This window comes from Kriegella aquimaris (assembly GCF_900103215.1).
Classification (GTDB): Bacteria; Bacteroidota; Bacteroidia; order Flavobacteriales; family Flavobacteriaceae; genus Kriegella; species Kriegella aquimaris.
The window spans coordinates 1-57,671 of record NZ_FNGV01000016.1; the positions used below are offsets into that span (position 1 = coordinate 1).

Below are 57,671 nucleotides of genomic sequence, written 5' to 3' on the forward strand. Positions count from 1 at the left end.
TCCATTATCGTTTCCCTGTCCAGGATAAGCTTTCTTAGGAAAGGGCCGACCGTTCCCCTTTTCTTGAAATCAAGGTTATAGGATTGCAGGATGGTCTTCACCTTTTCCAGTTCCGTACCATTGAACCGGAGCGTTATGGCATGCATCCTTTTCTTGTCCCCCAATCGTTTTCTGCCGCCTTTGTTCATTGCCTATTTTTACTCGATTTTAATCGGTTTCACTTCGTCAGAAGTAGGCGGTTTTGCGATGCGCGAAACATCACTTGCTATCCACCTTCGTGGATAAATATATACAATCAAATTGAATTATAATAATCTCATAATCAATATTTTATGTCGTAATATCATATCGGACCATATCGAATTATATGGGTACAGATACGAAATTTATCCGGCCTGATATGGTGTTGAAAAATTAGGGAAATATGGAAATTTCCCAGTTTTTTTGTGGTCAGGGAGAGAAAAGTGCAAGCGGTCTTTTCGCCGCTTGTTCTTTTGCGCGGCACCTAGGGGGTCGTGCAGAACCGGAACGGAAAGACGCGCCCTTAGGACCGGCGAAGCGTGTCCGTATGGGGAGGATCGCAGTGGAAGGATTGCATGACTTCCGCAGGGGCTTGGGGCATATATTTAAATAAACTCGGCCAAAAATATATTTGCATATATGAATATGTATATATGCGCATATGTATCAAGTCAATACAACAACGCAACGACATGCTACGTCAAGGGCTATAATGCCCAGAAAATTTTTACACAATATCAGATAAAATCCATATTTGTTTGGACAAGGAAGGGGCAAACGATTTTATGCCGCTTGGGCTTTTGAGCGGATGTTGGTACGAGTGAAGGGCTCAAAGGGCAACAAGGACAGGTTTACCCTTTTATCGCGTACGGCAATGAAAGACCTGCGTACCTATTATCGGGAAGGGAGACCACGGGAATATCCGTTCGAGGGACGCGGGGGCCGAAAGTACAGCCCGCAAAGTGTCCTTAAGAACGTGAAGGCACGGCGGCAGAAAAGGCAAGGGTCGCGCAGACCTTTACCCCGCACGTACTGCACCATAGCTTTGCCACGCACCTGTTGGTAAGCGGGGTCGAGCTAAGAAGGTTTCAGGGTCTTTTGGGCAATGGCTCTAGCAAACAACAGAAATATACACCCATGTGGCAATAAATACTTTTGAGAACATCAAAAATCCCTTAGATTAGTGGTCTGGACAAAATAGAAATATAGTCACTAGTGACTATTTACAATTTAGCATACATTATAGAACCACCAACCAAGAATGAAACTTTCAACCAAACTTCTTCCTATTGCCTTTTTTGCAACACTTGGTTGTTCGGACGGACAACTGAAAACAGACTTAGAGAAAACCAAAGCCGAACTAGAAAAAACAAAACAGGAATTGACAAACTGCTCAACAGAATTAGCAGATGTTCTAAACACACCTGACCAAAGAATTCTAACTGCCAAAAAACTATTTGCGGACGGAAATTTTTCAGGAGCAAGAAATGAGTACGAAGAAATCCAATCAAAGTACCCTGACACAGATTATTTCAAGACTGCATCTAAAGAACTTGCAGGATTGGACAAAGCAACTGAAAATAGAAAAATAGAGGCCGAAAAACAAAGAGCTGAAGTGGAGAGAAAAAAAGCACTTGGATTTAAAATATTAAAACCATCAACTACTGTAAAGTTTGGAGATCTTTCTTTAAGGTTTGAGAAAGTCTGGACAGGTAAGCGATGGTCATTTGACGACCACGGACGGGAGTATTCATTACGTGATGCAACGAGAGGAAATAAGCACGTTTTAGTAAGACTTTCGATTTCTTCCGAATCTAAAAATCCAGAATTACCACCAATTTTGGCTTATCAATATTTCGATGGCAAATTATTATTGCTGGGAACTCTTCGCTACGAATTTAGACGCTGGAAAGATTATGGTTCATATTTAGGGAACTATGCAGATTACGGTAACGATTTTGCACATTCTAAAACAATTCCTTTTAATTTAGGCTTCGAGACTAGCGAAGACAACTTGAAAAGTGGGAGAGTGTATGTTGTTATAAAAAAAACTAATTGTTTCAAGCGAGAAAACAAGGACTTTGGACGACCGGAAGTTCAATACAAATTGGGGAACTGTAGAGCCAAAAGTTCATTAGAAGTTGTGGATTTTGAAAAAGATTATGTGCTTGTCAAAACCCTATAAATAACATATGTTCACGAGGGCTATAGCAAAAAGGGCATCAAGGCCTTAATTTAATGGATTAGGGATACTCGCGACTTACGCAAAATCTTCTGGCTTTGCTTTGGCAAGGAAAAGAAAAAACAAAACCAAAAGATTTCGCTATTTGCGTGGCGGAATGCAAACGCCAATTTGCTCCCGTACTGTTCATAGGTAAAACGTTGCCATTAATTTTACTCAAAGTTGCGAATGCAAGAAGTCAGCAGAATCTTTTAATCCTCTATTTCTAAGTATATCTAAAACTTCATACTCATCTAAATCAGGATTCCGGCGATACAACACCATTTCTTTAAACGCTTTTACAGCTTCTTCAGGATTTAAGTCAATAATGTCAGTTAAGAAATCATCTGCAGTCTTAGCTGAAAGGCCAAAAGATGATAAATACTCTTTCGGAAAATCTTTAATATTGTTTGTGACAATTACGTTAGCATTGGTCTTAATTGCTGCGGCCAGCACATGACAATCATTTGGGTCAGGCAATTTCAATCCAGAAATCAACCCTGAATAGTTAGGTACAAAAGCATCTGGAAATGCCAAATTTGCTCTTGTCATACGTTTTGAAATTTCTTCTTCTGAAACTCCTTTTCTTTTCATAACATCCGCCCATTCAGCAAAAATATGTTCACTCCATTTAGGAGTATATAAATCATAATGAGCAAACCAAAAAAGTAAATCTCTTATCTCAATCGGATAAATAACATTTGTATCTAAGACACAAATAAAGCGAACACTATGTATCATACAGTCCGATTTCTTCGTCAGACTGCATAATTTCAATAATATGCTTTTTCTGAGCTTCTTTCATTTTCCTCTTATGTTTCATTACATCTTCAAACTTAACTCTACGATGTTTTCCAACTTTAGTAAAATCGATTTTTCCTTCTTCTAAAAGTTTAACAAAATGAGGTCTAGAACAACCTAAAATTTCAGCTGCCTTTTGCGTCGTAACTTCTGTTGCAATTGGCACCAAAGAAAATGGTTTACCTTTACCCATTGCTTCTAAAATCTCTCCTAAAAGTTTCAATGCGCTTAATGGAATTTTAATTCTTTCCTGGGTCTCATCTATCTCAATTTCAGGATTATTAGACTTTAATTCCTTAATCACAGACGAAAGAGCATCATAAGATTGAATCGCAACCTTTTGCTCCTCTTTTGAGGCTTTATTAACGTTATTGTAAGTTTCCATTTGGTTTATGAGTTTTCTTCTTTACAATATTAAACGAAATAAACGAAACAAGCTTACATTTGAAATGTTAAAATTAAAAACTAATGAAAACAATGCTTATAATAAATGTGAGGTTTGGCCTAATACGCCGAGGTCCTGTATATTTATGAGGTCGCAAAATCTTTAGGATTTTGCTTAAGACAAAAAAAGCAAATCAGAATCAAAAGCTTTTGCTAAGGGCTTGGCGGAAAGTAAACGCTGGGTTGCTCGCGAACTGTTCATGGCTAAACCATTAGTTGCAAATTGAATAAATAAAATGACATGTAAGCTTACCCTAGTTAGAACTCCTTAGTTTTCTAAAACTTCATTAAAGTTATTGTTTTTAATTCTTTTGAGGCTAGCCCCAAAAGAATTAAGTTCCGCGTATATTACTGGCGGTATCTTTCACAAACTCTTGCCTCTATAAATGATTTTTCTATAAGATTATTCCCAGAAAAAAACCCCACTTTGATTATGACCCTAAAATGAAGGCTTTAAAAGTAACTAAGAATGGATTTGTAAGATGGTGGGCCTATAATGGGGTATACTTGTCGGCATCTTTAGAGGGAAAATATATCGATGCTATGGAAATGGGAAACGGTATTTGGAGAGTCTATAATAGAAATGTATTTTTAGGATACTTTAATGAAAATGAATCAAGAACTAAAGAACAATCAGTAAGGTTAGAAACTAAATTAGTGTAAATTCTAATCTATAACTTGTGTAAACTATCTGTTTTAAGGAACAATACAATTAATCACAAGTTAAAACTTATAGTTAGTATTTACTCCAATATAGAGTTTCACTAATATCTAAGAATGGAATCAAATACCTTAAAAATATTTATTTCATACTCGCGAGAAGATTCTCTTTTCATAAATGAGTTAACTGCTGGACTCGAGGCATGTGGGTTCAGTATTTTAATAGATAAGGAAGACATTGTTTTTGGTGAGGAGTGGCAAAAAAGACTAAAAAATATAATTCATTCCGTAGATATAGTCATACTTATAATTTCATCTGAAAGTGTAAAATCTAGCCATGTTATTTGGGAACTTCAGGAGGCATTGAAATTAAATAAGAGAATTATCCCAATAGTATTTACCGAAATTAAAAATATTAAGATACCAACTTTTATTTCCAAATTGAACTATTGCTTTTTTACAAACAAAAGTTTTGGAGAAGCACTTAAAAATCTTTCTATAACCATTAAAATTGACATAGAATGGGTTCGCGAACATACTCGATTAAATATATTAGCTAAGAATTGGCTTCAAAAAAATAAACCTGATGAATTGTTACTTCGTGGCCAAGAGCTAGAAAATGCCAGAATTTGGAGAACGAGTGGATCTTATTCTGCACCAGATCTAACGGATACTCAGGCTGATTTTATTACCAAAAGTACATCCGCTTATGAAAATGCCAAACTAATTGAAAAATACAAACAACGAAAATCATTAATTACTATCTCTATAGTTGCAGTTACAATGACCGCATTGGCCCTGTTTGGCTTTTGGCAATGGCAGCAATCTTTACTAGCAAATGAAAAACTGAATAGGAACATTGAAAATCTTACGCAAAAGAGACAATTACGAATTGGCGTAACATATAAAGATCGGAGTTCGGTTGAATTAGATTCTTTATGGTTTTCAATAGCCTATAAAAATCAAAACTCGGTAGTTCTTGTTACGAGTGAAGATAACAGTATGGGAACAGGTTTCATTATTAATGGTAACGCATTACACCCTAATTGGTCAGAGGAGCCTGTTCTCGTAACAGTAAATTATGTATTAGGCTATCTATACTCTAAACCTGATGAAGCGAATGTAGATGATAATTTAAAAAAGTATTCAATTTCCTTTCCGAGTGTTAGAAGTATTTCAAAACAAAATTTTAAACTTAACAAACTTCTTTATTTAAGCCGTCAAAAAACTGGTGGAATTGCTGTTGTGGAATTATCACAAGAATTGATTGAACTAATTAACGATCAAAATCATGGATCAGAAATTAACCCTATAAAAAATGTTGTCCAAGAGAATTTCATAGATGATTTACCAAAAATTCCTACTGATTACGATAAATCGAATAAATTGCCTGATTGGGATCTTTCTAATAAATATGCACTTTCATATGCTTCTCTTTATGGCAGGCAGCCTTCTTTATTAATTATGCGAATTGCAGGGATTGACTCGAAAGTTCCAAATTTTGAAGAAGCTACAATTACGAGACAAGTATATATGCCACATACCACAGCTGGAGGTTCATCTGGAGCTCCTATTATTGATGCCAATTCTGGTAATTTAATAGGGATACATAATTAAAGCTATCCTTTGGGCATTGGATCAGGCAGTTTATGGATTCATGACTTGTTAGTTCAAATAAAAAAAGATAAAGTCAAAAATTGAAAAATAACGATGTCTAAGAATACATGCTATAATCCATTGTGGCAAATTTCCTAAACGGAAAAACCACACATATTTAGTATGTATAGTTTGCGACGAAAGGGAAAAGAAATAAAGTATAATGAATATGAAAAAGTGGATTAAACATGAGTATCACATAAATGATTTAATTATGGATACCTTATTGCGCAATCTTGAGTATAAAAAAAGTAATCAAATACAAGTTCATAGGGTTTATACGGAACTTGGTTTAGAGGCTAGAAAAAAATGTGATGAATTAGTAGAAGTGTAGCCTTCCCTAAAAATGAAGCCTTCCCTAAAAATAGGACAACTTAAAATTCAAGGCTTTTAAGATTAGCCAAATACGATACGTTGTTTAATCCTCATTTGTTGCACCTATGTTGTACCCAATAATTTAAAAAGCCCCTGACTTCAATGAAATCAAGGGCTTTCCGAGTTGGCCTACTAGGACTCGAACCTAGAACGACTGGACCAAAACCAGCTGTGTTGCCAATTACACCATAGGCCATTACCACATCTCATACTGAAACGAGTTCAGCATTTTGAGCGTGCAAATTTAAAACAAAGTTTGGTTTGCACAAACATTTTTAAGCACAATAACTGATTTATCTTTTTATGAAATCAACTTTAGCGCTCACATTTCCTAATCTAGACACCTACTTCGGGTGAATCTCACACCCATGATTACCACCTTATGGGTTGAGAAAACCTGTTAAAGGTTTATCAAAAATGCTGTCCCATATGTATTTAAATTACTAAATTCGCCGCATCGGTAAAATTTCGATCGCATGTTTTCAAAAAACTTCGAGAAATGGGATACCATCTTGGGATGGTCTGTTTTTTTTATAGCCCTTATTACGTACACCATTACCGTTGAGCCCACAAGTAGTTTCTGGGATGCGGGAGAATATATCGCAACTTCTGCGAAATTGCAGGTAGGTCATCCACCGGGAGCCCCTCTATTACAGATGATCGGTGCTTTTTTTGCCATGTTCGCGTTAGAACCTGATCAGATTGCGCGAATGGTAAACTATGTCTCGGGTGTTTCAAGCGCCTTTACCATACTTTGTATGTTTTGGACCATCACCAACCTTGTGCGGAAACTTATTGCCGCCGAAGGGGCTTTGACCAATAGCAAAGCAATTGCCGTTTTGGGTAGTGGCCTTGTCGGCGCTTTAGCCTTTACCTATTCCGATAGTTTCTGGTTCAACGCAGTAGAGACCGAAGTGTATGCTACAGCCAGTTTTATTATGGCATTACTGCTATGGCTTGGGCTTAAATGGACAGATGACTTAGATGACCCCAGAGGAAATCGCTGGCTCGTTCTTATTTCTTTTGTCGTAGGCCTGACCTTTGGTATCCAGTTTATGGGTTTCTTGGCCATTCCTTCAATAGGGCTGTTATATTTTTTCAAAAAATACAAGACCACCACCGTCAAAAACTTTCTTTTGGCCAATATTGCCGTTATCGCGGTACTTATGTTGGTCTATAAATTTTCGCTGACCTATGTCTTGGAACTCTTCGGTTGGGCCGAAGTCTTCTTTATCAACAATATTGGGCTGCCTTTCAATTCAGGCAGCATTATTATGGGGCTCATTTTTATTGGTGCATTTTATTTTGGTCTGTCCTATACCCGTAAGAACAATTATAAAACGGCAAATACTATTGTGCTTTGTTTAATGTTCTTGTTCCTTGGTTTTTCTTCATGGATATTGCTACCAATACGCGCCAATGCCCAAGTAGTAATCAACGAGAACAATCCTGCTGATGCTCGGGCCCTTTTAGCGTATTACAATCGGGAACAATATCCTGGTGTCGATAGCCCCATTTATGGCACCTACTATTCAGATATGTTCGCGCCCGCAGGGGAAGACAAAGATGAGAAGCCCAAGTACGAGAAAGACGAAGAATTGGGAAAATACGTCATCGTAAATTATTATAAAAATGCCCTTCAAGGTCCGAACCCCAAGCATGTAGGCATACTACCACGTATGTGGAGCAGTCAAAATGCAGAAAACTACATGCGCTATTTTGGTCCGCTCGAATTTAAGATGAAACAATCGAACGAAGAGCTCCGCAAAGCGGTCAATCAAGTAAAAACCGGCTATGCCAACGGAGAAATAGATGCCGAGCAGTATATCAGCTTTTTGAGACGATTCAATGAGTATTTAGAAGTTCAGCCACCATCGGTTTGGCAGAATATTCAGTATATGGTCGAATTTCAATTCGGATATATGTATTGGCGCTATTTCATGTGGAATTTTACAGGAAAAACAAATGATGTTCAAGGAAGATATGATGAAAACGGAAACTGGCTCAGCGGCATCGGTTTTATAGACAGTTGGCGCTTGGGCAGCCAAGATAATTTACCCAGTGATATAGCCGACAACAAGGCGCGGAACACCTATTTCTTTCTTCCGCTTATACTCGGTATCATCGGCCTTATCTTTCAAATTTCAAAAAACCCCAAGCAGTTTTGGGTGCTTTTGATTTTCTTTTTATTTACTGGCCTTGCCATACAATTTTATACCAATCCATCCATTTTTCAGCCTAGGGAACGAGATTATTCACTAGTGGGTTCATTTTATATATTTGCGCTATGGATAGGAATCGGGGTTTATGGCCTTTTTGACGAATTCAAAAAATGGCTTACCCCTAAAATACTGGCGCCTTTGGTAACCATTATATGCCTTTTGGCGGTTCCTACGGTAATGGCTTTTCAGAATTGGGACGATCATGATCGCTCAGGTCGCTATACAGCGCGGGCTTCGGCGAAATCGTATTTAGATTCTTGCCAAGAAGATGTGGGTGCCATATTGTTCACCATTGGTGATAATGACACTTTCCCGTTATGGTATGCCCAAGAAATAGAAGGCCATCGTACCGATGTGCGCGTCGTTTGTACTAGTCTTTTTGAAACGGACTGGTATATCGATCAGATGAAACGAAAAGCCTACGAGAGTGAAGCAATACCCTCACAGATAAGCCATGACAAATATCGATGGGGATCTCGAGACGTGCTTTATTTTCAAGGAATTACAGAAAATAGATGGTTATTACAAGATTTTATCGATTGGATAGATAGCGATAAACCACAGACCAAATTGAAGCATATACTGCAGCAACAAGGCGCCGATTTATCAGAATATTCTGAAAATAGCCAGAACATAGTATTTTACCCCACAAATAAAATCAGGGTTCCCGTCAACAAGAAAAACGTTCTTGAAAGTGGTTTGGTCAAAGAAAAAGATTCAGCCCTAATCGTAGATTATATCGATATCGACCTACCACAAAGTGCGATTACAAAAAAGAGCATGATGATGTTGGATATTTTGGCCAACAATGATTGGAAAAGACCTTTGTATTTCTCGGGTGGAAGTTTTGACGACGCTGAGTACATTTGGATGAAAGACTATCTGCAACTAGACGGACTGGCCTATAAGCTGGTCCCTATAAAGACCGAGCGGAGAAGTTCGTTTGAAATGGGCCGTATCGATACCGAACTCATGTACGGCATCGTAAAGAAATGGGATTGGGGCAATTCGGGAAGTCCGGATATTTACCACGATCCACAGACTAGAATTCAAGGACTTTCATTACGTAGCAATCTTGCACGATTGATGGAGAAATTGATTGAAGAGAACAAAATCGACAAAGCCAAAGACGTTATCGAAATTGCGATGACTAATATGCCAGTCGATTATTACGGCTACTATACTTTCGTAGAACCTTTTGTTGATGGTTATTACAAGGTAGGTGAGTCAACCAAAGGCCGCGAGCTTTTTGAAAAATTAAAAAACAAGTACCAAGAGCGGCTCGAGTATTATGCCAGCGTGACGTTAGACCAACAATACGACCGTATTGATGATATTATAGCCGACATGCAGGGGTATCGCAGAAACATCGACATTCTTATCACCAATAATGACCGCGAGATTGCCGAAAAGGAAACTTTGATTTTCAATGAGTATATCGACAAGTTCAGTCATTTTTACAAAGATGAGTTGATGGACGATATACCTCCGCCACAGGCACCGGTAAGCAATCCGGATATGGTCGACACCTTACCTATTTCTGATACTTCGGCCATCGATGCTACATCGACTGAAGGAGAGTTATTGGAGAGTGGTTCAGTACCGGAAGGGAATTAAAAGAATTGTCTTCAAGAGCGAAGTGAAAAAATCTGGTGCAGTGCTCTGAAACGTAAAATAGAAAGTATACTTCGTTCTGCTTGCAATAACTTCAGACCTAAAGCCTTGGTTGCAGATGCTACAAGCAAAGCGATTTAGAATATTTTTAAACGTATTCGTTTAGTATTCCAATAAGGGTATTGGCATCTTGTTCGCCACTTTGGCGCCAGACCATTTCTCCTTTTTTGTAGATCATGAGCGTAGGCAACCCTTTGACCCGTAACGCTTGGGAAAGTTCTTGGTTCTTATCTACGTCTATTTTGATAACCTTGCCCTTATCACCAAGAGCCGCTGCTACATCGCGTAAAACGGCGTGCATTGAGGTCGATTGTTCGTTCCATTCAGCATAAAAGTCCAACAGCACCGGAATGCTTCCTTCTATAAGTTCACCAAATTTAGACATATGTATAGCTTTGGGTTATGCGCCAAATGTAGTAAAAATTGTCAAAAAACAAGTAAGCCACCCACAATTGTAAAAAATTATAAAATGTGACGGCTTACGTTAAGGCCTTTTTTCTTAGGGTTATTACGGTGATTTCAGGCCAAATACCAACCCTTCCTGGGTAGCCCAAAAAGCCGAATCCTCGATTGACATTAATATATTGTCCCATTTCCTCATAAATACCTGCCCAATATTTATAGCGCCATTTAACAGGGCTCCATTTTACCCATCCAGGAATTTCGATACCGAATTGCATGCCATGGGTATGGCCACTGAGCGTTAAGTGATAGTGATAATCGTCATGAATCACTATGTCTTCCCAATGTGATGGGTCGTGACTCAATAGTATTTTAAAATCGTTTTCAGCAATTGTGGCACTGGCCTTTTTCAAATCGCCGGCTTTTTTAAATCCGCCCCTCCCCCAATTTTCAACACCGACAAGTGCAATTTTATCTTTCCCTTTCTCAAGGTAACGGCTTTCGTTCAACAACAAATCAAATCCCATATTCTTTTGAAGTAATTTTAAATCTTCAAGGTTTTGGAATTTTATTTCTTCGGATTCCCAATCTACATAATCTCCGTAATCATGATTTCCTAAAATAGAAAACACACCATCTTTAGCCTCCAACGTAGAAAAAAGGGAGGCCCAAGGCTGCATCTCCTCTGTCTTATTATTGACCAAGTCACCAGTAAAAAATATGACATCGCTATTTTGTTGGTTGACCAGGTCCACGGCATATTCTATTTCCTTTCTATTGTCGAAACTACCGCTATGAACATCGGATATTTGTGTAATCTGATACCCATCGAAGGCATCGGGTAAATCATCGAATTCTAAACTGTATTTCAAAACCTTGTAGTTGTATTTACCTTTATACATTCCATAAAGCAACGCACCAAAGGGAATGGTCGCAAGACCAAGACCGATAAGGCTGAGAAACCTTCTTCTTGCCGGGAGGGTAAAAGCATCCGATGAACCAGAAATTTTATAATAGGCTCCACTAACCACGCGAAAAAGGTCTTCAGAAAAAAGGAAGACAATCGCAATAAGCTCGAAAGCCAAAAAGGCGAGTAAAAAGCCAAAAGCATAACTTTTCGGCCGACTCAATACCCGACCTGGTGTATCGCCAAAGGCAAATTGATAGATAAAATTACAAAGCACCAATAACGAAACCGCTGCTGCCAAATAATAGACCCATTGGTATCTCGTGACAGTTCTTAAGGCTTGAAGCACATAAAAACTTAGTATACCATAAACAAGAACAAAAACAAACCAACGTAACATATTACTTTTTACAAATATATTTCATTAGTCGGCCATTTCACGATCTAATTACTATTAGTTATAACGGAATCGACTACACGACCAATAATTGAACCATCTGTAATCGCAATGGCATCGTCTTTTAAGAACGATGGTGAATTCATTGATACCTTTGGAGTAGTGTCGATTCGCTTTTCAAATTTGCTGCCTGAAAGATGTACGGCCCTAAAGCCCCCTGAAATAAAATGATGCACGTTGTCCGGGTTGATACCCGAACCTGGCATGATGGTAGTTTTTGAAGTTCTTTGATGTAGTTCCGACAATAAATCAAGTCCTTCAAATGCCGATTTTTGTTGTCCTGATGTTAAAATAGTGTCTACTCCAATTCCTTCCAATTGTCTTAAAGTCTCTAAAGGGTTTTTCACCCAATCGAAAGCACGATGAAAGGTGAATTTTAAAGGGGCAGATATGCGCAACAATTCTTTTGTTCGTTCTACATCGAGTGTGCCATCCGCAAATAGGACTCCAGAAACAATACCATCAAAACCCAGTTCAACACATAGTTCGATATTTCTTTTCATGACTTCAAATTCTATGTCAGAATAGGTGAAATCACCACTTCTCGGACGTATCAGAACATGAACGGGAATAGCGATATGCTGTCTTGCCATTTTGAGTAGGCCATACGAGGGTGTGATTCCGCCCACACCTAACTCAGAGCATAGCTCAATTCTATCGGCCCCCGATTTTTGTGCATTCAAGGCAGATTCAAGCGAATTGGCACATACTTCTACAATCATATTGAGTATATTTAAACCCTAAAATTAAGCATCCCTTTTTCATGAAACGAAGAAAGTTTTTAAAAAATTCCACAACAGGCGCAGCTGGCCTGATTTCCGCTCCCCTACTCGCTTCCTGTAACGAAAGCAATACGAAATTAGCAACTGATACAATTGAAGAAAAAATAATAAGACCTGTTGCTGTATGTACGTGGAATTTCCACAATGCTACGGCAAAGGCCTGGGAAGTTCTTAAGGATGGCGGCAATTCGCTCGATGCCGTAGAACAAGGTGTCATGGTCGAGGAAGCCAATGTAGACAACCAAACCGTCGGAAAGGGCGGCCGCCCTGACAGAGACGGTAACGTCACTTTAGATGCATGCATTATGGATAAGGACAGCAATTGCGGCGCCGTACTTTGCATGCAAAATATTGCTCATCCCGTTTCGGTGGCCCGCAAGGTCATGGAAGAAACCCCACATGTGATGCTAGCGGGCAAAGGAGCCGAAAAATTTGCATATGAGCAAGGTTTTAAAAAAGAGGACCTACTTACAGAAAAATCAAAACAGCAATGGCTCGAATGGAAAAAGACGTCGAAATACGAAACGATTATTAATATCGAAAACCATGACACCATAGGAATGTTAGCGATCGACAAGAACGGTGATATTGCCGGAGCTTGCACAACAAGTGGAATGGCCTACAAATTTGCAGGGCGTGTAGGTGATTCCCCGATTATCGGCGCCGGTCTCTTTATTGATAACGAAATTGGTGGCGCCACGGCAACCGGTGTCGGGGAAGAAGTCGTTCGCACTGTGGGCAGTTTTCTAATCGTTGAGCTTATGCGACAGGGTAAGTCACCCGAAGAAGCTTGTAAAGAAGGCGTAAGACGCATCATGGAAAAAAACAAAGACCGCGATGATTTTCAGATAGGTTTCCTAGCCATCAACAAAAAAGGGGAAACAGGAGGTTACTGCGTTCATCCGGGATTTACCTATAGTCAATATACCGAAGAAGGACAGATCAACCACCCGGCGGGATCCTTCATGAAAGGATAATACCATAATCAAAATTGCATTTTAACTCAGGAAAAAACATACGATGCCAGAACAAAAGAGACTCTTTTTACTTGACGCCTACGCCCTAATTTTTAGAGGATACTACGCTTTTATCAAAAATCCGCGTATCAATTCAAAAGGCATGGACACCTCGGCTATTTTAGGCTTTACGAACTCTTTACTGGACGTCATAAAACGTGAACGCCCTGACCACTTAGCGGTATGTTTTGATCGTGGCGGCAGTGTCTCACGGGTCGAAATGTTCGAAGATTACAAAGCCAATCGTGATGAAACCCCCGAAGGCATTCGATTAGCCATACCTTATATCGAGAAAATCTTGAATGCCATGTGCATTCCGGTAATCGTGAAAGAAGGGTATGAAGCCGATGATATCATCGGAACCTTATCCAAAAAAGCCGAAAAACAAGGCTATCGAACATTTATGGTTACCCCTGACAAAGATTTCGCACAATTGGTTAGCGAGAATATTTTCATGTATCGCCCAATGTTCGGTGGCGGTTATGAAACTTGGGGCATTCCTGAAGTCCAGAAAAAATTCGAGGTGGAGCGACCTGAACAGGTCATCGATTTTCTAGGAATGATGGGTGACTCCGTTGACAATATCCCGGGACTTCCCGGAGTGGGAGAAAAAACCGCCAAGAAATTCCTTGCCGCGTACGGAAGCATGGAAGGTTTGCTCGCGAACACCCATGAACTAAAGGGAAAAATGAAAGAAAAGATAGAGGCCAATGCAGAGCTTGGCATCCTGTCCAAAGAACTAGCCAAAATAATGCTCGATGTACCCGTTGAATTTGACGAAGCCGACTTTGAAATGTGTGCTCCCGATGTCGAAAAAGTAACGGAAATCTTCCAAGAGCTTGAATTCAGAAGGTTGTTGGATAATTTTCTTAAAACCTTCGCTTCAGAAGAAACCACTGCCAATGACACATCCTCAGAAACAAAACCTACAGCCAAACCAAGCAATAAAAGTACTGCAGGTGCCGGACAGTTTTCCTTATTTGGAGGAGATGGCGCAAGTGCATCAAAAACCATAACATCCGATACGGGAAGAAAAACAATCAAAACCACACCCCACGTGTATCAAAGCGTTGCCGCGGGTATGGCCCTAAAACTATTTATTCAGCAACTGATGAAACAAACTTCAGTATGCTTTGATACCGAGACCACGGGTCTTGATCCGATTACGGCACAATTGGTTGGGATTGCTTTTTCTTGGGAAGCAGGAAAGGGCTTTTATGTGGCTTTTCCAGAAAACATTCAGGAAGCACAGCAACTAATCGAAGAATTACGACCCTTTTTTGAGTCTGAACAAATAGAAAAAATAGGGCAAAACTTAAAATATGACATTAAGGTTCTGAAAAAATATGATATCGAAGTCAAAGGCACCTTATTCGATACTATGTTGGCCCACTATTTGATCAATCCCGATATGCGGCATAATATGGATGTATTGGCGGAAACTTACTTGAATTACACACCTGTTTCCATTACTGAACTTATCGGAAAAAAAGGAAAAAACCAGTTATCGATGCGACAGGTTCCGTTGGAGCAACAGACCGAATATGCGGTTGAAGACGCCGATATCACCTATCAATTGGCACAAAAATTCAGACCCGAACTCACTGAAGCCAATACCGAAACCCTTTTTAAAGACATCGAAGTACCATTGCTACGGGTACTTGCCGATATGGAATTGGAGGGTATCAATCTCGATAAGGATTTTCTGCAATCCCTTGCCAAAGATTTGGACAATGACATTAAAAATTTGGAAATCCAAATCTACGAAACGGCTGGAGAACAGTTCAATATCGCCTCCCCAAAACAACTCGGTGAAATTTTATTTGACAAAATGAAGCTTGTCGATAAACCAAAAAAAACCAAAACAGGGCAATATTCCACAGCCGAAGATGTACTCTCGTACTTGGCTAAAGACCATCAAATTATTCGCGATGTACTTGAGTTTCGCGGTTTATCAAAATTAAAAAGCACTTATGTAGATGCTTTACCCGAACAAGTAGAACCAACTACAGGCCGGGTACATACCGATTATATGCAAACGGTAGCTGCCACCGGCAGACTGTCAAGCAACAATCCGAATTTACAAAATATCCCGATTCGTACCGAACGTGGCCGTCAAGTACGAAAGGCTTTTATACCAAGAAATGAGAATTACACCCTTTTAGCTGCCGATTATTCACAGATAGAATTACGCATCATTGCCGCCCTCAGCCAAGAAACTACAATGATCGACGCATTTAAAAACGGAGAAGATATTCACGCCTCTACAGCAGCAAAGGTTTTTAATGTGCCTATTTCAGAAGTAACCCGTGAACAACGAAGCAATGCCAAAACAGTGAACTTCGGAATAATTTACGGCGTTTCCGCTTTCGGATTGAGCAACCAGACCGATCTTTCACGCTCAGAAGCCAAAGAATTGATCGATACCTATTACCAGACGTATCCGAAACTACGTAATTACATGAGCGAATTGGTTGATTTTGCACGTGATAATGGCTATGTACAGACTGTTTTAGGGCGCCGCCGGTATTTAAAAGACATCAACTCCCGAAATGCCGTAGTACGAGGGGCCGCCGAACGAAACGCAGTAAATGCACCGATTCAAGGTAGTGCCGCCGATATCATTAAGATAGCCATGATCAATATTCACAAAAAACTGACCCAAGGCGGATATAAGACCAAAATGCTTTTACAAGTGCATGATGAATTGGTATTCGATGTGCCGAAAACGGAACTCGATGAAATGAAAACGCTTATTAAATCAGAAATGGAAAATGCCTACCAGCTTTCCGTACCTCTAGATGTCGAGGTCGGTTTGGGTGACAACTGGCTTATGGCCCACTGACCCACTCAAAAGCTCGTTTCACAACATTTAATTGCAATTAACCCACTAACTGACTTAATTTTGGCCTATAGCAGCGTATTGCGCCCTATCAACCCATTGTCTTATGAAAAATATACTTTTTCTACTTGTTCTTTTTGCGGGCAGTTTTTACTGCCATGCACAAAGTGATACAAGACAGACGACATCTTCAGAAAAGGTTGGCACAACCCAGACCAAAGTCAAAGTTTTCCCCAATCCAGCGACCAATGTGGTAAATATTCTTGGACTCAAAAACAGTGCAAAAGCAGAAATTCTGATTTCAGATATGTATGGAAATCTTTTGCTTTCCTATCATTGGGAAATTAGAAACAATGCAGTGAACATTCCTATTTCCACGCTCGAAGCAGGCATTTATATGGTTGCCATTCATTCGCAGGAGCAAAATGTAAAAACAAAATTTTACAAACGCTAAACCTAGGATAATTACCAAAGTCATTACTTCAGAACAGGAACGAAAGTACTACCTAATGTAGATGTAAAGCGTTAAAACAACTTAACGACCTTATATTCTTTCAAAGACAAGTTCTCCATCTGAATTGAAGTTCGGAACATCTAAATCCCCTGCATCTAAAGTCATTATATCCCCATCGACCACGACAGTTACCTCTATTTTCTCACCCTCACTATCGACAATCGTTAGTAGACTATTCTCAAATGTGTACGTACCGGTATCGGCATCTTTTTCAGTAGGACACGGAACCAATTGCCCTGTGGAAGAGGCATTGAATTCAAGGTAGTTTACTGAATTCTCCGCTACCACACTTTTATCCTCTTTAAATGCAAATGTTATGATATAACAATCATTACTTGTCAGTATATCAAGAATTTGTTTTCCGAATTTCGCATCATCGCCTGCTGTTCCATCATCGATTTTCAATTCCGTCGCCTGCCATGTACCGACTATGTTATTTTCCTCTTCCATAGTTTCATCTTCCTTATCCGATGAACAGGAAAATAAAAAAATACTAAAGACCATAAGAAGCAATGCACTGTATTTCATAACACCTAAATTTCGAATTAAATATAAAACGCAATATGCGGTGATTTTTTCAGATGACCAAAACATTCTAACTTTTTCACTACAATGTGAGGGCGTAGCCCACAAAACCGCGTTTCTTTTTCGTACCATCATTACGAAACATAAAAACCAGAGCAGCGTATTCTTCGACCAGCCTTATATAATTAAAAGTGTAACGATTCAGAAAATGGATTAACCAAATACTTCTTAAAAAACTAAAAATAATCAAAAACAACCATTTGTATTTCAACTTAATAGTTGTACATTTGCAGCCCATTTATGGGGATTGGAGTATTAAACATTTAAAATAGCAGTAGTGGACACATTGAGTTATAAAACTGTTTCGGCCAATAAGGCTACCGTTGACAAACAATGGTTGTTGGTTAATGCAGAAGGAGAAACTTTAGGCCGTATGGCCTCTAAAGTAGCAAAATTGCTTAGAGGAAAGCATAAGCCAAATTTTACACCGCACGTTGATTGTGGCGATAATGTAGTTGTTATCAATGCCGAAAAAATCGTTTTGTCCGGCAATAAGTGGGATGACAAAACCTACTTAAGGTATACTGGCTATCCAGGTGGACAACGTTCAACCACAGTTAAAGAATTGTTGGAGAAGAATCCGGGACGCATAGTTGAAAAAGCTATCAAAGGAATGTTGCCAAAGAATAAATTGGGAGCAGATCTTTTTAGAAACCTGAAAGTATATGCAGGTACAGAGCACAACCAAGAAGCCCAGAAGCCAACGGAAATCAATTTAAAAGAATTTAAGTAATGGAAACCATTCATAAAATCGGCAGAAGAAAAACTGCTGTGGCCCGTGTTTATGTTTCTCAAGGAAACGGAAGCATTACGATAAACCAAAGAGACATCAATGATTACTTCCCAACTGCAACTTTGCAGTATAAAGTAAAACAACCTTTTGCCTTGACCAGCAACGAGGAAACTTATGATGTGAATGTCAATGTTTATGGCGGTGGAATTACTGGTCAAGCAGAGGCTATTCGTCTTGCTTTATCAAGGGCGATGTGTGAAGTTGATGCTGAAAACAGATTGGTACTTAAGCCAGAAGGTCTTTTGACACGTGATCCAAGAATGGTGGAACGTAAGAAATTCGGACAGAAAAAAGCCCGTAAAAAATTCCAGTTCTCAAAACGATAGTATTTTATTTGTCGAATCATTTCGGCATATTACCTATATATTGCTCAAATACTGAAACGAGTTCAGTATAAAACAAGTTCATTGAAAGTCCTTTTTTAAATAGGGACAATTAAAAAAGCAATCTCGATGCAAATCGAGCAAGCTTCGGGAGACCACAAACATAACTCTTGTTATCTTTAGGCCCCGTTAGTTTAGCATCTAAATGCCGAAGGCTTTCGCGTAAGCGGATACCACTTCGGCATTGCTAATTCATAAGAACGTAAACTAAAATTAAATATGGCTACAAAAGTCGAAGTAAAACAATTATTGGAAGCAGGTGTGCATTTCGGCCACCTAACCAGAAAGTGGAATCCCAACATGGCGCCCTACATCTACATGGAGCGTAACGGAATCCACGTTATCAACCTTTACAAAACTGTTGCTAAATTAGATGAGGCCAACGAGGCCCTCAAAAGCATATCCGCATCTGGACGAAAAATACTTTTCGTTGCTACTAAGAAACAAGCAAAAGACATTGTTGCCGAAAAAGTGGCCAATGTAAACATGCCCTACATCACAGAAAGATGGCCTGGCGGAATGTTGACCAACTTTGTAACGATTCGAAAAGCGGTAAAGAAAATGGCTTCTATCGATCGTATGAAAAAAGATGGAACCTTCAATACACTTTCTAAAAAAGAACGTTTACAGGTCGATCGTCTTCGTGCCAAATTAGAAAAGAACCTTGGTTCTATTTCTGAGATGACCCGTTTGCCGGGTGCCTTGTTCATTGTTGATACAATGCGCGAGCACATTGCGGTCAAGGAGGCCCAAAAATTGAATATTCCAATTTTTGCAATGGTCGATACAAATTCAGATCCAAGAGATGTGGATTATGTCATTCCTTCAAATGACGATGCATCAAAATCAATTGACATTATTATGACTGATGTGACCAATGCAATTGCAGAAGGTCTAGCTGAAAGAAAGTCTGAAAAGCAATCTGATAATGAAGGGAAAGAATCAGCTGAACCAAAAGCCAAGAAAAAGGCCGCTGCTCCAGCCGAGGAACCAAAAGCAAAAGTAGAAGAGGCCCCAAAAGAAGAAGTTAAGGCCGCTGCCCCAGCTGAAAAACCAAAAGCTAAAGTAGAAGAAGCTGCCAAAGAGGAGGCTCCAAAAGAGGAAGCTAAGACCGAAGCGAAAGAACAAGCAGATGATCTTACAAAAATTGAAGGTATTGGCCCGAAAGCAGCAGAAGCATTGACAAAAAACGGTGTTGACTCTTATGCTTCATTGGCAAAAGCAGAACCTGAAAATATCAAAGAAATTTTGACCGAAGCAAGTTCAAGAATGGCTCACCTAGACCCCACTTCTTGGCCAAAACAAGCAGAAATGGCCGCTAATGGAAAATGGGATGAGCTTAAAGAATGGCAAGATAGCGTCAAAGGAGGCGTAGAATAAGCTACCGATAATTATTTTTGAATTATAAATTAATTGATTGCCCTATATTAAAAATAGGACATAAAAAAGAGAAATAAAATGGCTAAAATTACCGCCGCAGAAGTAAATAAACTAAGGAAGACCACTGGTGCCGGAATGATGGATTGTAAAAATGCATTGGTCGAGGCAGATGGAGATTTCGAAAAAGCAATTGAAATTCTTCGTAAGAAAGGACAAAAAGTTGCTGCAAAGAGAGCCGACCGAGAATCTTCGGAAGGTGCAGCTATTGCCAAAGTAAATTCTTCAAATACCGAAGGTGTTGCTATCTCCTTGAATTGTGAGACCGACTTCGTAGCTAAAAATGACAGTTTTGTAACATTGGCAAACGAATTGGCCGAATTGGCCTTGGGCTTTGATAGTAAGGAAGCATTTTTGGCCGCTGATTTTAAAGGATTGAGCGTACAGGAAAAATTAACCGAACAAACGGGTGTAATCGGTGAGAAAATAGAAATCGGTAGCTTTAGTAAATTGAGCGCTCCATTTGTTGGATCATACATTCACGCAGGCAACAAAATCGCTACTTTGGTTGGACTTTCTGCTGTTGTTGATGGTGCTGATGTGGTCGCTAAGGATGTAGCCATGCAGGCTGCCGCTATGAACCCCGTGGCATTGAACGAAGATGGTGTCGATCAATCCGTGATTGATAAAGAAATCGAAATTGCTAAAGATCAATTGCGTCAAGAAGGAAAACCGGAAGCTATGTTGGATAATATTGCCAAGGGAAAATTAAAACGTTTCTTCAAGGACAATACTTTGGTAAACCAAGATTTTATCAAAGACAGCAAGCAAAGTGTTGCTCAATATGTAAAATCGGTAGACTCCGATTTAAAAGTAACCGGATTTAAAAGAGTTGCTTTAGGGTAACGATTTGTAATACCAAATTTAAAGGACCGCTCAACAACTGTTTGAGCGGTCCTTTTTTTTCTGATCCATTTTACTTATTGAAGGAATTCTAATAGTTGGTTCAACTTTCCTTCCTAGTGCAACGCTTCATCAAAATCACTTTTTTAATCTTTGTTCGTAAAGGGCGTGAAAACAACGACAAATTAAAAAAGCACCGCTCAAATTCATGAACAGTGCTTTGTTTCATAAGTGAATTTCACCTCTCTATCCTTTTAACCAAGCTTCCCTTAATTGTGATTGTCGTTCACTAATGTTTTCTTCCGGAATAATTGCCTCGACATTTAAAGTAGGTGCACCTACCGCTTTCGATACCGCTATCTCTTCTTCACCTCGCTGTAAGATTACATTTATTTCTGTTTCTGGAGTCCACCCAAAGCTTTGACCTATGATTGGTCGAATAGTCTCTAAATTTATTGCAGTGCCATTAATACTCTTAATAACATCTCCACCTTGGGCTCCCAAGTCAGTAAGAAAACTGTTCAATTCAATTCCTTTTCTAACAAAAACAGCATTATCATTGGCCTGGTCTACATCTATAAAAGGTACCTCGCCATTTAAGAAATAACCAGATTGCTCCTTTTCTTTGGCAGTGGTCAATCCTACTTTATTGAAATATAGGTTATAATCAATAGGCGTATTTCCGATTACATGAGCATCAAAGAATGCCTGCACCTCCGGATAAGTCATTTTAACAATTTCATTAATTAACTTGTCATCATCAAAAGGTGTGTTATTCCCATACTTTTTAGAGAGCTCTTTCATCAACCACAACACCCCTCTTTCACCATTACTTAACTCTCTGAGGGTAATATCGAGGGCCATATTAATCAAGGCTCCTTTCTCATACACATTAGCGTAATTCTCTTCATACGGCTCACTCAAGATATTCTTGCTCATTTCAGTGAATGACATGGTATCGTCATACGATTTAGCGTTGCTGATCTTGTCCATGATACGCTGATAAAACTCATCCTCATCGATTAAGCCCTGTTGTATCTGAAATAAATTGGCAAAGTATTCGGTCGTTCCCTCGTACATCCATAAATGTTGCGACATTTTAGGGTCATTAAAATCAAAGTACTGAACCTCTTCTGAATGCACATTCAAAGGGGTAACTATATGAAAAAATTCATGAGAAACTACATCGACCATAGCTTGTTCCAATCGCTCCTTGGTCATAGCTTCAGGGAGTACTACCACCGTTGACGTATGGTGTTCCAGAGCACCAAAACCCGTAGCATCGTTAGGCTCCATGGTACTTAGATACAACATAATATTATATTTTTGAGTACCATCAATATCGCCCAAGAAAGCTTTTTGTGCCGCCATCATTTTCTCCATTGGGTCTCTCAGACTTGAAGCTGTATAGGTTCCATTTGGCGAATACACACTCAAGGTTACGGTAATATCATTGATTTTGAAAGATTCGATATTAGGCTCGGCGTACAAAATCGGATTATCAATAACCTCAAAATAGCGCTCGGCAACAAAAGTATCAGATGTCGTATCTGTTTGACCATCTGGTTTTTTTGTCATTGACGTCGTTGCCACCAGTTTGGCCGGTTTGCTGATTTTCAATTCATAAGGCACTTCTTTTAAATCTCCAAAGTACCCTACAAATCCATGTAAATTCAGCATGAAATTCTCTCCTGCCAAAATATTTGTACCCGATGGGGAAAATACGGGATCATTCGTTTCTTCCTCGGTATCATAGGTGTCGTTCACGTAATAAACAACTTTATCAAGTGCCTTTCCATTAGATATGCCCCAAGTATTATCATCAATTTTGGAAACTGGCAACTCCTTTCCGTTATAGTCCAAAGCCCTAAACCCCTCAACGTATTTCCCATAATTATCCGCACTATAGGTGCCGGGAACCGTTTTAGGAATATAAAATGAAACACGTTCTGCAGTAAATGCCCCAGGATTTACTTCTACCATCACCTTGTCATCTTTAACGTTGATTAAATCGATAGCGACCGCGACGGGTGCTTTATCCGCGGAAACCAACCCTTTTGAGGATCCACAGCCATAAACCAACATTCCCACAAGGGATAGAACCAATAATCTCATCATATTTATACCTTTAAATTCAAAATGTAGGAAACATCGTCCTTTTTTAGTTTTGCAAGAATATAAAATAAAATAAAACCAGCACTTAACATTAGCAAATAATTAAGGTTCACATAAGGATTAAACACAAGGTGCATCCTAATTTTTTTTGATTATTTTTGCCACAAACAAATACACGGCATGCAATACAAAAGAATACTTTTGAAACTTAGCGGAGAAGCCCTAATGGGAGAAAAACAGTATGGTATTGACTCCAAAAGGTTGTCCGAATATGCCGAAGAAATTAAAGAAGTAGTTGCAAGGGGCATTGAAGTTGCTATCGTCATCGGCGGAGGCAATATTTTTAGGGGTCTTGCCGGAGCTGCCACAGGAATGGACAGAGTACAGGGCGATCATATGGGAATGCTCGCGACTGTTATCAATGGCCTAGCGCTACAAAGCGCATTGGAAATCAAAGGCGTACAGACCCGATTACAATCAGCCATAAAAATTAATGAAGTGGCCGAACCCTTTATTCGACGTCGGGCCATGAGACATCTTGAAAAAGGTCGGGTAGTTATTTTCGGTGGTGGAACGGGAAACCCTTATTTCACAACCGACTCCGCTGCGGTACTTCGCGCAATTGAAATAGAGGCAGATGTTATTCTTAAAGGAACCCGGGTAGATGGAATTTACACCTCTGATCCCGAAAAAGATAAAACTGCCACCAAGTTCGATTCTATTTCCTTTAACGAGGTATTAAAAAAAGGTTTAAAGGTTATGGATACGACCGCCTTCACCTTAAGCCAAGAAAACAATCTACCTATTGTTGTTTTCGATATGAACAAAAAAGGAAATTTACTTAAACTTGTAGATGGTGAAAACATCGGCACAGTAGTAAATCTTTAAATTGGTTCAATTTTTGTTAGTTTGGTTTTAAAATTGAGATTATGAACGAAGAAATAACCTTCATATTAGACACAACCAAAGAAGCTATGGATGCTGCCATAACCCATTTGGAAAAAGAATTTATAAAAATACGCGCCGGAAAGGCTAGCCCAGCTATGCTGTCTTCTGTATTCGTCGACTATTACGGCTCGCAAACGCCTTTGTCACAGGTTTCCAATATAAACACTCCCGATGGGCGTACTATTTCAGTACAACCATGGGAAAAGAACTTGTTACAAGAAATCGAAAAGGCAATCATGAATGCCAATCTCGGTTTCAATCCCATGAACAACGGTGACCTTATCATTATCAATGTGCCACCACTGACCGAAGAGCGTAGAATTCAATTGACAAAGCAGGCAAAAGCAGAGGCCGAACATGCAAAGGTTGGTATTAGAAGTGCGCGACAAGATGCGAATAAAGAAATTCGGGAACTTGATGCCTCTGAAGACCTTCAAAAAAATGCCGAAGTCGATGTACAAGGACTTACTGACAAATACATCAAAAAAATCGATAATTTCTTAGTTGCGAAAGAAGCGGAGATTATGAAGATTTAATTTCGATTCTAAGTAAATCATCCACTTACAACTCGGCGACACCAAAGCCGACTTTTTTAAGAAACCACCGTATGGAGTACCTTGAATAATTCACAAATTATTCAAGGTACTTTTTTCTTTTTCGAGCCCGTTTTAATTCCATTCCGCTTATTTAGGAACACATCCAATCATTTTCTACCTTTGCGCACTGAAAAACGACCAGGGTGGCAAAATTAACAAAAGGTTTTTGGGAAGCAACAGCACGGATAATTCTAAGAAATAGGATTTTAATATTAGTTCTGATTGCGGGCTTTACTGTCTTTTTGGGCTTACAATGGGAAAACATGCGATTCAGCAACTCCCAAGCCAACTTACTTCCTGATGACCATCCGGTCAACCTTGAATATCAATCTTTTTTAAAACAGTTCGGGGAAGAAGGCAACGCTATTGTTTTCGCCGTTAAGGATAGCGCCTTGTTTACCCCGGAAAACTTCAAAAGATGGAACAAATTTAGCAAGCAGGTCGACGCTTTCCCCGAAGTTGATTTTGTACTTTCCACAGATAACCTACAGGAGTTGGTACGGGACAAGGATAAAAATCAATTTGTTCTTGAGCCTTTGATAAAATCAGAATTGGATACCGAGGAAGAAGTTGACAGCCTAAGGAGCCACTTATTCAATGATCTGCCTTTTTACGATCGCCTGCTATACAACAAAGAAAGCGGCACCATACGTACAATAGCGAATCTCGATAAGGATATCGTGAATACTTCGGTACGAAAAGACTTTATACTGCGGGATCTGACAAATTTAATCACAGATTTTGAAGAAGACACCGGTTTAGACATGCACGTTTCGGGTATGCCCTATATACGTACCATGAACTCACAGAACATTATCGATGAGATAGGGAAATTTATTCTTGCCGCTCTTGGTGTTACTTCTTTGATCTTCTTCTTTTTCTTTAGAAGTTTTAGGGCCACATTTATATCGATGGGCGTAGTCATCATAGGGGTCATGTGGGCTTTTGGTTTTTTAGGGCTTTTACAATATGAGATAACCGTTCTTACGGCTTTGATTCCTCCATTAATCATTGTTATTGGAATTCCAAACTGCATCTTCTTAATAAACAAATACCAACAAGAAGTAAAGAAACATGGCAATCAGGCGCTATCGCTTCAACGTGTAATCTCGAAAATCGGGAATGCCACTTTAATGACTAATATGACCACCGCTTCCGGTTTCGCCACTTTTATCATTACGGATAGTAAGTTGTTAAAGGAATTCGGTATCGTTGCCTCTATCAATATAATTGGCATTTTCATATTGTCACTATTGATTATCCCCATCGTCTATAGCTTTATGTCGCTGCCTAAAACGAAGCATCTTAAACATTTGAACAAAAGATGGATAGACACTTTTGTAAATTGGATGGAGCGCATTGTTCGAGAAAGACGCATTTCGGTTTATATTGTCTCCATTATTCTCTTAGTGGTCAGCATTATAGGTATTTATCAAATTAACATTTCCGGAAGTCCTATCGAAGACATGCCCAAAAATGCCGGTTTTTTTAAAGACATTCGATTCTTCGAAAAGGAATTTGATGGTATTATGCCCGTCGAGATCATAATTGACACCAAACGGCCCAAAGGTGTATTAAAATCTACCACCTTAAAAAGCATGGACCAATTGGGGGAAGTAATCGAAGAAATTCCGGAATTATCAAAGCCCGTTTCTGTCGTTAATTTGGTCAAATATTCTAAACAGGCATTTTACAATGGTATTCCGAAGTACTATCAACTGCCAACAACTCAAGAGAATAATTTTATTATGGATGTCGCCCGAAAATCGTCGGGCAATAGCAACTTGCTCAAAAACTTTGTGGATAGCACCGGGCAAACGGCCCGAATGACCACGTTTATGAAAGACGTGAAAACCTCGCGCATGGAGATTATCGAAGCAAGGCTCAAAGAAAATATCGATAAATATTTTCCACCGGATCGCTACGAGGTGTACATGACGGGTAGTGCGCTGCTTTTTTTAAAAGGAACTAAATATTTAGTAAAAAATCTTGTCATGTCATTGGCCCTGGCAATCGGATTGATCGCCTTGTTTATGGCCTATCTGTTCCGTTCTTTTCGTATGATTATAATTTCATTGATCCCCAATTTGCTTCCTTTGGTTGTTACGGCCGGGGTGATGGGTTTCGCCGGAGTTCCTATTAAGCCTTCTACCATTTTGGTTTTTAGCATCGCTTTTGGCATATCGGTCGATGATACGATTCACTTTCTGGCGAAATACAGGCAAGAGCTTATTGTAAACAAATGGCGCATTCAAAAATCAGTTTATGCCGCTCTAAGAGAAACCGGAGTCAGTATGTTCTACACGTCAATTGTGCTCTTTTTCGGTTTTTCAGTCTTTGTGATTTCCGACTTTGGAGGCACGGTCGCTCTGGGAGCCTTGGTTTCTGCAACGCTTCTTTTTGCGATGTTAGCCAACCTAATTTTGCTGCCCTCATTGTTACTATCTTTAGAACGAAATATAGCGAATAAGGAAGTACTCAAGAAACCGCAGATCGATATACTCCCAAAAGATGAAATCGATATAAACGATTCGGATAAGTAATAGGTTTTAAACAAGCTATTATACCATATATACTGCGGTTCTTTTTCTCAAAAAGCTATCTTTGCCAATCTAATTCCGATTTGATTAAAAATGAAGTCATTTAGCGTAAAAGAACTACTAACAACAACTCCGCTATTACAGGAGGTTGTAATAAATGGATGGGTAAAAACCTTTCGAAGCAATCGTTTTATTGCCCTCAACGACGGGTCTACACTTAATAATATTCAATGTGTGGTCGACTTTGAAAAATTTGACGAAAACCTTCTGAAGCAGATTGCCACTGGTGCCGCTATCAAAGTGAAAGGCACGCTAGTCGAAAGTCAGGGAAAAGGCCAAAATGTTGAAATTCAAGTTGACGACATTACGATTCATGGTAGCGCCGACCCTGAGACCTATCCTATTCAGCCCAAAAAGCATTCTTTGGAGTTCTTACGGGAAAAAGCACACCTTAGGGTACGTACCAATACCTTTGCCGCAGTAATGCGTGTAAGGTCGGCATTATCCTTTGCTATACACCAATATTTTCAACAGAATGGCTTCTACTACTTTCATGCGCCCATCATCACGGGTTCAGATGCCGAAGGAGCCGGGGAAATGTTTCGTGTAACTACGTTGGATGAAAAGAATCCACCACTCACCGAAGCGGGCGATGTAGACCATAAAGAAGATTTTTTTGGCAAAGAGACCAACTTAACCGTTTCCGGACAATTGGAAGCAGAGGCTTACGCCATGGCACTCGGAAAAGTATATACTTTTGGCCCTACTTTCAGGGCAGAAAACTCAAATACCTCAAGGCATTTGGCCGAATTTTGGATGATCGAACCCGAAATGGCCTTTTATGACCTTGATGCCAACATGGATTTGGCTGAAGATTTTATCAAAAAAGTGATTCAATATATTTTGGATAACTGTAAAGAAGACCTCCAATTTTTGGAAAAAAGGCTTCTTGACGAAGAAAAAACAAAGCCGCAGGCCGAACGTAGCGAAATGGCATTGCTAGAAAAACTAAAGTTTGTCGTAGAGAATAATTTCAAAAGAGTTACCTATACCGAAGCTATTGACATACTCAGAAATAGCAAGCCCAATAAAAAGAAGAAATTTAAATACCCTATAAACGAATGGGGAGCAGACCTACAAAGTGAACATGAACGCTTTTTGGTCGAAAAACATTTCAAGTGCCCTGTAATTTTATTTGACTACCCAGCAAAAATAAAGGCATTTTATATGCGTTTAAATGAAGACGGAAAAACAGTTCGAGCGATGGATATTCTTTTTCCCGGAATCGGGGAAATTGTTGGAGGCTCTCAACGTGAAGAACGTTTGGATGTTCTAAAGGAAAAAATGGCGGCATTAGGTATCGATGAAGAAGAGCTATGGTGGTATTTAGACCTTCGTAAATTCGGTACGGCGGTCCATAGTGGTTTCGGACTCGGTTTCGAACGACTTGTACTCTTTGCAACGGGTATGGGCAACATACGCGATGTAATACCTTTTCCCCGAACACCGCAAAATGCGGAATTTTAAAATTGATTTTTTAACTTTAGGGAGAAGTAGAATTTAAACTCTATGCTGAAACAACACTTACAATTCAAATTATCCCAAAAACTATCTCCTCAGCAGATTCAGTTGATGAAGTTGATTCAGTTGCCTACGCAGGCTTTTGAACAACGATTGAAACAAGAGCTTGAAGAAAATCCTGCTTTGGAAGGGGGTAAAGAGGAAAGTGATAGCATCGATGACGAATTTGATGAAATCTACGATGAGGATACCGAAGCCGGAAGTGAAGAAATCAATACCGAAGACATCAATATCGATGACTACCTCAGTGATGACGAAATACCTGATTATCGCACTAAAGCCAATAACTATAGTACGGACGATGAAGAAAAAAATGTTCCTTACGCCGCAGGTATCTCTTTTAACCAATACCTTCTTAATCAGCTCAACACGGCATACCTAAGCGACGACGAATGGGCCATTGCCGAATTTTTGGTGGGCAGCGTTGACGAAAGCGGGTACATTCGCAGACCATTATCCGATATTTTAGACGATCTGGCATTTACCCAAAATATCTATACCGACGAACAAACCATTCAAAAGGTTTTAAAAATAGTTCAATCATTAGACCCTCCCGGGGTTGCTTCAAGGTCTTTGGAAGAATGCCTTATTATTCAACTCAAGCAAAAAGAACTAACGCCGGGTGTTGAACTTGCCACCACTATTCTAGAAAAATCTTTTGAGCAATTCACTAAGAAACACTATAAAAAGTTAATTCAGAAGTACGGGATTACCGAGGATGAACTAAAAGGTGCTATTTCCGAAATTGAAAGGTTAAACCCAAAACCAGGTGGCTCCTATTCGGGAAACAATCGCATGGTCGAGCATGTAGTTCCAGATTTTTCCATCAGGATAGTAGATGGAGAACTTGAACTCACCTTAAATGGAAGGAACGCACCTGAATTACACGTTTCTAGAGAGTATAGTAATATGCTTAAAGGATATAAAGACGCCAAAGACAAATCTAAATCTCAAAAGGATACTGTACAGTTCATTAAGCAAAAATTGGATGCAGCTAAGTGGTTTATCGATGCAATCAGACAGCGGCAACAGACGCTATACATCACCATGAACGCCATTATGCACTATCAAGAGGAATATTTTATGACCGGCGATGAACGCAATTTGCGTCCTATGATCTTAAAAGATATTGCCGATGAAATACATATGGATGTTTCAACTGTTTCCCGTGTTGCGAACAGCAAATATGTCGACACTCCCTATGGCACCAAATTGATAAAGGAATATTTCTCAGAGTCAATGAAAAACGAACAAGGCGAGGATGTTTCCACAAAGGAAATCAAAAAGATATTAGAAACGGTTATCCAAAAGGAAGAAAAGAAAAAGCCGCTTACCGATGATAAATTAGCTGCTATATTAAAGGAAAAAGGATATCCTATTGCACGAAGAACAGTCGCTAAATACCGCGAGCAGCTGAATATTCCGGTTGCGAGATTGCGAAAACAAATTTAATGCGCCTGCTCGCTAAGTTGATTTCTTACTTTTCCCACCCGCTGTTCATTCCAATCGCGGGTACTATTAGCTATTTCATGGTCACCCCAAAATATAGCCCGCAGGAGGTACAGACGGGCAATCTACTCCCCATTTTTATTCTTACCGTCATCATTCCGATTATATCGTACTTTATATTGAGAAACGTTGGCATGGTAGGCTCTATATTTATGCCAAGTCTTAAAGAACGCAAATACCCGCTGTATATTCACATTCTATTGCTTTTGATGATTGTATATAAAGTTATTCCTAACTACTACATACAAGAACTCCACTACTACTTTCTTGGGCTTATTATCGCCGCAATGTCAACCCTATTGCTTCTTTTTTTCAAGATAAAAAGCAGTATGCATTTATTGGGCCTAGGAAGCCTGTTGACATTTCTTTTAAGTCTAAGTATACATTTTGCGATTAACCTTACCTTGGCCATTAGCTTAATTACCCTTTTAACAGGCTTAGTTTCTAGTGCCCGCCTATATTTACACGCACATACCAAAGCAGAAATCTTTATAGGCTTTAGCATCGGCATTCTTTCTCAATTGCTATTGATCAAGTTTTGGCTATAAGATATAGAAGATAAAACCGACCCTCAAGGGCTTATAATTTATGTTTTCCCCATTCAATTCTGCAGAATTATTGAATAGAGAATTTAATGCATAATGAATATGAATATTAAATGTATTGTAGCCGAAACTAAAAGTAGCGCCGTATTGAAACTTCTCGATATTCGTATTGTAAAATGAAATTTTCTCGGTATCCGAAACATATTTAGATCTTGCACCTGCGACGTAAGCAAGCTTGATACCCGCGTAGACACGCCAAAATTTATATTCCTCCGGGGTAGAATTACGCCATCGAAACTCGAAAGGCATTTCAATGAGATGTGTTTCTATTTTGTTCCGTTTAAAATCAGCATTGTCATCCAACACCGAATATAAAAACCCATCGGAAACTTCAGAAACCAACATATTCGTATAATACGAATTTAAAGCCAAGCCTAAACCCACACCTAGTGCCGTTGTTCGTTTTGAGTTTAAGGGAATATCCTTGATTATACCAGCCTGCAGACCGTATGACAAATTTCGTTGTGTCACCGTCTCCGGTTTGCTCAACAAAAAATTATAGGTAACCCCTAAATAAAACTGATCCTCCAAATAGTCCGAATCGCTACCTTGAGAATCGTTATCAACGGTCTGGGCATTTAGCGACACCAAGGAAAAACAAATTGCTAAAATTCCAACCAATATATGCCTCATAACGCAAAGTTACATAAATAAAAAACGCTCCAAATATGTATTTGGAGCGTTTTTATAAGTTTGAAATTATAAATCGAAGCTACTGCAAGTTATTAAATGCATCACCTTCGTAGGTAGTATAATTAACCTTTAAAGCATTAACCTTTCTAAGCTCTTGCTTGATATCGGAAATCAACCCCATATTCGCATTCTTATCTACTTTAAGTGCCGTGGTAAGAACGTTCTGCAACTCTTGGGCCTTTTTGGCGCGTTCTTGCAAAATATAATCACCAACATCTGTAGGATCCGAAAACTTATCGTTCAATTGAATTTTTGGCTCCGAACCAAAAGTACTCTGGTACTGCGCGGTAGGAGCCCCTACATAAATGTAAATTACCCTATCCTTTTTTTCCAGCTTTTTTGTCTCACTGGCATTAGGAAGTGTATTCTCAACTTTCAGGGTGCTATCTTTCATAACAGTAACCGTCATAAAAAAGAACAAAAGCATAAATACAATATCAGGCAACGATGCGGTGGATACCGCTGGTGTATCACCATCCTTTTTCTTATTGAATTTTGACATAGTCTTTATTTTAAGCTTTTATTAATTGGAAGTTGATGTTTCCGCTTCCGAAAGTTTTTGAGGAAATAAATCCTGTACTTTTTTGACTTTTTCTTTCAGCGCTTCTTTGGCTTCTGAAGAGGTCTCAGGATTTAAATACTCTGCTTCCATGTCGGTAAAGGCCCTTCCAAAAAGACGCTGTGCCTCCCTGTTCCGAAGATCGTTGTAGGCTCCGACAAGTTCATTTTGAACTGTGATATAGGTACCATATTTGGTCTCCCTATCATTTTTCAAAGAAATGACCGCCTTGGTAGGATTATCGGACGATTGCGCATCTTTCTTACCCTTACAATAGGTACAAGTACCGTCACCATTATTATCTAAAAATTCCTTTGCCTTGTCCCGCAACGTCTTCAAGTCAATCAATTCGTCATCAGCCAACAATTGACCACTCTTGTTGATATTAACTTCAAAGATGTTCTTTTCTTTGATAACTACATCAGTATCGGGCGGCTCAATAGGAGGCAACATACGATCCAATCCTGCATCTGTTTCTATGGTGGTGGTCACCAAGAAAAAGATAAGCAACAAGAATGCTATGTCTGCCATCGAACCGGCATTTACTTCTGGTGCTCCTGCTCTTCTAGCCATAATTTTTATTTTTATTTACTGTCCCATTTTCTTTACACCGCCCCATAACATTGCCCCAACGGCAACAATGGTAAGTATAAAGAACATATTAAGACCTGTTCCGATGTTTTTGATGGTACCTTCAGTGGTCGAGAGACCCTTGTCAGCCATCTCTTCAATACTAACATCGGTACCCGATGATAGCACGTAGGCTATAGCTACGACCAATAAAAATCCAACTACAACAAACAAGGTCTTTTTAAGATTGGCAGCGTTAGAAAACAAGTTCTTAAGCGCAAACACAAGGCTAAAGACTACAGCTATCCCAAGAAGAAGATAGGTAACCCAAAACATAGCGTTCATGGCCCCGCTTTGAGCTGCTTCTCCTGCCGGCATATCCCTTTCAGGAAGCATAAACCAGAGAACGGCTCCAATCAACCCCACTACAATTAATAATATTTTTACAATTTTATGCATGATTTTGTATTATTGAGTCCGACTTATTTTTTATGGTCTACCAACATATCAATCAAAACGATTGATGAATCTTCCATGTCATTTACGATACTATCTATTTTCGCAATGATGTAGTTATAGAAGATTTGAAGTATGATAGCCACAATAAGACCGAATACCGTTGTCAATAACGCCACCTGAATATCACCTGCAATAAGCGATGCACTCAAGTTACCAACCGCACTAATTTTCTGGAAGGCTTGAATCATACCGATTACCGTACCCATGAAACCAAGCATAGGGGCAATAGCGATAAACAATGACAACCAAGAAACGTTCTTTTCCAATCGTCCCATTTGAACTCCTCCGTAAGCAACAACCGCTTTTTCAGCAGAGTCGATGCTCTCACCAGCTCTATCCAAACCTTGGTAGTAGATAGAAGCAACAGGCCCTTTAGTGTTTCTACACACTTCTTTAGCCGCTTCAACGCCACCTGATGCCAATGCATCTTCAACTTGCTGCTTTAACTTCGCAGTGTTGGTGCTGGCCAAGTTTAAGTAAATAATTCTTTCAATAGCTACAGCCAAGCCCAAAATCAAACATAAAAGTACGATGCCCATAAAACCTGCACCACCTTGAATGAACATTTCTTTTAAAACTTGGGTAAAGCCTTTCTCAGCTTCTGGAGCTGCATCCTGCAAAACCATAACCGCTGAAGTCATATTTGCACTTACCGTATTTGTACCTGCCACAAATAACCCAGCTACAGCCAGGATAGAGAATAATCTTTTCATTTCTTTCAAACTTAAATTAGATTAGTTAATAGGGTTAAAGATAAAAAAAAATTGCAATAAAAAAAGTAAAACTTCGTTGCGGAAACCAAGGGTTACTAAAGATAAGCCCTTATATACCCACAAAGATAATATGAATCAAAAAAAGTTCTCACTTATGGTCAATCGCATAAAATCTTTGAAAATCATAAAATCATAAAATCAAATTTTATAATAAAAAAGACGCCAGACAACTAACTTCAAACTTTTTTGTCTTCGCAGAGAGGAAGGGATTCGAACCCTCGATACACTTTTGGTGTATACACACTTTCCAGGCGTGCGCCTTCGACCACTCGGCCACCTCTCTAATCAAGCCCTTAAAAGGGTGCCCAAATAACGAAAAAATAATTGGTTAATAAAATTTAACCATACTATTTTTAATTCATCTCTCCTCTCAATGATGTTTCGAACACGGTCTTGAACAATTTAGATGATACATTGTTCCCTATAAGGTACATTAATTTGGCCAGAGCCGCCTCGGTCGTAATATCCTTACCATCAACAACTTTCAGCATCTTCAGATGTTGACTTGTCTCATATTGTCCCATTATTACGCTACCTCCTGAGCATTGTGTAACATTAATAATATGTATGCCCTTTTTTTTTGCACGTTCCAGCTCTTCAGTCAACCAATTTTCGGTTGGAGCATTCCCGGCCCCGTAGGTTTCAAGAATCAGCGCCTTTAAATCAGGAATGTGAAGCACCCCAGCAAGAACCTCCCTAGTTAGACCAGGGAACAGCTTTAATACGGCCACATGGGAATCCATATTCTTATGGACTTGAAGCCTTTTTCTTGGATTCGGCCTCAGTAAATTTTCTTGATACACCTTTAAATGTACTCCCGATTCCGCCAAAGGCGGATAGTTCATTGAGGCAAATGCCTGAAAATGTTCGGCGTTTATTTTTGTCGTCCTGTTGGCCCGGTACAGTTTATATTCAAAATAGAGACCAACTTCTTGCACAACAGGCTTGCCTTTTTCCCTCAAAGCCGCAATCTGTATCGAAGTTATCAAATTTTCCTTGGCATCAGTTCGCAAATCCCCGATGGGTAGCTGAGATCCTGTAAAGATTACCGGCTTGGCCAAATTTTCTAGCATAAAGCTCAATGCCGAGGCTGAATACGCCATTGTATCACTACCATGCAAGACCACAAAGCCATCATGACTTTCATAATGGTCTTCAATTATTGTCGCGATACTCGCCCAATGTACCGGGTTCATATTCGATGAGTCTATCGGTGTTTCGAATGAAACACTTTCTATCTTACAGTTGAGCTGATTTAATTCCGGTATGTTTTTTAACAATTTATTAAAGTCGAAAGCCCTTAAGGCACCTGAATTATAGTCTTTGACCATACCTATAGTACCCCCTGTATAAATCAGTAAAATTTTCGTTTCAGGTTTCGACATCATAATTCGTTTTTAATGGCTTCACAACAAACTAACGATTTAAACACATCTTTTTACTGGAAACTAATTCTATATTTAACCAATTACAATTAGATTACCGGCAAGATTTCAACTTTTAGGATAACATACAAATTATACTCCAAAAACCACCTTGGAGTTTTCCGTGGTAATCTCAGCGATTTCCTCAGAAGTTATACCATATATATAGGACAGTTTCTCCAACACTTTGATGACATAACCACTTTCATTGCGTTTTCCCCGATATGGAACAGGCGCCAAGTACGGCGAATCAGTCTCCAAAACAATATGCTTTATGTCTATTTTCTCAAGAAAAGTATCGATTTTACCATTTTTAAAAGTAACTACTCCGCCAATACCCAGTTTCATATTATAGGATATCGCCTTTTGGGCTTGCTCTAATGTTCCAGTAAAACAATGAAAAATACCGAACAGATCATCTCCTTTTTCCTGTTCTAGGATTTCGAAAATTTCATCAAAGGCATCGCGGCAATGTATTACTATGGGCAACTTATGTTGTTTTGCCAATTTAATTTGCTGCGTAAAGGCATCTTTTTGTTGCGGCAAATAGGTTTTATCCCAATAAAGATCAATCCCAATCTCCCCTACGGCATAGAACTTATGACTTGAGAGCATCTTTTTTAAATGTTCCAACTCGTTCAAATAATTCTCTTTTACATGGGTCGGATGCAAGCCCATCATCAAAAAAACATTGTCAGGATAGGCCTTCTCCAAATCTAACATTGCTTGGGTATACGTGGAGTCAATGGCAGGAATAAAAAAACGTTCAACACCATTTTCAATGGCTTTTTTAATGACTTCGTCGCGATCCCCGTCAAAGGCTTCACTATATAAATGGGTATGGGTATCTGTAATTATCATGTGGCAAAAATAAGTCTATATCTTCTTTTGGATGCCAATAATACACATTAAATAAAATTGTCGTAAACTATTAAAACCCGTGATTACTTAACTTAAAGCGTATTTCGATATGCCCATGCGTTCTTTATTATAATTCCCTAAAGCGGCAACACTCTTAACCAAATTTAATTCCCTCGATCAACAAAAGCGGTATCTTTACGGCAAGAATAGCTCATATGACTTCCCTCAAAAAATTTCTGCAAAGAAAAAATTACATCAAAATCCCCTTAGTACTAACAGGCACAAACCATTTCGAGATTACCGCTAAAATAAATGGTGTAAAAGGTCGATTTATTTTGGACACCGGAGCATCGAATACCTGCGTGGGATTTGATAGAATCGAATTGTTCAACCTGACCTCAAAAGAATCAAAAATAAAAGCTGCCGGCGCCGGGGCCACAAACATGGAAACCTTGGTCTCCACCAAAAACAGAATTAAAATTGGGGATTGGAAAAAGAAAAAATTAAAAATCGTATTATTCGACCTTGTACATGTCAACGAAGCTCTGACAGCACACAAAGCAAAGCCTGTCGATGGAATTATCGGAGCCGATGTACTTAAGAAGACAAAAGCTATAATTGATTATGGCAAGAGTTGCGTTTATTTGAAGAAGAAATAGCATTTTAATGCCGATACTGGGCACATCAATTTCTGAATTGCAAAACTTTATCGACCTTAAACTAAAAACCTGCCAGATTTAACATCTGACAGGTCATATTCATTTACATTTCCAAAGCTCTCTTCACATTATTGTCCATCAACAATTCTTCCGGACTTTCCAAAGCTTCCTTAACAGCGACCAAAAAGCCTACCGACTCCTTGCCATCAATAACTCTATGGTCATAAGAAAGTGCGACGTACATGATAGGCGCAATAGCGATAGCTCCGTTTCTCGCAATGGGTCGCTCTACGATGTTATGCATTCCTAGAATTGCACTCTGTGGCGGGTTTATTATCGGTGTCGACAACATCGAACCGAATACCCCACCATTGGTAATTGTGAATGTACCACCGGTCATTTCATCAACTGTAATTTCACCTTCTCTAGCACGGATAGCCAAGCGTTTTACCTCGGCCTCTACCCCTCTAAAAGTTAGATTTTCGGCATTTCTAATCACGGGCACCATTAAGCCTTTGGGGCCAGAAACTGCAATACTGATATCACAGAAATCATAAGAGATCATTTCTTTTCCGTCAATCATTGAATTGACCGAAGGATATAGGTCCAAGGCCCTGACCACAGCTTTTGTGAAAAATGACATAAAACCGAGACTCACGCCATGTTTTTCCTTGAACGCATCTTTGTATTGTTTTCTAAGTTCAAAGATAGGCGACATATCGACCTCGTTGAAGGTGGTCAACATTGCAGTTTCGTTCTTGACAGAAACCAATCGTTCGGCGACCTTACGTCGAAGCATAGAAAGCTTGGAACGGGTTTCTCCCCTATTTCCGCCAGTCGGAGTACCCATCGAAGGCACCGCATTTACAGCATCATCTTTGGTAATTCGACCATCTTTACCAGAACCTTTCACGGCCGATGCATCGATTCCTTTTTCACTTAATATCTTTTTAGCTGCAGGGGAAGCGGCACCCGAAGCATAAGTTTCTTTTGCCTGTGGTGGTTGCGGTGCTTTTTCACTATCGCTCTTTTTTTCTTCTTTTGCTTGATCTTTTGCCAAATCTTTCTCAGCAGACACTCCTGAACCTTCATCCCCTTTAGCCTCTGGTTTTTTCGCGCTCGTATCGATTAGACAGACGACGGCACCTACTGCTACCGCGTCACCTTCTTCCGCTTTTAAGGTTATCGTACCACTTTCCTCTGCAGGTAATTCCAAGGTTGCCTTATCGGAATCCACTTCGGCTATGGCCTGATCTTTTTCAACATAATCCCCATCTTGCACCAACCATTCTGCAATCTCTACCTCTGTTATCGACTCTCCCGGAGAGGGAACTTTCATTTCTAAAATCATTCGTTTATAATTTGCTGTGTTATCTTGTCACTGTTTTTAATAAAATCTTCCTTAATTGGAAGGTAATCTTCTTTATCTTCCCCATTGACTACAATGGACTCGAAATATAATTTGGCACCCGTCGAACGCTCCATATCGGGAGTATTCTGTAGACTTAAATGTAAATGCGGTTCTGTTGAATTTCCTGAATTACCACATAACCCAAGAAGTTCTCCCTGTTTCACAAATTGCCCTTCTCGAACAACAATGGAACCATCTTTTAAATGCGCCAGAAGAACATATTCGTTATTCAATGTCTCCATAACTACCGTATTTCCCGTCAACTGCCTAGGATTCAATTCACCAGGTATATTATCATAAACCCCATTAATAACCTTTACCACCTTGGCATCACAAGGAGCGATAATCTCCTTTCCAAAGACAAAATAGCTTTCGTTACGCTTCGCATCCCCAGAATAAGATGCCCCATCTTGAACCATCAATAAATCAAAAGCATATTGTTGGCTTACCTCCGTCACATGGTAATTTTGTTCTACCGTGGTGCCTCCCCAAAAAACAAACCATTCTTCATTAAAAGGCAATATCATTTCTGTACTATTCCGCTCCAAAATTGGCATATCCAAGGATTTCGGAGGAGAGATATATAGCCCATTGATATTGTTTTTGGTATCTAACGAAATCAGAACATCTGCCACTGCTTTATCAAAAATCGTTCTATAAATATGTGCGCCCTGTTTTAGACCGTAGAATTGCATCTCCTTTATACCTCCCATAATACCGTTCACATTTTCGGTAAAAAATCGGACGGTCTTCTGTCTAGGAAGTGCCTTTTTCATATTTACATCGAACAATTCAAAAATACCTTCATAGTTGCCTCCATTATAAAGTGACCTAAAATCGGCGGCCACACCGGCGTAATTTACCTGTTCTTCTTGCGAAAAGACAGACAAAAACGAAGTAAAGAACACTATGAAAACGAACTTTATCATTGTGTATCACTACTTTTTGGTCGCGTCATATTATCTTTCGTTTTATCGAAAACATAATCAATAACTTGTTGATGACGTCGTTTCGAACGAACTGCACTACCGGCAGCAGGTGAGGCATAAAATCTTCTTGATGCCACCCTAAACCTATTAACATCTTTGTAATGCATCATCAAATGGCTCCAAGCACCCATGTTACGAGGCTCTTCTTGTGCCCAAACCAAATCATCGGCGTTCGTATATTTTTCAATCACCTTGTTCATCTGATCAGACGGTAGCGGAAACAACTGTTCTACCCTGACCAGAGCAACATCATCGCGCTTCTGTTCTTCCTTGACGGCCAATAAATCATAATAGAATTTACCAGTACAAAAAACTACCGATTTTACTTTCTTTATATCAGCTGAACTATCATCGATAACCTCTTGAAATTTTCCTGAAGCTAATTCATCAACAGTCGAAACGGCCTTTGGATGTCGCAACAAACTCTTTGGCGTGAATATAATCAACGGTTTTCTAAAATTCACCTTTAACTGTCTTCTCAAAATATGAAACATTTGTGCCGGAGTCGACACATCTGCCACATACATATTATCTCGGGCGCACAATTGTAAATAACGCTCCATTCGGGCGGAAGAATGCTCTGCACCTTGGCCTTCGTAACCATGTGGCAACAGCATAACCAAACCATTCTGAAGCTTCCATTTGTCCTCAGCCGCAGAAATGTACTGATCGATCATTATTTGGGCACCATTGCTGAAATCACCGAACTGCGCTTCCCATATGGTCAACGTATTCGGACTCGCCATTGCGTAGCCATAATCAAACCCTACCACGGCGTATTCCGATAATAAGGAATTGTAAATTTGAAACCGGCCCTGTTTATCGGAGATTCTATTCAAAAGCAAAATTTCTTCTTCACTCTCTTCGACCTTCATTACGGCATGTCGATGCGAGAACGTGCCCCGTTCGACATCTTGGCCCGACATACGAACCCCGAATCCTTCTTCCAATAAAGAACCATAGGCCAAAAGTTCACCCATTGCCCAATCTAATTTATCAGTCTCGAAGAACATCTTTTTTCGGTCACCTACCAATTTCTCAACCTTTCTTAAGAATTTTTTACCTTTAGGAAGCTCGGTAATCACCTTGGCAATGGCAGTTAACTTTTTCTTATCGAAGGTGGTGTCAACGGGATCCATCATTTCCCATTCCCTTACATTTTCGAATCCGCTCCATTCATCAGCCATGAAAGGAGTTATTTCCGTCTTATCTTCTTTCCGGGAATCTTCCAACTCTTCTTCCAAAGAGGCTTTATATTCTTCCTCCAAATGCTTCACATAACCTTCTTCTATAACTCCGGCCGATAACAGTTGCTCGGCATAGATATCCCTTGGATTCTTATGTTTGGCAATAGCCTTATACAATTTTGGTTGGGTAAATCGAGGCTCATCACCTTCATTATGCCCATATTTTCTATATCCTAATAAATCAAGAAAGACATCACGGTTGAACCGCATGCGATATTCCAGCGCAAATAGTGAAGCGTGTACCACGGCTTCAACATCATCGGCATTAACATGCAGTACGGGACTCAAGGTAACCTTGCCCACATCTGTACAGTAGGTAGAAGTTCGCGCATCTAAATAATTCGTTGTAAACCCAATTTGATTGTTTACAACCAAGTGTATGGTTCCATTGGTCTTATAACCATCTAAATTGGCCATTTGTACAACTTCGTAAACCAAGCCTTGCCCTGCAATCGCTGCATCACCATGAACTACAATTGGCAAAACCTTGGAAAAATCTTCGGGAAAATGCGCATCTTGCTTGGCTCTTGTAATACCTTCAACTACGGCACCTACGGTTTCCAAATGAGAAGGGTTAGGCGCAATATTCATCTTGATCTTGTTGCCATTGTTGGTCTTTCGTTCCGAGGTCCAACCCAAATGGTATTTTACATCACCATCAAAAATCTCTTGCTCATAATCTTTTCCATCAAATTCGCTGAAAATATCCTTTGCCGCCTTGCCGAAAATATTGGTCAAAACGTTAAGTCTACCTCTATGGGCCATACCCATAACGAATTGCTCAACACCCATTTCGGCCGCACGTTCGACCATAACATCCAAAGCGGGAATCAAAGATTCGTTACCTTCCAAGGAGAAACGTTTTTGACCTACATATTTAGTATGTAAAAAAGTTTCAAAGGAAACGGCCTGGTTCAGTTTCTTTAAAATATATTTTTTTCGGTCTGCATTGTAATTCGGATGATTGTCGTTAACGTTCAACCAGTTTTGAATCCATGCAATACGCTCAGGACTTCGTATGTACATATATTCAACCCCTATGGCGTCACAATAAATACTTTGAAGGTGCCTTATGATTTCACGCAGGTTGTTCGACCCTATGCCAATAATCTCACCTGCATTGAAAACCGTATCCAAATCAGCCTCGGAAAGCCCGAAATTCTCAAGATCCAGCGTCGGGGTATATTTCCTTCTATCACGAACCGGATTGGTTTTGGTAAACAAATGACCACGACTTCGATACCCATCGATCAATCGAATAACCTGAAATTCCTTTTGCAGCGACTGCGGCATTTCGACCTGATCTCCGTTGGCTATAGTCACCATACCATTTTGGGAAGAGAGATCTAACTCATCCAATGAGCTTTCCATACCAAAATCGAATCCCTGAAAAAAGGCACGCCAACTGGGCTCAACACTATCGGGGTTTTTGAGATATTTATCGTATAACTCCGCAAAAAAGGAAGTATGCGCGGTATTTAAGAAAGAATATTTGTCCATAGACTACTTTAATAACTATAGCACTCGCTTATCAAAAAGATAAACAGGGCCTATTTGATAAAAATGAAATCAAAAATACAACATTTACCATTTCTGGATGTAACTTAGTAAGCAATAATGGGAAAAATCAAAGATTTTGATTAAAAAACAGCCTATGTATCACAAAAAGATTTTTTTAAGCTTTATTTTTCTATCGGCGACACTTATTTGCTCATCACAAAACCCCAACGTAAGAAATGACTTTTGGAACAAGGTACGCTTTGGGGGAGGCATCGGACTCGGTTTCACGAATGGCGGCTTTAATGGCTCGATTTCACCCAGTGCCATTTATGAATTTAACCAAAAATTCGCTACAGGCATGAGTCTTAACCTCAACTACGCGAAATTTAACGATTATAAGTTTTTAGCCTACGGAGGAAGTCTACTTTCGCTATACAACCCACTACCTTATCTTCAATTTTCAGGGGAATTTGAACAATTGCGCATCAATAGAACATTTGACAGCGGCATCGGCACTTTAAAAGATAATTATTGGTCACCTGCCCTATTTCTAGGTGTCGGATACAGCAATAGCAACGTTACTTTTGGAATTCGTTACGACCTGTTGTACGATGACAACAAAAGCATTTACGCCAATGCATGGATGCCCTTTGTACGGGTATATTTTTAACATAAACAGCCTGTAATCAATGAACTCAAATGATTACTTGACACATTATTAATATCATTCAAAAGGTGATAGAATATTAACCTTTGCTTTCTATTTATTTTACTAATTTTAAAAAATTTGTTCAACAACTTAAACAATTCACTATCATGAAAGACGAGAAATCAAAAAAATCGACCACATCTCGCAGGTCATTTATCAAAACGGGTGCCGTAGCCTCCTCCATTTTTATTGTGCCCAGACATGTTCTTGGTGGTTTGGGATACATTGCACCGAGCGACCAACTGAATTTGGCGGCTATTGGTGCCGGAGGAAAAGGAGCAAGTGACATCGCCAATGCCTCGGTTAATGGACGCGAAAGGGTCACTGCACTTTGCGATGTAGATTTTTCTGGCTCTGCCAAGCGTTCTGTCGAACGTTTTCCGAAAGCAAAACTATATAGTGATTATAGGGAAATGTTGGATAAAGAAAAAAATATTGACGCCGTAACAATTTCGACTCCCGATCACGTACATGGCCCTGCCGCTTCCTACGCAATGCAACGTGGCAAGCATGTATACGTTCAAAAACCGATGACCCACAATATTCGGGAAGCACGCATGTTAACCGAAATGGCGCGAAGTAATAAAATCGTCAGTCAAATGGGTAACCAAGGCGGTTCTAACCCGTTATTGAACATGGTTCAAGGCTGGATAGATTCAGATGCACTTGGCAAAATTTCAAAAGTCCAAGTCTGGACCAATCGTCCCGTTTGGCCGCAAGGTGGGGCAATGGCTAAACCCGACCCAAGCAAAAAACCAAAAGATCTTGATTGGAACCTTTGGCTAGGACCAGCAGAGCAAAAACCATATACTCCCAATCTACACCCATTTAGCTGGAGAGGTTGGTGGGATTATGGTACCGGCGCACTTGGCGATGTAGGCTGTCACCTTATCGACATACCTTTCCGTACTTTGGGCTTAAAATATCCTACTGATGCCGAATGTAGCGTAGGCGCTGTTTACACCGATATGTGGAACGCAGATTACCACCCTGAAGGATGCCCTGCTTCCTCGTTTATCACTTTACATTTTGGAGCAACGGAAAAAAGCAAGTCGCCAATCGAAATGACATGGAGCGATGGTGGAATTAGACCGTCACACCCAGATATTATTCCTGCAAACAATGATATTGGAGGTCACGACAGCGCAAATGGCGTTTTGATTATAGGGGAAAAAGGAATTATCTCTACCAATATAAATGACAGTTCGCCATTAATGCCGAAATTATATCTTAACGACGGTACTACCGATTTTGGTCCTGAAACAGAACCTAATGACGAACCTGAATATGGTCACCAACGCAGATGGGTCGATGCTTGTAAAGCTGGCTTTAACAGCCCAGAACACAAAGGTCTTACCTCTTCTTTTGATTACGCTGGACCAATGACGGAAACCGTACTCATGGGGAACCTTGCCATTCGCAGTTATATGTTACAAAAAGAAAACAGTGAAGGTAAAATGGATTTCTTTGCCCGTAAAAAACTACTTTGGGATGGGGAAAATATGCGCATTACAAATCTTGAAGAAGCCAATCAGTTTGTAGGCAGAACTTACAGACCAGGCTGGGAAGTTTAGGCTTTTTAGCAGCTTCCATGCTGTAACATTCAAAGAAAAAACCGTTCGATAGTTTTCGAACGGTTTTTTTTGTTCTAGCTTCCGCTATATTTTTGTCTCAACCAAACCTTTTGGAATTCCCTCTTCAAAATCAAAAAAGAAACTTGTTCGGCAACTTCTACAACATCGGTCGCTACAATGCTCTTGACAACTCTTTCAGGAACATCAATAATATAAAGTAGATTAAGGTAGTCACTGAATTTTTCGAGAATGAGTACATAAATCTTCTCGTGCAAAACGGTTTTCAACTCCATAGGTTCTAGATCTACCGAAAATTCCATAGGAATATTCGCCAACCCAAAATCCTTTTCCAATTGAGCAACCATTTTAAGGTACAACTTATTTTTTGTTGCGCTTTGGATGAGCTCTGTGCTATTTGCAAAATTCAAAACCATACCTTGATTTACGAAAATTTTAGGTGATTGGTTTATTTCGGATATCATTAATGTGTACTACTCAATAAAATATAGAAACCTTCTTCCGATTATTTCCGAATTGGATTGCAAGATCTAACTTCGAATCTTTTGCTCCCAATCCCAAGCAGATTTCATGGCCTCATCTAAAGAATACGCTGATTTCCAACCTAAGACTTCATTGGCTTTGGTCGTGTCGGCATAAGCCGTAGTTATATCACCAGGACGTCGGTCAACGATTTTATAATTCAATTTTTTGCCTGAAACTTTTTCAAAACTTTGAATCACCTCCAATACGCTGCTTCCTTTACCGGTACCTACATTAAAGACCTCATAGTTATCGGAATTCTTATTCTCTAATAATCGTTTTAAGGCAATCACATGTGCCTTTGCCAGATCTACCACATAGATATAGTCGCGAACACACGTACCATCTTCTGTAGGGTAATCATCGCCGAAAACCGAAAGCTGTTCACGAAGTCCGGCACCGGTCTGTGTTATGAATGGCACTAAATTTTGCGGCACACCAATAGGCAATTCTCCAATTTCTGTGCTCGGATGAGCGCCCATAGGGTTAAAATAACGAAGTGCAATCGCATTAAGGCCCGGGGTCACTTTACAGGTATCGGCAATAATCTCCTCTCCCATCTGTTTGGTATTTCCATAAGGCGATTCGGCCGGTTTTACCGGAGCATCTTCCGTTATAGGCATTTGATCGGCCTGACCGTAGACCGTGCAAGAAGAACTAAAAATAAAACTGGCATTGTTCTTCTGCGAAAGTTCTTTAAGCAGATACACTAAGGTACCAATGTTGTTCTCATAGTACAAAAGGGGTTTTTCAACACTTTCCCCAACGGCTTTTGATGCCGCGAAATGAATAACGCCAACAACATCGGAATGTCTTTTGAAAAAATCCTCGACCTTCGATTTTTCCTTTAAGTCCAATTTTTCAAACAGGGGTCTTTTTCCTGTTATGGCTACGATACCATCCAATACATTTTCAGTTGAGTTGGAGCAGTCATCGATAATAACCACATCAAAGCCTTCATTTTGAAGTTCGACAACAGTGTGCGAACCTATAAATCCGAGACCTCCTGTTACAAGTATTTTCATTTTCTATTTGGTTTAATTTTTATGGCTTGGTCTTTTATTTGTTCACAAATTCAATTACCGTATCAGTAATATATGCGATTTGCTCATCATCCAATTCGGTATGCATCGGCAATGAAATTACCTCTTTCACCAATTGATTGGTAACCGGGAAATCATTCTCATTATAGCGTTCATCGGCGTACGCTTTTTGTTTATGTAACGGAATGGGATAATAAACACCACAAGGTATCCCCATTTCCCCTAAACGTTGTACCAAAGCATCTCGTTTTCCATTCGTAATTTTTAGGGTGTATTGATGAAATACATGGCAATCACAGGTTTCACATATTCCATCGCTTGTGCACGCCGTTTTTGGTACGACTATGTGCTCTTGTGCTTCAAATGCTTTCGAGTACTTTCTCGCAGCTTCTCTTCTAGCAGCGTTGTAAGCATCTAACCTAGGAAGTTTAGCACGCAAGACTGCCGCCTGTATAGAATCTAATCGCGAATTCACACCGACCACATCGTGATGGTAACGTTCGTACATACCATGATTTACAATACCTCTTAGCGTATGTGCCAGTTTATCGTCATTCGTGAAAATTGCCCCACCGTCACCATAGCAACCCAAGTTTTTGGATGGAAAAAACGATGTGGCACTGACATGGCCCATAGACCCTGCTTTTCTTTTTGTACCGTCCATTGCCGTATAGGTTGCGCCAATAGCTTGGGCATTATCCTCAATGACGTAGAGGTTATGTTTTTGGGCCAACTTAAGAATTGCATCCATATCGGCACATTGACCGAAAAGATGTACAGGAACAATGGCTTTAGTTTTAGATGTAATGGCCTTTTCAATGGCATTTACATCGATATTAAAAGTGTCTGGATACACATCGACCAAAACGGGGGTCAATTGTAATAATGCGATAACCTCAACAGTGGCCGCAAAAGTAAAATCGGCCGTAATAACTTCATCGCCTGGCTGAAGACCCAATCCCATCATGGCAATCTGAAGGGCATCGGTACCATTTCCACAAGGTATGACATGTGCAACATCTGAATATTTTTCAAGTTCCGCTTGAAAGGAATGCACCTCAGGTCCATTGATGTAAGACGAACTATCCAAAATCTCGGAAATGGCCGAATTTACTTGTTCCTTTATACCTTGGTATTGACCCTTAAGGTCTACCATTTGAATTTTCTTCATAGCTAGGAATTAGAATACCCCGGCAAAAATACAAAATGCCTATCAATGATATTGTCGAAAGAAGTGTAATTTAGCCCCAAAGAATTTCGCAGTGCATTTAATATATGATCTTATTGTGCGTATCTCGTGGGGGTTCCTCACTTTAATAGCTCCTTTCCATAATAAAATCAAGCTTTTTATAAATGGAAGAAAAGAAACCTTTCCCAATTTAAAAAATAATTTCACCAAAGACGATCAAGTAATTTGGATGCACGTAGCTTCCCTTGGGGAGTTTGAACAAGGTCTCCCAATACTTAAAAAAATAAGAAAAGAATATCCGTCCTACAAAACTTTGGTTACTTTTTTTTCCCCCTCTGGTTATGAGGTGAAGAAAAATACCGCAGATGCAGATGTTGTGGTTTACCTACCCATGGACACCATTCAAAATGCCCGAAAATTTGTCTCCTTGGTCAACCCTAAACTGGTTATTTTTGTCAAATATGAGATTTGGCCCAATTACTTAAAAGAGTTGAAGAAAAGGCAAATTCCGACACTTTTGATTTCGGCCATTTTCAGGGAAAGACAAATCTATTTTAAAGGGTACGGTAACTTTATGCGCAGCGCATTACGCGTTTTTGACCATTTTTTTGTACAAGATGAAAGGTCTCAAGAACTGTTGAAATCGATACAAATAACCAATGTATCGGTAAGCGGGGACACTAGGCTCGATCGCGTTTCCGAAATCTTGGATCGCGACAATACGTTGTTGTTTATGGAAAAGTTCAAAAAAGACCGATTGTGCTTTGTCGCCGGAAGTACTTGGCCAGAAGACGAAGCCATACTTATCGACTATATTAATAATTCACCTAAGAACTTCAAATACGTACTAGCCCCCCACACTCTTAAAACGGATAAAATTCTTGGATTGACCGGGGCCATATCAAAGAAAAAGGTGCTTTATTCCAAAATGGACGAAAACACCCTAGGTGAATACGACGTACTTATAGTAGATACCATCGGCCTGTTAACCAAAATTTACAGCTATGCCGACATTGCTTATGTAGGCGGTGCCTTTGCTACCGGGTTACACAACACGCTAGAGCCCGCTGTATTCGGAGTTCCTGTGATTATCGGGCCTCAATATAAAGGTTTCAAAGAGGCAGAGGAATTAGTTGCTCAAAAAGGAATTCTGACCGTTACTGATCAGTGGACATTTGGCGAGCTATTAAAAAAACTGCTCGATGATGTAGAATACCGCAAAAAAACCGGAGCGATCAATGCAAAATATATAGCCAAGAACAAAGGCGCTAGTATTCAGATCATGTCTTATATACGGAACATATTAAATTAGTGTATAACGAACTGAAGAATTTTAAAAATCGTTCTTGACCACCTAATAGATAGTCTATTTCGATATTATTACACATCTATTTGCTGCCCTTCCAATTTGTGTGACATTGCTAATCTTTAATATTAATGTGCATTTTTTTGTTAGTTTTACCAAAAACCAATACACATACCGATGAATTCTAAAATCCTTCGAATTTCTTTAATTGCGGCCCTAGCGGGCTTTTTATTTGGCTTTGATACCGTCGTCATTTCAGGAGCTGAAAAGAAACTGCAACTGCTATGGAATTCTACCGATACTTTTCACGGGGTTGTTGTCATCGGCATGGCACTATGGGGAACTGTAATCGGGGCGATTTTAGGAGGTATCCCGACCGACAAAATTGGACGTAAGAATACTCTGATTTGGATTGGGGTGCTCTTTTCCGTATCGGCGATTGGGTCGGCATTTGCGAACGACCCCATTATTTTTGCCATTGCCAGATTCATTGGGGGACTGGGTGTAGGTGCATCGACTGTAGCGGCCCCTGCCTATATATCTGAAATAGCACCTGCAAAAGACAGGGGGCGATTGGTGGGGCTTTACCAATTTATGTTAGTTTTCGGCATACTATTGGCATTTCTATCAAATTACTTGTTAAGCGATATGGGCGAAAACGATTGGCGCTGGATGGTCGGTGTAGAAGCCTTTCCTGCAATCATTTATACACTTTTTGTACTAACGGTTCCTAAAAGTCCAAGATGGCTTTTGACCAAAAACAGAAAAGCCGAAGCGGCGGAAATCTTGACTTCTATCAATCCGGAACTTTCCATCGATGAACTACAAAAAGAAATGGAACAAGGACAAAATTCTGAAAGCAAATCGGAAAACATATTTCTGAAGAAGTATCGATATCCACTTATATTGGCATTTTTAATTGCATTTTTTAACCAATTTTCAGGAATCAACGCCTTTCTATATTATGCTCCCAGAATTTTTGAAGCTGCAGGATTGGGTGAGAGCACAGCTTTATTGAGCAGTATTGGTATCGGGGTTACCAATTTATTGTTTACCCTGTTAGGCATCTTCTTAATCGACCGATTGGGTCGTAAACAACTAATGTATTTTGGTTCTTTTGGCTACATCATATCCCTATCTTTAGTAGCTGCCGCTTTTATTTTAGAATGGGAAGGCATGGCCGTACCAATATTTCTATTCCTATTTATAGCATCACACGCCATAGGGCAAGGGGCTGTCATTTGGGTATTTATAGCGGAAATTTTCCCGAATCACCTGAGGGGGGCGGGACAATCTTTCGGTAGCTCCACCCATTGGGTATTGGCTGCCATTATTCCTTCTTTGGTACCCGTATTGTTCACTAAAATTGGTCCAGGACCCGTATTTGCATTTTTTGCCTTTATGATGGTATTACAACTACTTTTCGTACGGTTCATGATGCCGGAAACCAAAGGCGTATCCTTAGAGGAGCTTAGCAGCAAGCTAAGCGGAAAATCCACCAAGAACTAACCAATGCCCCTTACAATTCAACGAATAAATTAGTGATTCAGCGAACAAACATACTAAACTGGCAATACAACTTAAAATACTGAAAAAGAACCCCATATTTTAAACAAATTTTTCTTAAATTCGGATAAACGATATGATTATGGAAAATGAACTGGATTTTGGCACCAGGGTGTTAAATGGGTTTCTAACCATTATGGTCGTGATTTTGATAGGCATACTGCTATCGGTGGTTATCGGTCTAATTTTGGCGGGCATAGGCATTCTTTAGCAAACAACAAATCAGGGTCACATTCAATACCAATAAAACATTCACTATTTGGAAATTGGCTTCAACAATATCCATACAGACTCTTTATTCTCTTAAGGGTCTTTTTTTTGCCACAAAATCTTAGGTAAAACCATTTGTTGTATCAATTTCTACATTCGTTCTCTACCAATAGTTATTAAAACAAGACCTTAGCCCCAGACTAAATCATTTTTGATAATTAAGTAAAACCTGAAATCCGCATTCCTGCACATTTTTATATGGGTTTGATAGTTCTCATCCCATCATAATAATTCTATCGCCAAAAAGACAAGAGGTGAACAGCAAATTGTGCTTGCAAAGATGACTAGTTACGTTAGTTTTTTTATAATTTAGGGCGCACCGAAAATGGAGCACTCTTTTAAAATTGAATTTTAATCAGAAGAATGAAATATATTGTATGTGAAGAACCGGGAACTTTTTTAATAAAAGAAAAAGAATTCCCTGTGAGGAAGAAGAACGAAGCTCTTTTAAAGGTAAACAAAGTAGGTATCTGCGGTACTGACCTTCATGCTTACTCTGGTAACCAAGCATTTTTTACTTATCCTAGAATATTAGGTCATGAACTGGCCTGTGAAGTAGTCGAGATCGGTAATAATCCGCAAGGTATAAAAGCCGGTGACAAGGTTGTAGTCATGCCCTACCTCAGCTGCGGCACTTGTGTCGCCTGCCGTAATGGAAAAACCAATTGCTGCACCAATATAGCGGTTTTAGGCATACATACCGATGGTGGCATGCAAGAGCAAATTACGGTTCCTAGCGACATACTATTACCAGCCAACCATTTATCAGACGATGAAATGGCCATTGTCGAGCCATTGGCCATTGGAGCACATGCGATACGACGTGCTGCCGTTCAAAAAGGAGAAACCGTAGTCGTTGTAGGTTGCGGGCCCATCGGAATAGGCATCATAAAACTGGCACAAATTGCCGGTGCGAAAGTCATCGCCATGGATGTTAACGATAGCCGGTTGGCGTATGCGAAAAATGAGATCGGTGCTGAATATATAGTAAACGTAACTGCCGATCCCGTTGCTCAAATCAAAGAAATAACCAATGGTGATATGGCCACAGCGATCTTCGATGCCACAGGGTTTAAAGGAGCGTTGGAATCAGGCACTGATTATATGGCGCATGGTGGTCGGTACATACTTGTGGGACTATCAAAGGGAGAACTTACCTTCACCCATCCTGCGATTCATGCCAAAGAAACCACCCTATTATGCAGCAGGAACGCCACTACGGAAGATTTTGAACATGTGATCAATGTCATAAAACAATTTCCTACCGATTCATTTGTAACACACAATGTACCTTTTACCGACATGATAGCAAATTTCGATAGTTGGACCAAACCAGAGACAGGTGTTATAAAAGCGACCGTTAAATTCTAAATCAAACACCGAACCCAGAGAACAACCATGCAGGATTCGATTGTTCTTATATGGCTTGGAACCTCATCTAGGAACAAAATAAATTTTAAGGAACAATCATAATTCAAAGTACAAATGGATTTAGGTCTTAAAGGAAAAGTAGTTGTCATTAGCGGAGCCGCAGGAATAAAGGGAAGCATTGGCGAAACGATTTTACAGTCATTGGCAAATGAAGGGGCAATACCCGCGATAATTGACCGAAATGCTCGTGGTTTCGGGTATGCGGAAGAACTTCAAAAAAAAGGAATCGATGCTTCATTTTTCCAAACCGATGTAACGGACCCCCAACAGATAAAGAAGGCTATGGACGGTATCATCGAAAAATATGGTCGCATCGATGCCGTAATCAATAATGTTGGGGTTAACGATGGTGTGGGTCTAGACGCATCTTACGAAGAGTTCATGAACTCCCTGAAGTTGAATATGGTCAGCTATTTCCTGATCGTAAAACATGCCCTACCCCAATTGATAGCCTCAAAAGGGAATATTTTGAACATTGGTTCAAAGGTTGCGCTCACTGGTCAAGGAAGAACTTCGGGCTATGCCGCTGCCAAAGGCGGGGTACTCGGCCTTACTAGGGAATGGGCGGTCGACCTTATAAAATACGGTATCCGTTCAAATGCTATAATCATTGCCGAAAGCTGGACACCTGCCTATGACAATTGGATAAAAACTTTGGAAAACGGAGCCGAAAAATTAAAAGCTATCGTTAAAAAAATACCGCTAGAAAACCGAATGACCACTCCCCAAGAAATTGCGGACACTTGTCTTTTCGTTATTTCCGAAAGATCATCGCATACTACAGGTCAATTTATCACAGTTGACGGTGGATACGTACATTTAGACCGATCGTTATTGACCGAATAATAAAAACCAACTTAATTAACAGAACATTATAGCATGGAAAAATCAGAAAATATCCCGGTAGTCTCGAAAAAAGTCCTGTTGCCCTTTATCCTTATCACCTCCTTATTTGCTTTATGGGGCTTTGCCAATGATATTACCAACCCAATGGTTTCTGCCTTTAAAAAAGTACTAGAGCTTAACAACACACAGGCTTCGTGGGTACAAATGGCATTTTACGGGGGCTATTTTACCATGGCGTTCCCTGCTGCGATCTTCATAAAAAAATACAGTTATAAAAAAGGAATTCTTGCCGGTTTGGTCTTGTATGCAATAGGTGCCTTACTATTCTATCCGGCCGCCGCGTATGCAGAATTTGGCTTTTTTCTTGCCGCACTTTACATTCTTACCTTTGGTCTCGCTTTTTTAGAAACCACCGCCAACCCGTTCATTCTTGCCATGGGCGATGAGCGTACTGCGACGCGAAGATTAAATCTTGCCCAGGCTTTTAATCCCATCGGAGCACTCTCGGGGTTATTCATTGCGCAGGCCTTTATTTTAGGTTCATTACAATCAGATGATATAGATGCCAATGGCAGTGCAGTCTATGATACCCTATCGGAATCGGCGAAAGCGACAGTGAGAGCCTCCGACTTAATGGTCATTAGAGATCCTTATGTGATACTCGGGCTTTTCGTATTGCTTATGCTCGTAGTCATTGCCGTAGTCAAGATGCCGGAAAGTAAAGATAAAGGCAGCGACTCAGTAGGAACTGGGGTCAAAAGACTTTTTAAAAACAAGCGATTTGTAGAAGGTGTTATCGCTCAAATGTTCTATGTCGGAGCACAGATTATGTGCTGGACCTATATCTATCAATATGCGGAAACACTGGGCATTGACAATAGAGATGCTGTTACCTATGCTTACGTTGCTCTTATTCTATTTTTGGTCGGTCGTTGGATAGCTACCTATATGATGAAATTCTTTGACTCTGGCAGGTTGTTGATGTTCTTTTCTTTTGGAGCTATTGCCTTTACCCTTGGTGCCATTTTCATTCAAGGAATGACCGGTCTCTACTCTTTGGTCGGCATTTCACTTTGCATGTCACTGATGTTTCCTACGATTTACGGTATTGCCCTTCAAGGCGTTGGCGAAGATGCCAAGTACGGCGCAGCATTTTTGGTTATGGCTATTGTGGGCGGTGCCATTATGCCAGTGCTGCAAGGTGCGATTTTAGATCTTGGTGGTGATGGTTACACCGATATTGAAATTTTAGGAGTTCCGGAAGTGAATTTTTCGTTTGTATTGCCACTCATTTGCTTTTTTGTTGTAGCCGCCTACGGCTACAGAACCCATAAAATTCATACGTACTAAAAGAATAAACTATGTCTACAAAGAGATATTGTTTTTCGTGTGATTTAAAGGATGACCCTAAATTAATAGCGGAATACAAAAAATACCACGCCCCAGGAAATGCATGGCCCGAAATTACCCAAAGTTCCAAAGACCTTGGTGTTGTTGATTTGCAGATATATCTCACTGGAAACCGCATGTTTATGATTATGGATGTTGATGAAAGATTCGATCCAGTCAAAAAAGCGGAAGTAGATGCCAATAATCCAAAGGTCAAAGAATGGGAGGCATTGATGTGGAAATATCAACAAGCACTACCTTGGGCAGAAGAGGGAGTAAAATGGATTCCTTTGGAGAAAATTTTTCAACAAGAATAAAGTTCTATTACACTTTTTTTAATAGTGCTATTTATTGTCTAAAAACAAAAACCAAGGTTTCGGCCTTGGCTTTTTCGTTCTTATCCAACCTTTATTTCAACGTGTATTCCCACATGAGATAACATCTCCCAATTTCCGTCCAGTCCGTACACGTACTGTAGAGCTTGTGTTTCCCTCAATAGTTTTTATTCTAGTATCTTCGGTCAAATTGTTAGGGTCGTCAACAAAGTCGATAAACAACCCGCTATGTTGACCTCCACTGGCCCATTCAAAACGAAGATAATCTCCGGGGTTCAAATCATAAGAGCCGTTCATAATTTCACTAATTTGATGGGCGCGACCTATGCCATCAAAATAATTCTCCATCAATTGAGAACCAAAATTACCCTCCGGTGTATCCCACATGGCCTTACGAAGCGCCCAACTTGCGAATTCACTGCACCATGCATTTTCGGTACCATACTTGGTCGAATCGGTTTTTCCGATTTCTCTAGCCGCCCAATGTATTTGGGCAATCCAATTGTGGTCAATCTGTTCTAATTTTGTCTGAAGAATCTGGGCTGTTAATGAAATGAACCTACTGGGTTCCATAATCGAATCATCTAACCACACGGTGTAGTTCCAATCAAGAATCGTTTCTCCACTGTGCACTACTTTGATGTTTTCTATTTTTATACCATCACCACTTTCGGTCTCTATCATCAATTCGTCCCAAGCATCGGTATCTATGTTTTCCATGGTATCCTGAATGGAATTGAAATCCCATTTTAAGGTATCTCCTCTTTGAAATTTGGTCGTAGGCCTTCCATTGAGCTGTATGGTGTGCCCATCGCCAAAATGCAATAATATATGGTCTGCATTACTACCATGGCTATTATTGCCGTCACTGATTCTTATTTCAATATAATTTTCTCGAATTAAAGGTGCCCCACCAACATCACCGCCCGCCGATCGCAATACACTACGTTGTGATAGCAACTTGCGCTTAAATTTAATGGGCCTTAGTCCTTTTGCAATAGTTTCATCAATGCGAACAGGTTGCCTTTTATTGAGGCTAGACAATGCCCATGCATTAATTTCAGTTTGTTCTGCTATGTCTTTAGGAATGTAAAGATCAATTGGTTTCGCTTTCTGGGCCAGAGGCTTTAAGCTGGCTGTTTTGGTACTACTTTTTGTCAACATACTATAAATATTTAATGGATTACTTCAACTAATTATAGGGGGAGACGAACCACAGTTTTAAGAGGGAGATGCCAAGGAATGTCTATAAAACGGTCTTGAAATTTATACATATTGATAAATTGCAAACACACCAATTGTATAGATAGCAGGAATCATTGTATAATCAGAAAAAAATAGGTCTTAGTTTTTAAGGTTCGACTTGGGGAATGGGATTTCAATACACAAGCATCATGTTCGTGTAATTATAATAAGGCAGGGCAATAGGAAGGGCTGAAAAACTAAATTCAACGGCTAACAGAACCAAACAAAGTCTCATTGAATCGCCCTCCGTCTTTTGGGAAGTTCCGAATATCCTGTCAATGCGGATTAATAGTAATAAGGATCATCATAAGCACCACCGATCACTGCTAAAAAAATCACAATTGCCATAATGATTCCAAGGATAAGCAAAATCACACCAGCCGTTTTATTTTCCTTTGTATTTAGCGCTATTATTCCGGCAATAATCCCAATTAGGGGAATGCAAAATGTTCCTAGGCCAAGCAAAATTACCAAACCTATATTCCATGGTTGGTGGGTGCTATCTTTTGTTACAGCTGTTCTGCTTTGTACAGGTTTGTGATAAACATTTGACGACGGAGGTGATTTGGGCTCTGGCCTCGGGCTTTTCACATCATCTGTTACCGGTTTGGGTTTGGGTTTGGGTTGTGGTGAAACGGGATATCGTTCTAAAAGTGCATCTATGTCTTTTGCCGTTGCAAACAATAATTCATCATGTTTTCGCAATCTATGCAATAAGAGTATAATATCTTCATGGTTTACCTGTGGGTCTTCCAATTTTGATTGAAGTGTTTTCACCAGACCAATCTGCTCATTTCTGGTCATCGTTGGTGCATCAACTTTCTCTTTGAGGGTGTCTAGGTATGATATAGGTATTTCTGGAGGTTCCGGTAAAGGATCCGGTAATGAAGTTGTCGGTGTAATTCCCTTCAATGATTTAATTAAATCAATGATAGCGTTTTTTTGGTCAGATTTCGTGTAGTCTGCATATTGTACGTTTGATATGTACCTTGGTGCTAGCGCCAACGACACATCATTCTTAATTAAAACAGGCAATGGTGCTTTTCCCAGTGCTTCGGCATACTTTAGTTCGCGTATACATGCCGTAGAGTCAATAGCGTCTTTAGCTATGGCAAATACGTAAATTTCGCAATCTCTAATTTGGCTTAAGATGTTGTTCCACCAACTTTGCCCTCCGCTTATATCCCTATCAAACCAAACCTCATGGCCCAGCTCTTCTAAGTCTTTAACCAATGATGCTACTTCCCGTTGCGTTGATCTACTATATGTGACAAATATTTTCATATCCTTTAGGTAATGCCCTAGTTCTAGCATTTAATTTTTAACTAAATGCTTCATTAAAATGTGTCGCAGATTTCCGCGTCAAATCTGCTTCAGTCTAAACAGATAGCTATTTTTTTAATTTAATAAGGCCAAATCCCTATAATTGGCAAATTGCAAAAAGTGTTGACCATAAAATAAAAGGATCTATCCTAATGTCAAGACATTTCCTAAAAGCCGAATTTTATTCTGTTTGATCTAAATTAAGAAAATAATTCCATAGCTAAAAGTAGCGTATTTGGCCTATAACGGTAATAAATTATGTGTCATTTACTTAAAAACCTGTACCGTTGGTTAATGAACTCGCCGTATGAAAGTAAGATATTTAGATAGAATCACCGAAAATCAGATATTTCCTCACTTAAGGCTACCATTAAATTTCAAATACAAGTGTTTATATCCCACCATTTTTCAAGCAGTTTGCCATTAATCACTTCCCATTCATTTCACGAATGATTTTTTCCATCTCCTTTTTCGATGGGCGTGGTCTTTTCCTAAAATCGTTCGATTTGCCCGTGTTTCTATCGAACTCATCGGGTGTTCTAAAATCAGGAAGACTATCATTAGAAATAGCCCTCATTCTTTTAAGTTCAGCACGTAAATGCAGTAGGGTTTCCTTGGCATCGGTACTTCCTGCAAGGTTTTTTAGTTCATAGGGATCATTGACCACATCATATAATTCTTCTTCAGGCCGTGGGGCATCAAAACAGGCCAATTGCGCGGCTGTTAATTCTCCTTTTTGCTTTAGTTCAAGCATGGAAGTGAAGGTGCCCC

52 protein-coding genes and 2 tRNA genes (1 of these 54 running past the window's edge) are annotated in these 57,671 nt (G+C 39.7%); 28 read left to right on the top strand and 26 right to left on the bottom strand.

Going from position 1 to position 57,671, the window contains the following annotated elements:
* Nucleotides 1–188: hypothetical protein (locus BLS33_RS21085; protein WP_143017637.1), on the bottom strand; the 188-nt coding region annotated here is incomplete at its 3' end.
* Nucleotides 189–1,282: 1,094 nt separating this feature from the next.
* Between BLS33_RS21085 and BLS33_RS21100 the strand changes: the two genes are divergently transcribed.
* Nucleotides 1,283–2,206, top strand: a complete 924-nt coding sequence (locus BLS33_RS21100) for an outer membrane protein assembly factor BamD (RefSeq protein ID WP_089894630.1) — start codon at nt 1,283–1,285, stop codon at nt 2,204–2,206.
* A 213-nt stretch (nt 2,207–2,419) separates the two neighbouring features.
* Here the strand turns inward: BLS33_RS21100 and BLS33_RS21105 are convergent, their stop codons facing one another.
* Together BLS33_RS21105 and BLS33_RS21110 are read right to left on the bottom strand one after the other, a co-directional pair.
* The gene (locus BLS33_RS21105; protein ID WP_089894633.1) at nt 2,420–2,983 is read right to left on the bottom strand and encodes a PIN domain-containing protein; all 564 of its coding nucleotides are present in this window, start codon (nt 2,981–2,983) and stop codon (nt 2,420–2,422) included.
* A complete protein-coding gene (locus BLS33_RS21110) occupies nt 2,973–3,428 on the bottom strand; it encodes a helix-turn-helix domain-containing protein (protein ID WP_089894635.1) in 456 nt (151 codons plus the stop codon). The genes BLS33_RS21105 and BLS33_RS21110 overlap by 11 nt, the downstream gene beginning before the upstream one ends.
* Nucleotides 3,429–3,931: 503 nt before the next feature.
* Here BLS33_RS21110 and BLS33_RS21115 point away from each other — a divergent pair.
* The 3 genes from BLS33_RS21115 (at nt 3,932) to BLS33_RS24970 (ending at nt 6,137) form a co-directional block, all read left to right on the top strand.
* On the top strand, nt 3,932–4,150 hold the full coding sequence (locus tag BLS33_RS21115; RefSeq protein WP_089894638.1) for a hypothetical protein: 219 nt from the start codon (nt 3,932–3,934) through the stop codon (nt 4,148–4,150).
* A gap of 114 nt (nt 4,151–4,264) precedes the next feature.
* Nucleotides 4,265–5,764, top strand: a complete 1,500-nt coding sequence (locus BLS33_RS21120) for a toll/interleukin-1 receptor domain-containing protein (RefSeq protein WP_089894640.1) — start codon at nt 4,265–4,267, stop codon at nt 5,762–5,764.
* Nucleotides 5,765–5,972: 208 nt separating this feature from the next.
* Nucleotides 5,973–6,137, top strand: coding sequence for a hypothetical protein (locus BLS33_RS24970; RefSeq protein WP_176801476.1), 165 nt, complete (start codon nt 5,973–5,975; stop codon nt 6,135–6,137).
* A gap of 165 nt (nt 6,138–6,302) precedes the next feature.
* Here the strand turns inward: BLS33_RS24970 and BLS33_RS21125 are convergent.
* Nucleotides 6,303–6,374 (bottom strand) — tRNA-Gln (locus tag BLS33_RS21125).
* A 280-nt stretch (nt 6,375–6,654) separates the two neighbouring features.
* On the opposite strand from BLS33_RS21125, the gene BLS33_RS21130 reads away from it, so the two are divergent.
* Entirely contained in the window at nt 6,655–10,017 is a 3,363-nt protein-coding gene (locus BLS33_RS21130; RefSeq protein WP_089894642.1) for a glycosyltransferase family 117 protein, read from the top strand.
* Between the two features lie 145 nt (nt 10,018–10,162).
* On the opposite strand, the gene BLS33_RS21135 is transcribed toward BLS33_RS21130, so the two are convergent.
* The 3 genes from BLS33_RS21135 to BLS33_RS21145 all read right to left on the bottom strand — a co-directional run bounded on the left by BLS33_RS21135 (nt 10,163) and on the right by BLS33_RS21145 (nt 12,562).
* Nucleotides 10,163–10,459 (bottom strand): thioredoxin family protein, encoded by a 297-nt coding sequence (locus tag BLS33_RS21135; RefSeq protein WP_089894645.1) that lies wholly within the window; start codon nt 10,457–10,459, stop codon nt 10,163–10,165.
* 94 nt (nt 10,460–10,553) lie between these two features.
* Nucleotides 10,554–11,783: a metallophosphoesterase gene (locus tag BLS33_RS21140; RefSeq protein WP_089894648.1), complete on the bottom strand. Its 1,230-nt coding sequence runs from the start codon at nt 11,781–11,783 to the stop codon at nt 10,554–10,556.
* Nucleotides 11,784–11,827: 44 nt separating this feature from the next.
* Nucleotides 11,828–12,562 carry a copper homeostasis protein CutC gene (locus BLS33_RS21145; RefSeq protein ID WP_089894651.1) on the bottom strand — a complete coding sequence of 245 codons (735 nt, stop codon included), beginning with the start codon at nt 12,560–12,562 and terminating at the stop codon, nt 11,828–11,830.
* A gap of 41 nt (nt 12,563–12,603) precedes the next feature.
* Here BLS33_RS21145 and BLS33_RS21150 point away from each other — a divergent pair, with 41 nt between their 5' ends.
* The 3 genes from BLS33_RS21150 (at nt 12,604) to BLS33_RS21160 (ending at nt 16,934) form a co-directional block, all read left to right on the top strand.
* Complete coding sequence (locus tag BLS33_RS21150; protein WP_089894655.1) at nt 12,604–13,599, top strand: isoaspartyl peptidase/L-asparaginase family protein; 996 nt, start codon at nt 12,604–12,606, stop codon at nt 13,597–13,599.
* Nucleotides 13,600–13,642: 43 nt separating this feature from the next.
* The gene (gene polA, locus BLS33_RS21155) at nt 13,643–16,483 is read left to right on the top strand and encodes a DNA polymerase I (protein ID WP_089894658.1); all 2,841 of its coding nucleotides are present in this window, start codon (nt 13,643–13,645) and stop codon (nt 16,481–16,483) included.
* Nucleotides 16,484–16,586: 103 nt separating this feature from the next.
* Entirely contained in the window at nt 16,587–16,934 is a 348-nt protein-coding gene (locus BLS33_RS21160) for a T9SS type A sorting domain-containing protein (RefSeq protein WP_089894660.1), read from the top strand.
* Nucleotides 16,935–17,024: 90 nt separating this feature from the next.
* Here BLS33_RS21160 and BLS33_RS21165 read toward each other — a convergent pair whose 3' ends face one another.
* Nucleotides 17,025–17,522: a lipocalin family protein gene (locus BLS33_RS21165; protein ID WP_245731583.1), complete on the bottom strand. Its 498-nt coding sequence runs from the start codon at nt 17,520–17,522 to the stop codon at nt 17,025–17,027.
* Nucleotides 17,523–17,856: 334 nt separating this feature from the next.
* On the opposite strand from BLS33_RS21165, the gene rplM reads away from it, so the two are divergent.
* The 4 genes from rplM (at nt 17,857) to tsf (ending at nt 21,038) form a co-directional block, all read left to right on the top strand.
* Nucleotides 17,857–18,312: a 50S ribosomal protein L13 gene (gene rplM, locus BLS33_RS21175; protein WP_089894672.1), complete on the top strand. Its 456-nt coding sequence runs from the start codon at nt 17,857–17,859 to the stop codon at nt 18,310–18,312.
* A complete protein-coding gene (rpsI, locus tag BLS33_RS21180; protein WP_089894675.1) occupies nt 18,312–18,698 on the top strand; it encodes a 30S ribosomal protein S9 in 387 nt (128 codons plus the stop codon). The genes rplM and rpsI overlap by 1 nt, the downstream gene beginning before the upstream one ends.
* Before the next feature lie 276 nt (nt 18,699–18,974).
* Nucleotides 18,975–20,135: a 30S ribosomal protein S2 gene (gene rpsB, locus BLS33_RS21185; protein ID WP_089894678.1), complete on the top strand. Its 1,161-nt coding sequence runs from the start codon at nt 18,975–18,977 to the stop codon at nt 20,133–20,135.
* Nucleotides 20,136–20,213: 78 nt separating this feature from the next.
* Nucleotides 20,214–21,038, top strand: a complete 825-nt coding sequence (tsf, locus tag BLS33_RS21190; protein WP_089894682.1) for a translation elongation factor Ts — start codon at nt 20,214–20,216, stop codon at nt 21,036–21,038.
* Between the two features lie 243 nt (nt 21,039–21,281).
* Here the strand turns inward: tsf and BLS33_RS21195 are convergent, their stop codons facing one another.
* Nucleotides 21,282–23,153 carry a M61 family metallopeptidase gene (locus BLS33_RS21195; protein WP_089894687.1) on the bottom strand — a complete coding sequence of 624 codons (1,872 nt, stop codon included), beginning with the start codon at nt 23,151–23,153 and terminating at the stop codon, nt 21,282–21,284.
* 177 nt (nt 23,154–23,330) lie between these two features.
* Between BLS33_RS21195 and pyrH the strand changes: the two genes are divergently transcribed.
* The 6 genes from pyrH to BLS33_RS21225 all read left to right on the top strand — a co-directional run bounded on the left by pyrH (nt 23,331) and on the right by BLS33_RS21225 (nt 30,872).
* The gene (gene pyrH / locus BLS33_RS21200) at nt 23,331–24,038 is read left to right on the top strand and encodes a UMP kinase (protein ID WP_089894690.1); all 708 of its coding nucleotides are present in this window, start codon (nt 23,331–23,333) and stop codon (nt 24,036–24,038) included.
* A gap of 41 nt (nt 24,039–24,079) precedes the next feature.
* Nucleotides 24,080–24,634, top strand: a complete 555-nt coding sequence (gene frr / locus BLS33_RS21205) for a ribosome recycling factor (RefSeq protein WP_089894694.1) — start codon at nt 24,080–24,082, stop codon at nt 24,632–24,634.
* A 203-nt stretch (nt 24,635–24,837) separates the two neighbouring features.
* Nucleotides 24,838–27,237 carry an efflux RND transporter permease subunit gene (locus BLS33_RS21210; RefSeq protein WP_089894697.1) on the top strand — a complete coding sequence of 800 codons (2,400 nt, stop codon included), beginning with the start codon at nt 24,838–24,840 and terminating at the stop codon, nt 27,235–27,237.
* Between the two features lie 90 nt (nt 27,238–27,327).
* A complete protein-coding gene (gene asnS / locus BLS33_RS21215; RefSeq protein ID WP_089894700.1) occupies nt 27,328–28,761 on the top strand; it encodes an asparagine--tRNA ligase in 1,434 nt (477 codons plus the stop codon).
* Nucleotides 28,762–28,803: 42 nt separating this feature from the next.
* Nucleotides 28,804–30,267, top strand: a complete 1,464-nt coding sequence (gene rpoN / locus BLS33_RS21220) for an RNA polymerase factor sigma-54 (protein WP_089894703.1) — start codon at nt 28,804–28,806, stop codon at nt 30,265–30,267.
* Nucleotides 30,267–30,872, top strand: a complete 606-nt coding sequence (locus BLS33_RS21225) for a hypothetical protein (RefSeq protein WP_089894706.1) — start codon at nt 30,267–30,269, stop codon at nt 30,870–30,872. Before rpoN ends, BLS33_RS21225 begins: the two co-directional genes overlap by 1 nt.
* Here BLS33_RS21225 and BLS33_RS21230 read toward each other — a convergent pair.
* The 8 genes from BLS33_RS21230 to BLS33_RS21265 all read right to left on the bottom strand — a co-directional run bounded on the left by BLS33_RS21230 (nt 30,867) and on the right by BLS33_RS21265 (nt 36,328).
* Nucleotides 30,867–31,562, bottom strand: coding sequence for a porin family protein (locus BLS33_RS21230; RefSeq protein ID WP_089894709.1), 696 nt, complete (start codon nt 31,560–31,562; stop codon nt 30,867–30,869). The genes BLS33_RS21225 and BLS33_RS21230 overlap by 6 nt on opposite strands.
* 79 nt (nt 31,563–31,641) lie before the next feature.
* Entirely contained in the window at nt 31,642–32,124 is a 483-nt protein-coding gene (locus BLS33_RS21235; RefSeq protein WP_089894712.1) for an ExbD/TolR family protein, read from the bottom strand.
* A gap of 21 nt (nt 32,125–32,145) precedes the next feature.
* On the bottom strand, nt 32,146–32,754 hold the full coding sequence (locus BLS33_RS21240; protein WP_089894714.1) for an ExbD/TolR family protein: 609 nt from the start codon (nt 32,752–32,754) through the stop codon (nt 32,146–32,148).
* Between the two features lie 15 nt (nt 32,755–32,769).
* Nucleotides 32,770–33,210, bottom strand: coding sequence for a hypothetical protein (locus tag BLS33_RS21245; protein ID WP_089894717.1), 441 nt, complete (start codon nt 33,208–33,210; stop codon nt 32,770–32,772).
* A 23-nt stretch (nt 33,211–33,233) separates the two neighbouring features.
* Nucleotides 33,234–33,983 (bottom strand): MotA/TolQ/ExbB proton channel family protein, encoded by a 750-nt coding sequence (locus tag BLS33_RS21250; RefSeq protein ID WP_089894720.1) that lies wholly within the window; start codon nt 33,981–33,983, stop codon nt 33,234–33,236.
* Between the two features lie 255 nt (nt 33,984–34,238).
* Nucleotides 34,239–34,326, bottom strand: a tRNA-Ser gene (locus tag BLS33_RS21255).
* 70 nt (nt 34,327–34,396) lie between these two features.
* Nucleotides 34,397–35,428, bottom strand: coding sequence for an asparaginase (locus tag BLS33_RS21260; protein WP_089894722.1), 1,032 nt, complete (start codon nt 35,426–35,428; stop codon nt 34,397–34,399).
* Nucleotides 35,429–35,560: 132 nt separating this feature from the next.
* Entirely contained in the window at nt 35,561–36,328 is a 768-nt protein-coding gene (locus BLS33_RS21265; protein WP_089894725.1) for a TatD family hydrolase, read from the bottom strand.
* A gap of 215 nt (nt 36,329–36,543) precedes the next feature.
* On the opposite strand from BLS33_RS21265, the gene BLS33_RS21270 reads away from it, so the two are divergent.
* A complete protein-coding gene (locus BLS33_RS21270; RefSeq protein WP_089894728.1) occupies nt 36,544–36,987 on the top strand; it encodes a retropepsin-like aspartic protease in 444 nt (147 codons plus the stop codon).
* Between the two features lie 103 nt (nt 36,988–37,090).
* Here the strand turns inward: BLS33_RS21270 and odhB are convergent, their stop codons facing one another.
* Genes odhB through BLS33_RS21285 form a run of 3 tightly spaced genes read right to left on the bottom strand, consistent with a single transcriptional unit; the run spans nt 37,091 to nt 42,134 of the window.
* A complete protein-coding gene (gene odhB / locus BLS33_RS21275) occupies nt 37,091–38,338 on the bottom strand; it encodes a 2-oxoglutarate dehydrogenase complex dihydrolipoyllysine-residue succinyltransferase (RefSeq protein WP_089894730.1) in 1,248 nt (415 codons plus the stop codon).
* On the bottom strand, nt 38,335–39,327 hold the full coding sequence (locus BLS33_RS21280; protein ID WP_089894733.1) for a M23 family metallopeptidase: 993 nt from the start codon (nt 39,325–39,327) through the stop codon (nt 38,335–38,337). The genes odhB and BLS33_RS21280 overlap by 4 nt, the downstream gene beginning before the upstream one ends.
* The gene (locus tag BLS33_RS21285; protein ID WP_089894736.1) at nt 39,324–42,134 is read right to left on the bottom strand and encodes a 2-oxoglutarate dehydrogenase E1 component; all 2,811 of its coding nucleotides are present in this window, start codon (nt 42,132–42,134) and stop codon (nt 39,324–39,326) included. Before BLS33_RS21285 ends, BLS33_RS21280 begins: the two co-directional genes overlap by 4 nt.
* A gap of 154 nt (nt 42,135–42,288) precedes the next feature.
* Between BLS33_RS21285 and BLS33_RS21290 the strand changes: the two genes are divergently transcribed.
* Nucleotides 42,289–42,804, top strand: a complete 516-nt coding sequence (locus tag BLS33_RS21290) for an alpha-ketoglutarate decarboxylase (RefSeq protein ID WP_089894738.1) — start codon at nt 42,289–42,291, stop codon at nt 42,802–42,804.
* A gap of 146 nt (nt 42,805–42,950) precedes the next feature.
* A complete protein-coding gene (locus BLS33_RS21295) occupies nt 42,951–44,417 on the top strand; it encodes a Gfo/Idh/MocA family protein (RefSeq protein WP_089894741.1) in 1,467 nt (488 codons plus the stop codon).
* A gap of 74 nt (nt 44,418–44,491) precedes the next feature.
* Here BLS33_RS21295 and BLS33_RS21300 read toward each other — a convergent pair whose 3' ends face one another.
* From BLS33_RS21300 to BLS33_RS21310, 3 genes are all read right to left on the bottom strand, one after another.
* Nucleotides 44,492–44,851, bottom strand: a complete 360-nt coding sequence (locus BLS33_RS21300; protein WP_089894890.1) for a hypothetical protein — start codon at nt 44,849–44,851, stop codon at nt 44,492–44,494.
* A 114-nt stretch (nt 44,852–44,965) separates the two neighbouring features.
* Nucleotides 44,966–45,982: a UDP-glucose 4-epimerase GalE gene (gene galE / locus BLS33_RS21305; protein ID WP_089894743.1), complete on the bottom strand. Its 1,017-nt coding sequence runs from the start codon at nt 45,980–45,982 to the stop codon at nt 44,966–44,968.
* Between the two features lie 34 nt (nt 45,983–46,016).
* Nucleotides 46,017–47,171 carry a DegT/DnrJ/EryC1/StrS family aminotransferase gene (locus BLS33_RS21310; RefSeq protein ID WP_089894748.1) on the bottom strand — a complete coding sequence of 385 codons (1,155 nt, stop codon included), beginning with the start codon at nt 47,169–47,171 and terminating at the stop codon, nt 46,017–46,019.
* Nucleotides 47,172–47,262: 91 nt separating this feature from the next.
* On the opposite strand from BLS33_RS21310, the gene BLS33_RS21315 reads away from it, so the two are divergent.
* The 7 genes from BLS33_RS21315 to BLS33_RS21340 all read left to right on the top strand — a co-directional run bounded on the left by BLS33_RS21315 (nt 47,263) and on the right by BLS33_RS21340 (nt 54,314).
* Nucleotides 47,263–48,501 (top strand): 3-deoxy-D-manno-octulosonic acid transferase, encoded by a 1,239-nt coding sequence (locus tag BLS33_RS21315; protein ID WP_089894751.1) that lies wholly within the window; start codon nt 47,263–47,265, stop codon nt 48,499–48,501.
* 171 nt (nt 48,502–48,672) lie between these two features.
* Nucleotides 48,673–50,004, top strand: coding sequence for a sugar porter family MFS transporter (locus BLS33_RS21320; RefSeq protein ID WP_089894754.1), 1,332 nt, complete (start codon nt 48,673–48,675; stop codon nt 50,002–50,004).
* Between the two features lie 139 nt (nt 50,005–50,143).
* A complete protein-coding gene (locus tag BLS33_RS25335) occupies nt 50,144–50,272 on the top strand; it encodes a hypothetical protein (RefSeq protein ID WP_262495087.1) in 129 nt (42 codons plus the stop codon).
* A gap of 422 nt (nt 50,273–50,694) precedes the next feature.
* A complete protein-coding gene (locus BLS33_RS21325; RefSeq protein WP_089894757.1) occupies nt 50,695–51,702 on the top strand; it encodes a zinc-binding alcohol dehydrogenase family protein in 1,008 nt (335 codons plus the stop codon).
* A gap of 114 nt (nt 51,703–51,816) precedes the next feature.
* A complete protein-coding gene (locus BLS33_RS21330; protein WP_089894759.1) occupies nt 51,817–52,608 on the top strand; it encodes an SDR family oxidoreductase in 792 nt (263 codons plus the stop codon).
* A 33-nt stretch (nt 52,609–52,641) separates the two neighbouring features.
* Nucleotides 52,642–53,958 carry an L-fucose:H+ symporter permease gene (gene fucP, locus BLS33_RS21335; RefSeq protein WP_089894761.1) on the top strand — a complete coding sequence of 439 codons (1,317 nt, stop codon included), beginning with the start codon at nt 52,642–52,644 and terminating at the stop codon, nt 53,956–53,958.
* 11 nt (nt 53,959–53,969) lie between these two features.
* Nucleotides 53,970–54,314, top strand: a complete 345-nt coding sequence (locus BLS33_RS21340; protein ID WP_089894763.1) for an L-rhamnose mutarotase — start codon at nt 53,970–53,972, stop codon at nt 54,312–54,314.
* A gap of 96 nt (nt 54,315–54,410) precedes the next feature.
* Here the strand turns inward: BLS33_RS21340 and BLS33_RS21345 are convergent, their stop codons facing one another.
* The 3 genes from BLS33_RS21345 to BLS33_RS21355 all read right to left on the bottom strand — a co-directional run.
* Nucleotides 54,411–55,496, bottom strand: coding sequence for a hypothetical protein (locus tag BLS33_RS21345; protein ID WP_089894766.1), 1,086 nt, complete (start codon nt 55,494–55,496; stop codon nt 54,411–54,413).
* Between the two features lie 366 nt (nt 55,497–55,862).
* Nucleotides 55,863–56,861 (bottom strand): toll/interleukin-1 receptor domain-containing protein, encoded by a 999-nt coding sequence (locus tag BLS33_RS21350; protein ID WP_176801477.1) that lies wholly within the window; start codon nt 56,859–56,861, stop codon nt 55,863–55,865.
* Between the two features lie 466 nt (nt 56,862–57,327).
* A protein-coding gene (locus tag BLS33_RS21355) for a sulfatase-like hydrolase/transferase (protein ID WP_089894892.1) crosses the window boundary here: on the bottom strand, nt 57,328–57,671 show its final stretch. 1,162 nt of this gene lie beyond the right edge of the window; 344 of the gene's 1,506 nt are visible here — the last part of the coding sequence; its start codon lies beyond the right edge, outside the window; the stop codon is at nt 57,328–57,330.

Excerpts from the sequence above, each read along its gene's own strand:
- BLS33_RS21150 (WP_089894655.1), top strand. The coding sequence starts at position 12,604 with ATGAAACGAAGAAAGTTTTTAAAAAATTCCACAACAGGCGCAGCTGGC.
- BLS33_RS21340 (WP_089894763.1), top strand. The coding sequence starts at position 53,970 with ATGTCTACAAAGAGATATTGTTTTTCGTGTGATTTAAAGGATGACCCT.
- BLS33_RS21120 (WP_089894640.1), top strand. The coding sequence starts at position 4,265 with ATGGAATCAAATACCTTAAAAATATTTATTTCATACTCGCGAGAAGAT.
- BLS33_RS21290 (WP_089894738.1), top strand. The coding sequence starts at position 42,289 with ATGTATCACAAAAAGATTTTTTTAAGCTTTATTTTTCTATCGGCGACA.
- BLS33_RS21250 (WP_089894720.1), bottom strand. The coding sequence starts at position 33,983 with ATGAAAAGATTATTCTCTATCCTGGCTGTAGCTGGGTTATTTGTGGCA.
- BLS33_RS21330 (WP_089894759.1), top strand. The coding sequence starts at position 51,817 with ATGGATTTAGGTCTTAAAGGAAAAGTAGTTGTCATTAGCGGAGCCGCA.
- BLS33_RS21280 (WP_089894733.1), bottom strand. The coding sequence starts at position 39,327 with ATGATAAAGTTCGTTTTCATAGTGTTCTTTACTTCGTTTTTGTCTGTC.
- BLS33_RS21115 (WP_089894638.1), top strand. The coding sequence starts at position 3,932 with ATGAAGGCTTTAAAAGTAACTAAGAATGGATTTGTAAGATGGTGGGCC.
- BLS33_RS21310 (WP_089894748.1), bottom strand. The coding sequence starts at position 47,171 with ATGAAGAAAATTCAAATGGTAGACCTTAAGGGTCAATACCAAGGTATA.
- odhB (WP_089894730.1), bottom strand. The coding sequence starts at position 38,338 with ATGATTTTAGAAATGAAAGTTCCCTCTCCGGGAGAGTCGATAACAGAG.
- BLS33_RS21285 (WP_089894736.1), bottom strand. The coding sequence starts at position 42,134 with ATGGACAAATATTCTTTCTTAAATACCGCGCATACTTCCTTTTTTGCG.
- asnS (WP_089894700.1), top strand. The coding sequence starts at position 27,328 with ATGAAGTCATTTAGCGTAAAAGAACTACTAACAACAACTCCGCTATTA.
- rpoN (WP_089894703.1), top strand. The coding sequence starts at position 28,804 with ATGCTGAAACAACACTTACAATTCAAATTATCCCAAAAACTATCTCCT.
- BLS33_RS21235 (WP_089894712.1), bottom strand. The coding sequence starts at position 32,124 with ATGTCAAAATTCAATAAGAAAAAGGATGGTGATACACCAGCGGTATCC.
- rpsB (WP_089894678.1), top strand. The coding sequence starts at position 18,975 with ATGGCTACAAAAGTCGAAGTAAAACAATTATTGGAAGCAGGTGTGCAT.
- BLS33_RS21230 (WP_089894709.1), bottom strand. The coding sequence starts at position 31,562 with ATGAGGCATATATTGGTTGGAATTTTAGCAATTTGTTTTTCCTTGGTG.
- BLS33_RS21270 (WP_089894728.1), top strand. The coding sequence starts at position 36,544 with ATGACTTCCCTCAAAAAATTTCTGCAAAGAAAAAATTACATCAAAATC.
- frr (WP_089894694.1), top strand. The coding sequence starts at position 24,080 with ATGAACGAAGAAATAACCTTCATATTAGACACAACCAAAGAAGCTATG.
- BLS33_RS21110 (WP_089894635.1), bottom strand. The coding sequence starts at position 3,428 with ATGGAAACTTACAATAACGTTAATAAAGCCTCAAAAGAGGAGCAAAAG.
- fucP (WP_089894761.1), top strand. The coding sequence starts at position 52,642 with ATGGAAAAATCAGAAAATATCCCGGTAGTCTCGAAAAAAGTCCTGTTG.
- BLS33_RS21325 (WP_089894757.1), top strand. The coding sequence starts at position 50,695 with ATGAAATATATTGTATGTGAAGAACCGGGAACTTTTTTAATAAAAGAA.
- BLS33_RS21240 (WP_089894714.1), bottom strand. The coding sequence starts at position 32,754 with ATGGCTAGAAGAGCAGGAGCACCAGAAGTAAATGCCGGTTCGATGGCA.
- BLS33_RS21345 (WP_089894766.1), bottom strand. The coding sequence starts at position 55,496 with ATGTTGACAAAAAGTAGTACCAAAACAGCCAGCTTAAAGCCTCTGGCC.
- BLS33_RS21165 (WP_245731583.1), bottom strand. The coding sequence starts at position 17,522 with ATGAAATACAGTGCATTGCTTCTTATGGTCTTTAGTATTTTTTTATTT.
- BLS33_RS21265 (WP_089894725.1), bottom strand. The coding sequence starts at position 36,328 with ATGATAATTACAGATACCCATACCCATTTATATAGTGAAGCCTTTGAC.
- BLS33_RS21160 (WP_089894660.1), top strand. The coding sequence starts at position 16,587 with ATGAAAAATATACTTTTTCTACTTGTTCTTTTTGCGGGCAGTTTTTAC.
- BLS33_RS21225 (WP_089894706.1), top strand. The coding sequence starts at position 30,267 with ATGCGCCTGCTCGCTAAGTTGATTTCTTACTTTTCCCACCCGCTGTTC.
- polA (WP_089894658.1), top strand. The coding sequence starts at position 13,643 with ATGCCAGAACAAAAGAGACTCTTTTTACTTGACGCCTACGCCCTAATT.
- BLS33_RS21260 (WP_089894722.1), bottom strand. The coding sequence starts at position 35,428 with ATGTCGAAACCTGAAACGAAAATTTTACTGATTTATACAGGGGGTACT.
- BLS33_RS21130 (WP_089894642.1), top strand. The coding sequence starts at position 6,655 with ATGTTTTCAAAAAACTTCGAGAAATGGGATACCATCTTGGGATGGTCT.
- BLS33_RS21195 (WP_089894687.1), bottom strand. The coding sequence starts at position 23,153 with ATGATGAGATTATTGGTTCTATCCCTTGTGGGAATGTTGGTTTATGGC.
- BLS33_RS21350 (WP_176801477.1), bottom strand. The coding sequence starts at position 56,861 with ATGAAAATATTTGTCACATATAGTAGATCAACGCAACGGGAAGTAGCA.
- galE (WP_089894743.1), bottom strand. The coding sequence starts at position 45,982 with ATGAAAATACTTGTAACAGGAGGTCTCGGATTTATAGGTTCGCACACT.
- BLS33_RS21140 (WP_089894648.1), bottom strand. The coding sequence starts at position 11,783 with ATGTTACGTTGGTTTGTTTTTGTTCTTGTTTATGGTATACTAAGTTTT.
- BLS33_RS21320 (WP_089894754.1), top strand. The coding sequence starts at position 48,673 with ATGAATTCTAAAATCCTTCGAATTTCTTTAATTGCGGCCCTAGCGGGC.
- BLS33_RS21300 (WP_089894890.1), bottom strand. The coding sequence starts at position 44,851 with ATGGTTTTGAATTTTGCAAATAGCACAGAGCTCATCCAAAGCGCAACA.
- BLS33_RS21100 (WP_089894630.1), top strand. The coding sequence starts at position 1,283 with ATGAAACTTTCAACCAAACTTCTTCCTATTGCCTTTTTTGCAACACTT.
- BLS33_RS21135 (WP_089894645.1), bottom strand. The coding sequence starts at position 10,459 with ATGTCTAAATTTGGTGAACTTATAGAAGGAAGCATTCCGGTGCTGTTG.
- rpsI (WP_089894675.1), top strand. The coding sequence starts at position 18,312 with ATGGAAACCATTCATAAAATCGGCAGAAGAAAAACTGCTGTGGCCCGT.
- BLS33_RS21295 (WP_089894741.1), top strand. The coding sequence starts at position 42,951 with ATGAAAGACGAGAAATCAAAAAAATCGACCACATCTCGCAGGTCATTT.
- BLS33_RS21245 (WP_089894717.1), bottom strand. The coding sequence starts at position 33,210 with ATGCATAAAATTGTAAAAATATTATTAATTGTAGTGGGGTTGATTGGA.
- BLS33_RS24970 (WP_176801476.1), top strand. The coding sequence starts at position 5,973 with ATGAAAAAGTGGATTAAACATGAGTATCACATAAATGATTTAATTATG.
- BLS33_RS21105 (WP_089894633.1), bottom strand. The coding sequence starts at position 2,983 with ATGATACATAGTGTTCGCTTTATTTGTGTCTTAGATACAAATGTTATT.
- tsf (WP_089894682.1), top strand. The coding sequence starts at position 20,214 with ATGGCTAAAATTACCGCCGCAGAAGTAAATAAACTAAGGAAGACCACT.
- BLS33_RS25335 (WP_262495087.1), top strand. The coding sequence starts at position 50,144 with ATGGAAAATGAACTGGATTTTGGCACCAGGGTGTTAAATGGGTTTCTA.
- pyrH (WP_089894690.1), top strand. The coding sequence starts at position 23,331 with ATGCAATACAAAAGAATACTTTTGAAACTTAGCGGAGAAGCCCTAATG.
- BLS33_RS21145 (WP_089894651.1), bottom strand. The coding sequence starts at position 12,562 with ATGATTGTAGAAGTATGTGCCAATTCGCTTGAATCTGCCTTGAATGCA.